At 69.2% G+C, this 42,879-nt stretch carries 50 protein-coding genes; 27 read left to right on the plus strand and 23 right to left on the minus strand.

The genetic code is table 11. From position 1 onward, the window contains the following. Window positions 1-194 precede the first annotated feature (194 nt). Window positions 195-1,541 (plus strand): DNA/RNA helicase domain-containing protein, encoded by a 1,347-nt coding sequence (locus FFS25_RS11255; protein ID WP_249933880.1) that lies wholly within the window; start codon window positions 195-197, stop codon window positions 1,539-1,541. Between the two features lie 63 nt (window positions 1,542-1,604). Here FFS25_RS11255 and FFS25_RS11260 read toward each other — a convergent pair whose 3' ends face one another. Both FFS25_RS11260 and FFS25_RS11265 read right to left on the minus strand, forming a co-directional pair. Then, window positions 1,605-2,216: a hypothetical protein gene (locus tag FFS25_RS11260; protein WP_137802982.1), complete on the minus strand. Its 612-nt coding sequence runs from the start codon at window positions 2,214-2,216 to the stop codon at window positions 1,605-1,607. A 195-nt stretch (window positions 2,217-2,411) separates the two neighbouring features. Next, the gene (locus FFS25_RS11265) at window positions 2,412-3,899 is read right to left on the minus strand and encodes a protein adenylyltransferase SelO (protein WP_137802983.1); all 1,488 of its coding nucleotides are present in this window, start codon (window positions 3,897-3,899) and stop codon (window positions 2,412-2,414) included. Window positions 3,900-3,947: 48 nt separating this feature from the next. Between FFS25_RS11265 and FFS25_RS11270 the strand changes: the two genes are divergently transcribed. From FFS25_RS11270 to FFS25_RS14050, 8 genes are all read left to right on the plus strand, one after another. After that, complete coding sequence (locus FFS25_RS11270; RefSeq protein ID WP_137802984.1) at window positions 3,948-4,622, plus strand: DUF3800 domain-containing protein; 675 nt, start codon at window positions 3,948-3,950, stop codon at window positions 4,620-4,622. A gap of 111 nt (window positions 4,623-4,733) precedes the next feature. After that, window positions 4,734-5,678, plus strand: a complete 945-nt coding sequence (locus FFS25_RS11275) for a winged helix DNA-binding domain-containing protein (protein ID WP_137802985.1) — start codon at window positions 4,734-4,736, stop codon at window positions 5,676-5,678. Between the two features lie 121 nt (window positions 5,679-5,799). Then, window positions 5,800-7,107, plus strand: coding sequence for an aromatic amino acid transport family protein (locus FFS25_RS11280; protein ID WP_137802986.1), 1,308 nt, complete (start codon window positions 5,800-5,802; stop codon window positions 7,105-7,107). A gap of 430 nt (window positions 7,108-7,537) precedes the next feature. Beyond that, window positions 7,538-8,317 carry a glycosyltransferase gene (locus tag FFS25_RS11290; protein ID WP_249933881.1) on the plus strand — a complete coding sequence of 260 codons (780 nt, stop codon included), beginning with the start codon at window positions 7,538-7,540 and terminating at the stop codon, window positions 8,315-8,317. Then, complete coding sequence (locus FFS25_RS11295; protein ID WP_249933882.1) at window positions 8,314-8,850, plus strand: hypothetical protein; 537 nt, start codon at window positions 8,314-8,316, stop codon at window positions 8,848-8,850. The genes FFS25_RS11290 and FFS25_RS11295 overlap by 4 nt, the downstream gene beginning before the upstream one ends. Continuing rightward, window positions 8,847-9,092 carry a hypothetical protein gene (locus FFS25_RS11300; RefSeq protein ID WP_137802988.1) on the plus strand — a complete coding sequence of 82 codons (246 nt, stop codon included), beginning with the start codon at window positions 8,847-8,849 and terminating at the stop codon, window positions 9,090-9,092. Before FFS25_RS11295 ends, FFS25_RS11300 begins: the two co-directional genes overlap by 4 nt. Next, on the plus strand, window positions 9,092-9,802 hold the full coding sequence (locus FFS25_RS14045; RefSeq protein ID WP_349654428.1) for a Dyp-type peroxidase domain-containing protein: 711 nt from the start codon (window positions 9,092-9,094) through the stop codon (window positions 9,800-9,802). Before FFS25_RS11300 ends, FFS25_RS14045 begins: the two co-directional genes overlap by 1 nt. Beyond that, window positions 9,799-10,254, plus strand: coding sequence for a Dyp-type peroxidase (locus FFS25_RS14050; RefSeq protein ID WP_349654429.1), 456 nt, complete (start codon window positions 9,799-9,801; stop codon window positions 10,252-10,254). The genes FFS25_RS14045 and FFS25_RS14050 overlap by 4 nt, the downstream gene beginning before the upstream one ends. A 46-nt stretch (window positions 10,255-10,300) precedes the next feature. On the opposite strand, the gene FFS25_RS11310 is transcribed toward FFS25_RS14050, so the two are convergent. The 3 genes from FFS25_RS11310 to FFS25_RS11320 form a co-directional block, all read right to left on the minus strand. Then, on the minus strand, window positions 10,301-10,909 hold the full coding sequence (locus FFS25_RS11310) for a hypothetical protein (protein WP_137802989.1): 609 nt from the start codon (window positions 10,907-10,909) through the stop codon (window positions 10,301-10,303). Between the two features lie 72 nt (window positions 10,910-10,981). Beyond that, a complete protein-coding gene (locus tag FFS25_RS11315; protein ID WP_137802990.1) occupies window positions 10,982-11,188 on the minus strand; it encodes a YrhK family protein in 207 nt (68 codons plus the stop codon). 82 nt (window positions 11,189-11,270) lie between these two features. Further along, window positions 11,271-12,257: a TIGR03571 family LLM class oxidoreductase gene (locus FFS25_RS11320; protein WP_249933883.1), complete on the minus strand. Its 987-nt coding sequence runs from the start codon at window positions 12,255-12,257 to the stop codon at window positions 11,271-11,273. Window positions 12,258-12,302: 45 nt separating this feature from the next. Between FFS25_RS11320 and FFS25_RS11325 the strand changes: the two genes are divergently transcribed. The 3 genes from FFS25_RS11325 (at window position 12,303) to FFS25_RS11335 (ending at window position 15,063) form a co-directional block, all read left to right on the plus strand. Next, entirely contained in the window at window positions 12,303-12,935 is a 633-nt protein-coding gene (locus FFS25_RS11325; protein ID WP_137802991.1) for a hypothetical protein, read from the plus strand. Window positions 12,936-13,012: 77 nt separating this feature from the next. Then, window positions 13,013-13,537 (plus strand): DUF4282 domain-containing protein, encoded by a 525-nt coding sequence (locus FFS25_RS11330; RefSeq protein WP_137802992.1) that lies wholly within the window; start codon window positions 13,013-13,015, stop codon window positions 13,535-13,537. A gap of 158 nt (window positions 13,538-13,695) precedes the next feature. Beyond that, entirely contained in the window at window positions 13,696-15,063 is a 1,368-nt protein-coding gene (locus FFS25_RS11335; protein ID WP_137802993.1) for a CHAD domain-containing protein, read from the plus strand. Between the two features lie 115 nt (window positions 15,064-15,178). Here FFS25_RS11335 and FFS25_RS11340 read toward each other — a convergent pair whose 3' ends face one another. Further along, on the minus strand, window positions 15,179-17,062 hold the full coding sequence (locus tag FFS25_RS11340) for a BCCT family transporter (protein WP_137802994.1): 1,884 nt from the start codon (window positions 17,060-17,062) through the stop codon (window positions 15,179-15,181). A 149-nt stretch (window positions 17,063-17,211) separates the two neighbouring features. Between FFS25_RS11340 and FFS25_RS11345 the strand changes: the two genes are divergently transcribed. The 5 genes from FFS25_RS11345 to FFS25_RS11365 all read left to right on the plus strand — a co-directional run bounded on the left by FFS25_RS11345 (window position 17,212) and on the right by FFS25_RS11365 (window position 20,210). Further along, window positions 17,212-17,721, plus strand: coding sequence for a VOC family protein (locus tag FFS25_RS11345; protein ID WP_137802995.1), 510 nt, complete (start codon window positions 17,212-17,214; stop codon window positions 17,719-17,721). A gap of 26 nt (window positions 17,722-17,747) precedes the next feature. Further along, a complete protein-coding gene (locus tag FFS25_RS11350; protein ID WP_171004189.1) occupies window positions 17,748-18,545 on the plus strand; it encodes a MerR family transcriptional regulator in 798 nt (265 codons plus the stop codon). 47 nt (window positions 18,546-18,592) lie between these two features. Further along, window positions 18,593-19,084 carry a GNAT family N-acetyltransferase gene (locus FFS25_RS11355; RefSeq protein WP_137802997.1) on the plus strand — a complete coding sequence of 164 codons (492 nt, stop codon included), beginning with the start codon at window positions 18,593-18,595 and terminating at the stop codon, window positions 19,082-19,084. A gap of 6 nt (window positions 19,085-19,090) precedes the next feature. After that, the gene (locus FFS25_RS11360) at window positions 19,091-19,477 is read left to right on the plus strand and encodes an MmcQ/YjbR family DNA-binding protein (protein WP_137802998.1); all 387 of its coding nucleotides are present in this window, start codon (window positions 19,091-19,093) and stop codon (window positions 19,475-19,477) included. Between the two features lie 193 nt (window positions 19,478-19,670). Further along, window positions 19,671-20,210 (plus strand): hypothetical protein, encoded by a 540-nt coding sequence (locus tag FFS25_RS11365; RefSeq protein WP_137802999.1) that lies wholly within the window; start codon window positions 19,671-19,673, stop codon window positions 20,208-20,210. 259 nt (window positions 20,211-20,469) lie between these two features. On the opposite strand, the gene FFS25_RS11375 is transcribed toward FFS25_RS11365, so the two are convergent. Genes FFS25_RS11375 through FFS25_RS11390 form a run of 4 tightly spaced genes read right to left on the minus strand, consistent with a single transcriptional unit; the run spans window position 20,470 to window position 23,673 of the window. Next, window positions 20,470-21,657 carry a thiolase family protein gene (locus FFS25_RS11375; protein ID WP_137803000.1) on the minus strand — a complete coding sequence of 396 codons (1,188 nt, stop codon included), beginning with the start codon at window positions 21,655-21,657 and terminating at the stop codon, window positions 20,470-20,472. Beyond that, window positions 21,638-23,035, minus strand: coding sequence for a class I adenylate-forming enzyme family protein (locus FFS25_RS11380; protein WP_137803001.1), 1,398 nt, complete (start codon window positions 23,033-23,035; stop codon window positions 21,638-21,640). The genes FFS25_RS11375 and FFS25_RS11380 overlap by 20 nt, the downstream gene beginning before the upstream one ends. Before the next feature lie 2 nt (window positions 23,036-23,037). Further along, window positions 23,038-23,262: a hypothetical protein gene (locus FFS25_RS11385; protein ID WP_137803002.1), complete on the minus strand. Its 225-nt coding sequence runs from the start codon at window positions 23,260-23,262 to the stop codon at window positions 23,038-23,040. A gap of 6 nt (window positions 23,263-23,268) precedes the next feature. After that, window positions 23,269-23,673, minus strand: coding sequence for a hypothetical protein (locus tag FFS25_RS11390; protein WP_137803003.1), 405 nt, complete (start codon window positions 23,671-23,673; stop codon window positions 23,269-23,271). Window positions 23,674-23,823: 150 nt separating this feature from the next. Between FFS25_RS11390 and FFS25_RS11395 the strand changes: the two genes are divergently transcribed. Continuing rightward, a complete protein-coding gene (locus FFS25_RS11395) occupies window positions 23,824-24,843 on the plus strand; it encodes a zinc-dependent alcohol dehydrogenase family protein (RefSeq protein ID WP_137803004.1) in 1,020 nt (339 codons plus the stop codon). 69 nt (window positions 24,844-24,912) lie between these two features. Here FFS25_RS11395 and FFS25_RS14055 read toward each other — a convergent pair whose 3' ends face one another. From FFS25_RS14055 to FFS25_RS11410, 4 genes are read right to left on the minus strand one after another with little or no spacing between them, the layout of a single operon-like run. Further along, window positions 24,913-25,140, minus strand: coding sequence for an LbetaH domain-containing protein (locus tag FFS25_RS14055; RefSeq protein WP_349654430.1), 228 nt, complete (start codon window positions 25,138-25,140; stop codon window positions 24,913-24,915). A 23-nt stretch (window positions 25,141-25,163) separates the two neighbouring features. Then, entirely contained in the window at window positions 25,164-25,337 is a 174-nt protein-coding gene (locus tag FFS25_RS14060) for a hypothetical protein (RefSeq protein WP_349654431.1), read from the minus strand. 40 nt (window positions 25,338-25,377) lie between these two features. Continuing rightward, window positions 25,378-26,067, minus strand: a complete 690-nt coding sequence (locus FFS25_RS11405) for an MOSC domain-containing protein (protein WP_137803005.1) — start codon at window positions 26,065-26,067, stop codon at window positions 25,378-25,380. 18 nt (window positions 26,068-26,085) lie between these two features. After that, window positions 26,086-26,991: an aldo/keto reductase gene (locus FFS25_RS11410; protein ID WP_137803006.1), complete on the minus strand. Its 906-nt coding sequence runs from the start codon at window positions 26,989-26,991 to the stop codon at window positions 26,086-26,088. 116 nt (window positions 26,992-27,107) lie between these two features. Here FFS25_RS11410 and FFS25_RS11415 point away from each other — a divergent pair, with 116 nt between their 5' ends. Continuing rightward, window positions 27,108-27,506 (plus strand): VOC family protein, encoded by a 399-nt coding sequence (locus tag FFS25_RS11415; RefSeq protein ID WP_137803007.1) that lies wholly within the window; start codon window positions 27,108-27,110, stop codon window positions 27,504-27,506. A 52-nt stretch (window positions 27,507-27,558) separates the two neighbouring features. Further along, on the plus strand, window positions 27,559-28,341 hold the full coding sequence (locus FFS25_RS11420; RefSeq protein ID WP_137803008.1) for a thioesterase family protein: 783 nt from the start codon (window positions 27,559-27,561) through the stop codon (window positions 28,339-28,341). A gap of 151 nt (window positions 28,342-28,492) precedes the next feature. On the opposite strand, the gene FFS25_RS11425 is transcribed toward FFS25_RS11420, so the two are convergent. The 6 genes from FFS25_RS11425 to FFS25_RS13845 form a co-directional block, all read right to left on the minus strand. Further along, entirely contained in the window at window positions 28,493-29,494 is a 1,002-nt protein-coding gene (locus FFS25_RS11425; protein ID WP_137803009.1) for a bile acid:sodium symporter family protein, read from the minus strand. A 64-nt stretch (window positions 29,495-29,558) separates the two neighbouring features. Beyond that, a complete protein-coding gene (locus FFS25_RS13840) occupies window positions 29,559-30,503 on the minus strand; it encodes a Rid family hydrolase (protein WP_249933884.1) in 945 nt (314 codons plus the stop codon). Beyond that, window positions 30,491-30,712 (minus strand): NAD(P)-binding protein, encoded by a 222-nt coding sequence (locus tag FFS25_RS11435; RefSeq protein WP_137803010.1) that lies wholly within the window; start codon window positions 30,710-30,712, stop codon window positions 30,491-30,493. The genes FFS25_RS13840 and FFS25_RS11435 overlap by 13 nt, the downstream gene beginning before the upstream one ends. 49 nt (window positions 30,713-30,761) lie before the next feature. Beyond that, window positions 30,762-31,184 carry a hypothetical protein gene (locus tag FFS25_RS11440; protein WP_006214311.1) on the minus strand — a complete coding sequence of 141 codons (423 nt, stop codon included), beginning with the start codon at window positions 31,182-31,184 and terminating at the stop codon, window positions 30,762-30,764. Next, a complete protein-coding gene (locus FFS25_RS11445; RefSeq protein ID WP_249933885.1) occupies window positions 31,181-31,504 on the minus strand; it encodes an Lrp/AsnC family transcriptional regulator in 324 nt (107 codons plus the stop codon). The genes FFS25_RS11440 and FFS25_RS11445 overlap by 4 nt, the downstream gene beginning before the upstream one ends. Then, entirely contained in the window at window positions 31,458-31,649 is a 192-nt protein-coding gene (locus tag FFS25_RS13845; protein ID WP_249933886.1) for an AsnC family transcriptional regulator, read from the minus strand. Before FFS25_RS13845 ends, FFS25_RS11445 begins: the two co-directional genes overlap by 47 nt. Before the next feature lie 166 nt (window positions 31,650-31,815). Here FFS25_RS13845 and FFS25_RS11450 point away from each other — a divergent pair, with 166 nt between their 5' ends. After that, window positions 31,816-33,039 (plus strand): NAD(P)/FAD-dependent oxidoreductase, encoded by a 1,224-nt coding sequence (locus tag FFS25_RS11450; RefSeq protein WP_137803011.1) that lies wholly within the window; start codon window positions 31,816-31,818, stop codon window positions 33,037-33,039. A 16-nt stretch (window positions 33,040-33,055) separates the two neighbouring features. Further along, window positions 33,056-34,006, plus strand: a complete 951-nt coding sequence (locus FFS25_RS11455; RefSeq protein WP_137803012.1) for a pyridoxal-phosphate dependent enzyme — start codon at window positions 33,056-33,058, stop codon at window positions 34,004-34,006. A 105-nt stretch (window positions 34,007-34,111) separates the two neighbouring features. Here FFS25_RS11455 and FFS25_RS11460 read toward each other — a convergent pair whose 3' ends face one another. Together FFS25_RS11460 and FFS25_RS11465 are read right to left on the minus strand one after the other, a co-directional pair. Further along, window positions 34,112-35,668 (minus strand): exonuclease domain-containing protein, encoded by a 1,557-nt coding sequence (locus tag FFS25_RS11460; protein WP_171004190.1) that lies wholly within the window; start codon window positions 35,666-35,668, stop codon window positions 34,112-34,114. Window positions 35,669-35,755: 87 nt separating this feature from the next. Then, the gene (locus FFS25_RS11465) at window positions 35,756-37,159 is read right to left on the minus strand and encodes an Abi family protein (RefSeq protein ID WP_137803014.1); all 1,404 of its coding nucleotides are present in this window, start codon (window positions 37,157-37,159) and stop codon (window positions 35,756-35,758) included. Between the two features lie 179 nt (window positions 37,160-37,338). Between FFS25_RS11465 and FFS25_RS11470 the strand changes: the two genes are divergently transcribed. From FFS25_RS11470 to FFS25_RS11485, 4 genes are all read left to right on the plus strand, one after another. Next, complete coding sequence (locus FFS25_RS11470; RefSeq protein WP_006214316.1) at window positions 37,339-37,551, plus strand: heavy-metal-associated domain-containing protein; 213 nt, start codon at window positions 37,339-37,341, stop codon at window positions 37,549-37,551. Continuing rightward, window positions 37,548-37,733, plus strand: a complete 186-nt coding sequence (locus FFS25_RS11475; protein ID WP_006214317.1) for a hypothetical protein — start codon at window positions 37,548-37,550, stop codon at window positions 37,731-37,733. The genes FFS25_RS11470 and FFS25_RS11475 overlap by 4 nt, the downstream gene beginning before the upstream one ends. Window positions 37,734-37,790: 57 nt before the next feature. Then, window positions 37,791-40,118 (plus strand): heavy metal translocating P-type ATPase, encoded by a 2,328-nt coding sequence (locus tag FFS25_RS11480; RefSeq protein WP_137803015.1) that lies wholly within the window; start codon window positions 37,791-37,793, stop codon window positions 40,116-40,118. A gap of 95 nt (window positions 40,119-40,213) precedes the next feature. Then, window positions 40,214-40,534, plus strand: coding sequence for a metal-sensitive transcriptional regulator (locus FFS25_RS11485; protein ID WP_036307642.1), 321 nt, complete (start codon window positions 40,214-40,216; stop codon window positions 40,532-40,534). Between the two features lie 238 nt (window positions 40,535-40,772). On the opposite strand, the gene FFS25_RS13460 is transcribed toward FFS25_RS11485, so the two are convergent. Beyond that, complete coding sequence (locus FFS25_RS13460; protein ID WP_171004191.1) at window positions 40,773-40,919, minus strand: hypothetical protein; 147 nt, start codon at window positions 40,917-40,919, stop codon at window positions 40,773-40,775. A gap of 190 nt (window positions 40,920-41,109) precedes the next feature. On the opposite strand from FFS25_RS13460, the gene FFS25_RS11490 reads away from it, so the two are divergent. After that, window positions 41,110-42,723 (plus strand): amidohydrolase, encoded by a 1,614-nt coding sequence (locus tag FFS25_RS11490; RefSeq protein WP_137803016.1) that lies wholly within the window; start codon window positions 41,110-41,112, stop codon window positions 42,721-42,723. The last annotated feature ends 156 nt before the right edge of the window (window positions 42,724-42,879 follow it).

Genomic DNA, 42,879 nt, shown 5'->3' on the forward strand with positions numbered 1-42,879 from the left:
ACTGCGCGATCGGCAACATCGCTCCGAACGCCTACGAAGCCGCCGCCTCCGCTACACTCCCGGAAGCGGCATAACCGAAATGACACCGTGTCCAAGATTCAGGGTCAAGGCCCATCGTCGACGCCGGCTATTACCAGCGCGAGCGCTACCGAGAGGCCTTCCGCGAGATCTTCGAGGAGCTGCGCGCCGGCGGCATGTTCCAGCGGACGATCCCGCAGATCGAGAACAGCGAGCTCTACAAGTTCTCGCCGTTCAAGACGCTCACCGCGGATCAGGCGGTCGCCGTCGGGGAGATCGTGGAATCCCTGCTGCAGGACTTCGAGTCCGACGACGGCGGCATCAGCATCATCCAGGGCGATCCCGGGACCGGGAAGACCATCGTCGCGGTTTATCTGCTCAAGCTCCTGTCGGATATCGCCGCATATCAGGACGGCGATGAGGCCGACCCTGAGGAGATGTTCTCCGAGCATTTCGACGAGAGCACCCGGGATCTCATGGCTGATCGGAGGATGGCGTTCGTCGTCCCGCAGGAATCGCTGCGTCACGCCATTCAGAGCGTGTTCTCCCGGCTTCCGTCGATGTCCGAGGTGAAGGTCCTGACCGCCTTCGAGGTCGGCGAGAGCGAGGAGGACTTCGATCTCGTGATCGTGGACGAGGCGCACCGGCTGAACCAGTACGCCATGCAGGCCCACGGCACGCAGCTGAAGCGATTCCGGGATATCACCACGAAGCTCTTCGGGCATCTCGATGAGGACAAGAACCAGCTCGACTGGATCCGCGCCAAGTCCAGGCACGTGGTGCTGATGCTGGACCTGCACCAGAGCGTCCGGCCTGCGGACATCCCCCGCGCCGAGCTGGAGGCCGTCGTCGGGCAGGCGCGCGAGCGCGGCCGGGTCCACCCCCTGCACACCCAGATGCGGGCCGCAGGCGGCAACGACTACATCGCCTACGTGCGGAATCTGATGGCCGGGCGGTCCCCTGAACGTCGGCTCAGCTTCGGCGAGTACGAGTTCACCATGTTCGACGACGCCGGGGCCCTCAAGAATCGCATCGAAGCGCTGGAGCCCGAATACGGGCTGTGCCGGATGACTGCGGGATTCGCCTGGCCGTGGCGCTCGAATCCTCGCGGCAAGATCCGGGCAGATCACGACTTCGAACTGGACGGCACAGCGTTCCGCTGGAACTCCGTGACCACGGACTGGGTCAACTCCCCCAAGGCCCCGTCGGAGGTCGGCTCGATCCACACCCTGCAGGGCTACGACCTCAACTACGCCGGGGTGATCATCGGCCCGGAGCTGCGCTTCGATCCCGACGAGCAGCGGCTGTGGGTCGATCGGGCGCACTACGCGGACCGCAACGGCAAGATCGACAACAGGCTGCGCGGCCAGACGACGACCGACGACGATCTCCTGCACTACGTGACCAACGCCTATGCCGTGCTGCTGACCCGCGGCATGCGAGGAACGTTCGTCTACGTCTGCGATCCGCAGCTGCGCCGCCACCTGGAGCGCTTCATCCCCAAGGCCGCCCCGCTTCCCTGAGACCCTCCCACCCCACCCCGCCGAGTGGATACTCAGTTGCGCTAAAGCAGCGAATAGCGCAACTCAGTGTCCACTCGGCAGGAGGAGGGGGAAGAGGGCCACCAGGGAGAAGGCCACGCCCGCGAACACCAGGGCCCACCCCATCACCGGGCGGAGGTCGCGGGAGGTCACCCAGTCATAGACCGCAGTGACCCTCCGGGCGGCCGTCGGCACTCGCGGCCAGGCCCAGGCCGCCAGCAGGTACGGGCCCACCAGAGTCAGCAGGAACGGCAGGAAGGCGACCGCCTGCCACAGGATGTCGTGGCTGAGACCGGTGAGGATGCGCCCGACGACATACATCGTCGCGAAGCCGCTGAATCCCAGGAACGTGTTCATGAACCCGACGCCGGCCATGCGCAGCCGATCCTCGTGCGCCACGTTCTCCGGCACGGTCGGGGCAGGGCGGGGTCGGCGGGCCCGCCGCAGCACCACCGCGCCGGCGATCAGGACCACGACGGCGGCCACGAGACCCACGGCGCGGCGGATGAGCACCGCCTCGACGTCGCTGCGGGCGGCGTCGATCCAGGTGGTCGGGTCGACGGTGCGGAAGACCAGCAGCATGACCGTGGATCCGACGGCCAGACCCGCGGCCAGGGCGGCGATCGGCGGTTCGGGGCGCGAGGCGCACGTCAGCACCGCAGGCTGACGCCGTAGAGCGTGGGGCTGAACCCCACGACGAGGCCCAGCCCCAGCAGCATCGGCGTCGCCGCGACGACGGCTGCGATCTCAGTCCACCCCATGCGCCCCAGTGTCCCCGCCGAGTGGATCCCCAGTTGCGCTATCGCACCGAACAGCGCAACCAGGTATCCACTCGGCGGGAGAGGGGGAGGGTCAGGTGCCGCAGTAGGTCGTGAACGGCCGCGCACCGGGGGCCGTGCCCGAGGACTCCAGGCCCGCGAAGTCCACGTGCTCCTGGAACGGCGAGCGCACCGCGGCCAGCAGCCGCTCGTACCCAGCAAGATCCCCCGCCTCCGCGCGATCCAGCGCGTGCTGCAGGTGGTGGTTGCGAGGGATGTAGACCGGGTTCACCGAGGCCATGAGGTCGCGCTGCTGCTCCGCCGACGGATCGCCGAACCGGGTCAGCAGGTCGCGGCGCTCGGAGTCCCAGGCCCGGAAGGCCGCGGCGTCGTCGAACAGCGACTCCGCGGCCCCAAAGGCGAGCGCGCGGAAGAACGCCGTGAAGTCCTGCCGGTTCTCCTGCAGCAGCCCGAAGGTCCGCTCCACGAACGCGTCCAGCGCCGAGAGCGCGGCATCTCGCTCCTCTTCCGGCAGCCCGTCGACATCGAGCCCGATCTTCCGCCCCATTCCCCGGGAGAGTGCAGCCCGGAAGGCCGGCGCGTACTCGTGGAGCACCTCGGTCACAGCCTCCACGCCGGCGTCGGGATCATCCGGCGCCACGAGGTCCACGAGCGACTCCGCGAACCGCGACAGGTTCCACAGCCCGATCTCCGCCTGGCGCCCGTAGGCGTAGCGCGCCCCGTGATCGATCGAGCTGAACACCGCCCCCAGGGAGAACTGGTCCACGAACGCGCACGGCCCATAGTCGATGGTCTCGCCGGAGATCGTCATGTTGTCCGTGTTCATGACCCCGTGCACGAACCCCACGAGCATCCACTGCGCGATCAGCCGCGCCTGCGCGTGCACCACGCTGCGCAGCAGCTCGAGCGGCGGGTTCTCCGACGACGCCGCCTCCGGCCAGTGCCGCTGGATCGCGTAGTCGGCCAGCTCCCGTCGAGTCTCGAGCGAGCGCTGCGTGGCCGCGAACTCAAAGGTCCCCACCCGCAGGTGGCTGGCGGCCACGCGGGTGAGGATCGCTCCGGGCTCCGGGTCGGGCCCGTTGCGCTGGATTCGCTCGCCGGTGCTCACGACGGCCAGCCCGCGCGTGGTGGGGATGCCGAGGGCGTGCATGGCCTCGCCCATCAGGTGCTCGCGCAGCATGGGCCCCAGCGGCGCCTTGCCGTCGCCGCCGCGGGAGAACGGGGTGCGCCCGGAGCCCTTCAGGTGCAGGTCGCGACGGCGGCCGTCGGAGTCCACGAGCTCGCCGAGCAGCAGCGCGCGGCCGTCGCCGAGCACGGGATTGAACTGCCCGAACTGATGCCCCGAGTAGGCCTGCGCGTACGTGGTCTCGGCGGTGTCGCCGCTGAGCAGCGCGAGACCCTCCGGCGAGCGCAGCCAGTCCGGGTCCAGTCCGAGCTCGCGGGCCAGCTCGTCGTTCACGACGACGGCGCGCGGCTCTCGCACCGGAGCCGCCGACCACTCCCGGGAGAGATCGGGCAGGGCTTCGGCGTAGGTGTGCTCGAAGGATGGAGAAGCGACCATGTCACCCAGGCTAACGACGGCGGCCGTCCCTTCGCCTAGAGTCCACTCATGGACGTCTACCTGTACGCCGACGAGACCGGCAACTTGGACTACGGCGGCGCGGGGAAACAAGGTGCTTCCCCCTATTTCGGCTTCGGAACCGCAACCTTCGCAGGCGACCACGGGGCAGCTCTCATGCGCGGTCTTCGACTCCGTGCGCATGTCTCATCCAAGGGCATCCGCCTGGCACGCGGATTCCATGCGGTGGACGATTCCGCAGAAACGCGGGAAGAGGTCTTCCCGCTCATCGCTGAGCTGGAACCCCGCATCGACACGACGTTCTTGGCCAAGGCACAGGCCTACCCCAAGGTCAGGGCCAAGGGACAGATATACCTCTACCTGATGGCCTGGTACCTGCACCTCAAAGAAGTCGCACTGCGGGTGGCCAAGCCAGCAGACTCCTTGTACGTCATCGCGGGGACGTTCGGCACGAAGAAGCGCAGGGCTGAAGCAGAAACAGCTTTGCACGAGGTATGCGACCAAATCGATCGCAACATCCAATTGTGCGTGTGGGAGGCATCCTCGTCGTGGGGCCTCCAGGTCGCCGACTATGCCCTCTGGGCCACGCATCGGCACCTCACGGGGCGCTCATGCCACTGGTACGACCGGGACATCAAGCCGCTCGAGAAGACGAAGTTCCTGCCTTGGGGTCAAGACCCAGGAGCCGCTTCGGGGAACGTATAATGCCGACTATCCCAGTTAAGGGAAGAGGCCCCCTGGGCCTCTTATCGTCGGCCCTCTTATTATTGCACACTCGCTCGTGTCACGCCACAGGATCCCGGTAGCTTTGGCCCCATGCACCTGCGCAGCTTCCGCGATGTCCTGGCCCACCGCCTGATCGCCCAGGCCCTCGTGACCCCGCGCGCGGATGCCGCCGCGCACATGCTCGCCACGCAGGATCAGATCTACGCCGCAGGCGTCACCGCTCTGCAGATCCGCTCCGGCTCGGACGTCCTGCGAGAGATCAGCGAGCACCGCATCGTGCGCGCCTGGACGCAGCGAGGCACAGTGCACCTGGTCGCCGCGCAGGATGTCGGCTGGCTGACGCGGCTGTGCTCACCGCGCGTGGAGGCCGCCGCCGCCAAGCGCCGCCCTGGCCTGGGCCTCACCCCGCAGGACTGCGACCGCGCCCACGCCGCCTTCCGCGAGCGCCTGGCCGACGGGCCCCTGACCCGTCCGCAGGCCTACGACCTCTTCCGCACGATCGGGATCACCCCCGAGAAGGGCCCCGGCCAGCACCTGCTGCGCAGCTTCGGCGGCCAGGGAGACATCGTCCAGGGTCCGCGGGAGGGCAGCGACGACACCTTCCTGCTCGTCGAGCACCTGCCCACGCCTCAGCGGGAGCTCGACGGCGACGACGCCCTGCGCGAGCTGGCCGTTCGCTATCTCGTCTCGCACGGGCCCGCGACGGTCCAGGACCTCTCCTGGTGGTCGGGGCTGACGGTGCGCGACGCCAAACGAGCCGTCGAGCTGGCGGGGGACCACGCCGAGAAGGTGACGATCGAGGGCCGGACCGAGACCCTGTATGCGCCCCCGGAGGCCGAGCAGATCAGCGACGAGCAGCTCGACGCCGCGCTGCAGACCCAGCTCGAGCTGCCCGCCTTCGACGAGTACCTCATCGGCTACAAGGACCGCTCCGAGTTCCTGCCCGCCGAGCTGGTCCCGATCGTCGGGCCCACCAAGAACGGCATGTGCCGGCCGTTCCGCGTGCGGCAGGGGATCATCGCCACCGCCGCGTGACCTGCCCGCACCGCATGACGCTTGGATTGTTGAACAATCACGGTCGTGCCTGGTATACCGTGAGCCGTATCACTGAAGTCGCGTGCCACAGCGCCCGCACCCCCACAGGACGGAGACCACGGTGCCCCACGGATCCACCGCGGCCGGCAGCGCGGACATCCGCCCCGCGAACCCCGAGGACCCCCAGGGCCTTCAGACGCAGGGATCGAGCCCCCGCTTCGAGCTGAGCTGGACCATATCGCTGTTCGGCACCGCCGTCGGCGCCGGCGTCCTGTTCCTGCCCATCAACGCAGGCCTCGGCGGCATCTGGCCGCTGCTGATCGTCACGATCCTGATCGGGCCGATGACCTACCTGTCGCACCGGGCGCTCTCGCGCTTCGTGTGCGCCTCCCCGGATCCGGGTGCCGACATCACGGTCGTGGCGCGCAAGGCCTTCGGCGAGGGCGTCGGGCGCGTCATCACCGTCCTGTACTTCCTGGCGATCTTCCCGATCGTGCTGATCTACGGCATCGGCATCACCAATACGGTGGACTCGCTGATGGTCAACCAGCTGGGCATGGGCTCGCTGCCGCGCTGGCTGCTCTCCGGCGTGCTGATCGCGCTGATGATGCTGGTGATGGTCTCGAGCCAGCGGATCATGCTGATCGTGACCCAGTGGCTGGTCTACCCGCTGATCGCGATCCTGCTCTTCGTCACGCTCTACCTCATCCCCAGCTGGAAGCTCGACGGCCTCACCGCCGCCCCGAGCGCCGGCGATCTGCTGATGTCGATCTGGCTCGTGATCCCCGTGCTGGTCTTCGCGTTCAACCACTCCCCGGCGATCTCGCAGTTCTCCCTGGCCATGCAGCGCCAGTACGGCCCCCGCGCCAGCGAGCGCGCCTCCGTCGTGCTGCGCCGCACCGCCGCCCTGCTGGTCATCTTCACCATGGGCTTCGTGTGGTCCTGCGTCCTGTCTCTGGGCGTCGACGGCCTCCAGGAGGCCAAGGACGCCAACCTGCCGGTCCTGTCGCATCTGGCCAACGTGCACGGCAGCCCGTTCATCGCCTACCTGGGCCCGGTCGTGGCGCTGGCGGCGATCGCCTCCTCGTTCTTCGGGCACTACCTGGGCGCGGCGGAGGGTGCTGCGGGCATCGTCCGGTCGATGGTCGACGCCGACGGCTCCAAGGTCAGCGATCGAGCCCTGCACATCGGCATCGCGGCGTTCATCTTCCTGAGCACCTGGGCCGCTGCGATCATCAACCCCTCGATCCTGTCCATGATCGAGTCGATCGCGGGCCCCGTGATCGCGATGATCCTCTACCTCATGCCCATGTACGCGATCCGGAAGATGCCCGCCCTGGCTCCGTACCGCGGGCGCCTGTCCAACGTGTTCGTCACGATCGCCGGCCTGGTGGCCGTCAGCGGCATCATCTACGGGCTGGTGTCCTGACCCTGATCGCAGCCAGCTCGGCCCGCTGAGCGTCACGACGACGCACCCCCTGCGCCTCCGCCCTCCGGTTAGTGACAGTTCGGCACCCCATCAGCGCTGATGGGGTGCCGAACTGTCACCAACCCCTGCGCGCCCCAGCGAGAATTCCACCTCTCACCTGCGAAGATATCGAGAATCAGGTCGTCTGCCGGGCGACACCTCCACGGACAATGACCAGAACGTGGACTCGCGCCAGCACACCGTCACCGACGGCGGCAGGGCCAACAAGGGCATCTTCTGAGCCGACGGCAGCGCTGAACGCCCCTCCGCAGGAGGCGGGTCTCACATCGAGACCCGCCCCCTGCCCCGCTGCGGGCACCTGCCCCGCGGATACGCTGGATGCCCGCATCGCAGCCCGTCCTTCGCGATGCCACCAGGAGGAACCCCCACCGTGACCGGCCACGCCGCTCCGAGACCCGGCATCAGCGTGGTCCTGCCTGTGCGCGACGACGCCCCCGCCCTGCGCCGCTGCCTGGCGGCCCTGGCCCGCCAGGACCGCCCCGCCGACGAGATCGTGGTCGTCGACAACGGGTCGAGCGACGACCTCCTCGCCGTCATCGCCGCCGCCGAACGGGACCAGGGCCTGCCGCTGCGCCTCCTGCAGGAGCCGCGTCCAGGGGTCTCATTCGCCGCCCACGCCGGTTACGACGCGGCCTCCCACGAGATCATCGCCCGCTGCGATGCCGACAGCATCCCGCCGTCGTCGTGGCTGGCACGCATCGAGCGGCAGCTGACGGCGGAGGACGACAAGCTGGTCGCCATCACCGGGGGCGGGCGCTTCGCCCCCGGGCCGCGCGCGCTGGGCCGCTCGCTGTGCGGCCTCTACCTGGGGCTCTACGGCCTCGCCTCCGGGCTGGCCCTGGCCCACCCGCCGCTATGGGGCTCCAACATGGCCATGCGCACCTCATGGTGGAACCGGGTCAGCCCACGACTCGCTCCGCGCCCGGGCATCCATGACGACTTCGAGCTGAGCTTCGAGCTGCAGCCCCACGAGGCCATCGCGCTGGACCGCGGGAGCATCATGCCGGTGTCGTGGCGGGCGGCCGTCTCCCCCCGTCGGCTGCTGGCCCAGCAGCGCATGGCCCGTCGGCTGCTGCTGCGGCGCTGGGAGCAGGAGCCGCCTTGGGAGCGGCATCGACGCCGATGGGCGGGACGCAGGTCGCCCCTGTGAGCGCCCTCGCCCGCCTCACGGCCTCCGCGCTGTGCTTCACGGGCATCGCCGTCGCCGCGGTCTACGCGCTCCAGGCACGCTGGGTGGACGTCGCGGTGCTGCTGCTCGTGGGGCTGGGGCAGGTCCTGTGCTTACTGGCCTTCCGCACCGCAGGAGCCAGGGCCACGGGCAGCCTGATCCTGCTCGTCGCCGGGGTGAGCGCCGCCGAGCTGCTCTACGAGCGCATCCTCCTGTGGGACCTCGTGATCCATCTGCTGGCCACGGGTGTGCTGACGGCGCTGTGGCGCAGCTTGCGCGGTCATGGCGACCCGACCGAGCGGCCGCGAGGCAGGGAGGGAGGGGCGACGGCGAGCAGGATCCGGGTCTGCGCCGCGGTGGGCCTCGTCCTGGCGGTGATCTGGGAGCTCATGGAGGCCGCGGGATCCGTGCTGGTCACCCCCGAGATCCACAACCCGCCCCTGGACACCGTGCTGGACATCGGCGCGGGGATGATCGGCGCGGCCATGGTGGGGCTGCGCCGCCGCCCGCTATGAAGAGCATCGCCCGAGTTCCCGATGACGCATCGATCCCCATCCTCATCGCCAACCTGCCGATCGCGCTGCGCGAGGGCTTCGAAACCTCGCTCATCATCGGCATCCTGGTCGCCTACGGCAACGCCCAGGACCTGGTCCGCGCTCAGGACCCGGACCTGGCCGATGAGATCGAGGGCGGCTTCGACGACGTCAACGGGCTGTCCGAGCCGCCGTCCGAGGTCGCCGGGACGGTCCTGCACTGATGAGCGACCAGCAGCCGACCGGCCCGGACCCGCAGCGAGCCGACGAGCAAGAGGCCACCGGCGGACGCACGCGGGGCTTCTCGCGGCGCCGCCTGGTGGCGGGCACCGGGCTGGCCGGGATGCTGGGCATCGCGGGCTTCGGCGGTGCGGCGATCGGCCGGGCCACGGCGGATCGCGGCAGCGGGCACTCCGAGCTGACCTATCCGTTCCGCGGCGATCGCCAGGCCGGGATCCTCACGCCGGCGCAGGACAACATGTACTTCGCCGCCTTCGACCTGGACACCGACGACGTCGAGGACGGCAGGGACCGCTTCGGGCTGCGCGAGCGCATGCCAGAGGTCCTCTCCGACGGCGTGCCAAAGTGCGCCAACGAAAAGCTGGTCCCCGGAGGCACCGGCGGGGACCTGATGATCCAGGCCTGCTCCAACGACCCGCAGGTCTGCGTCCACGCGATCCGCAATCTCACGCGCATCGGCTTCGGCACTGCCGTGCTGAAGTGGGGCCAGATCGGCTACGGGCGCACGTTGTCCACCTCGACCGAGCAGGAGACCCCGCGCAACCTGTTCGGGTTCAAGGACGGCACCGCGAACCTCAAGGCCGAGGACGGCGAGAGCACCCTGGTCGAGCACGTGTGGGTCCAGGACGGCGACGACGATGCAGCCGCGTGGTGTCCGGCGGCAGCTACCTCATGGCGCGCAAGATCCGCATGACCCTGGAGATCTGGGACCGGGTCCGGCTCTCGGAGCAGGAGCAGATCATGGGCCAGGACAAGCGCTTCGGGGCGCCGCTGTCCGTCGCGGAGCCTGAGGCCGAGGACGAGTTCGAGCCGCTGGACCTCAGCGCCCAGGGCGAGGACGGCCCGGCGTTCCCCGAGGACTCGCACGTGGCCATCGTGGCACCGGAGAGCAACGGCGGGCATCGGATGCTGCGCCGCGGCTACAACTACACCGACGGCAATGACTCCCTGGACCGCCTGGACGCGGGGCTGTTCTTCATCGCACTCACCCGCGATCCGCGCACCGGCTTCTATCCGATCCTGGAGCGGATGACCCAGAAGGATGCGCTCACGGAGTACCTGCAGCACGTGGGGTCGGCGCTGTTCGCCGTGCCGCCGGGCATGCGCGAAGGCGACACCATGGTGGGCCAGCGGCTCTTCGAGTGAGGCGCTGATCCGCAGTCGCCGACTCTGCGGTCGTCGGCCAGCGCGCTCAGGCGCGCGGCGGGGCGTCGACCGGGCGGTCATCGCGGTGCTTGCCGACGCCGCTCTGCGACGGCTGCGCGTCCCCTTCCGCCGACTGCTGATCAGCCTCTGCCTTCTCGGGCCGCTCGTCCGTCTCGGCGGCGGCGGCGGAATCAGGATCAGCGTCGTCGCTGTCGACGTCGAAGTACTCCATCGCCCAGCCGACGACCAGGCCCGTCGCGCCCATGACCAGCAGGGGCCGACGCACGCCGCGGCGCACCAGGAAGCGCTCGAACGCGCCGTCGAGGGCCAGTCCTGCCGCCGAGAGGCCGCTCATCAGCACGCCGACCGCTGCCGTCACACCGAGCAGCTGAGGCGTCCACCGCTGGTCGGCACCCTGCTCCTCCATCTGGTCCGCAGCAGCCGTTCGCGACGGCTCCAGGGCCTGCTCCCCCGCGTCGCGCCGCGTCATGATCCACACGAGGGCGCCTGCATAACCGATGCCCGGAGCGGCGATGATCGCAGCGCGCCCCGCCCCGCGCGCCCGGTGGAACGGGATCATCTCGCCCAGCCCTGAGCCGGCCGCGAAGGCCAGGGTCCGGGGTGCGTACAGCCTGCTCAGCGGAGGAAGTGCCATGCCCTCCACGGTAGGTGCGAACCGCGAGCGCGGCCAGAGGACCGGGCCCCGCCGGTCAGACACCGCCAGGGATCAGAAGTCCGTGGACGTCTCGTGCGGCTGAGCGGGGCGGAGGCGCTGCAGGTGCGTCCGGCGCACGAAGCGGATCGTGGGGCGCAGCATCATCTGGATCGAGCCGAGCACGAAGTCGTTGGCGATCGACAGCACCTCGTAGCGCTGCCGGATCACCAGCTCGTGGTGCCCCATGCGGATGTCCAGATCCCGATCCTGCTTCGTCATGCGCTGACCCTCCTGTGCTCCACGGGACCTGCGGCGGCAGGTCCACTCGTCGTCGCGGACCAGTGGACCAGACGAGAGCCGCTCACAGGTGAGGGACGACCTCCTGGCCGAGCTGCTCGATGACCTCGGCGGTGGGGCGGTCATCGCTCGCCTTGGCGAAGATGCAGTGCTCCAGGCCGATCTCCCGGTAGCGGTGCAGGGTCTCCACGAGGGCCTTCGACCCGGTGCGCAGGCCCAGGCTGATCTCCTGCGCGGGGGCGTCGGGATCCTCGAGCAGGTCCAGGCTCATGGACTGGATCAGCACCGGGTCGTTGCCCTGCCCGCGCCGCTGCACGGCCTGGCTCCACAGCCCGAAACGGCCCCTCTGCTCCTCGAACGGCCGGTAGTAGGTGGCCCAGGCATCGGCGTGGGCGGCGTTCCACTGCAGGGTCTGCTTGGCCGAGCCCACGATGACCTGCGGGATGCGGTGAGCGGGCGGGACCATGAGCTCGTACCCGTCGGTGGCCTGCAGAAGGTGCTCGCGCTCCTGCTCGTCGGGGCTCAGCGCCGAGCGCAGCAGCGCCCATCGGTCACGGAACGCGTCGCGGCGCTCGTCCAGGGAAGCGCCGAAGATCTCGAACTCCTCCAGGCGATCTCCCGTGGCCACGCCCAGCAGGAGCCTGCCGCCGCTGATCCGGTCCAGGGACAGGGCGGTCTTGGCCAGGTGCAGCGGGTGGCGCAGCGGCAGCACGGCCGCCGCCGTGCCCAGCGCGATCGTCGACGTGGCCCCTGCGAGCATCGACAGCCATTGGAACGGGTCGTCCAGCGACGACGCCAGCCGGTCCTGTCCCTGCGGGATCGCCAAGGGGACGTCGCGCGTCCACAGCGCGGCGATCCCCTGCGCCTCGGCGAGCTGCGCCAGCTCCCGAGCCTGGGCGGGATCGGCCATGGAGCCCTGGGGCTGCGGCGGCGGGGTCATCAGCCCGAGAGTGAGGCGGCCGTCGGGAGAGCGGACGGCCGCCATGGCCGGCGAGAGGTCCTGGTGCACAGGTGAGGCCTCCTGTCCCTGAGCGGCATCGCGAGACTCCACACTATCCAGACGTCCCGCTCCTGTATCGCGAGTACGGTGCCTCCCATGTCCTCCCCACAGCTGCACCGCTTCACCGGGCACATCGCAGGAGCTGGCACCGCCGAGGGGACTCGCCTGGTCCTGGGGTGCTGGACCCGCACGCCGCACGGGCCGTTCGCCGACGTCATGGCCGAGGACCGGGACGGCCATCGGATCCTGCTGGCACCCGATCGCTGGGTGGCCGATTTCGTCTCCGCGACCTACACCTTCGACGAGGTGCGCCTCGTCCCCGTCTCGGTGTCCCGCACGGGCCTGGGCCGGACGGGGCAGTGGGCGGTCCAGGCAGGACCTCTGGAGTGGCGCTTCCGGATCGGGGCGCGGGCGCCGCTGGGACATCTGCTGCGCCTGATCCCCCGACCGATCAGCCGCAGCCTCGCCTTCGCGCAGCTCAGCGATCCGATCGCCCGGGCCACGATGCCGGGGGTCCGCACTCTGGGTCAGGCCGCCCCGGGCCGCACCGAGTGGTACGCCGCCGACGATCTCCACCGGCTGAGGGGCAGCACCGCGATCTGGGAGGGGCAGAACCTGGGCGGCATGCGCGAGATGCTGCCCCCGCCGCGCTTCGGATTCAGCTCCACCCCTCGGCATCCGTCGCTCACCGCGGTGACCAGCACGGTCCGGATCGACTCCGCGGCGTGAGGCCTGCCCGCCTACGATGGCCGCAGGGTCGCACGCATGCCCCGCTGACCATCCACCACCACCCTCAGGAGACCCCCATGTCCTTCTCCTCGCAGAACCCCCACGATCCGCAGCACAACCCGCAGGGCGGCCAGCCGAACCCGCAGGGCCAGCAGCCCAGCTACGGCGGGCCGACGTACGGCGGGGCGAACCAGCCGATGCAGCAGCCGGGTCAGCACCAGCAGCCCTCGTACTCCGCACCCCAGGGCGGCTACACCCAGCCCGGCGGCCAGCCCCAGGGTCATCCCGGCCGTCAGCCGGGGCAGGAGAAGGGGTTCTTCGCCGCCCTGTTCGACTTCTCCTTCAAGAACTACATCACCATCAAGTTCGCCTCGATCCTCTACATCGCGGGCATCGTGCTGCTGACGCTGGGCTGGTTCATCATGACGGTCGCCGCTTTCGCCGCGGACAGCATGCTGACCGGCATGGCGACGCTGATCTTCGGTCTGATCATCCTGTTCATCTACATCGTGCTGTTCCGCCTGATGCTCGAGTTCTACGTGGCCATGGTCCGCACGGCCCAGAACACGTCGATCCTGGTGGATCGCGGCAACCGCCTCTGACGCGGGTCCGCCCGACGCCTCCACCGCCCGCCCGGTCGCCTCCTAAGACCGGGCGGGCGTCGTCTTCCCCAGGAATCCGGGCCTCCGCGCCGATAGGATCGGAACCACTCACCGATGAGGGAGCGATCCGTCACCGGCTCCCGACCGAGAGGACCGACATGCCCGCCGCAGAGACCTCCGAACCGCGGACGGTCCGCCTGTCGGGGCGGGCGAGCGCGCAGATCCAGCGCCTTCTGCTGCCGTCGCCGGCATCCGGAGAGGAGATGGCCGGTTCCGTCTTCCACGACACCGACGACCGCGCACTGCGCCGCCGCGGCATCACCCTGAGCCGCAGCGCGGCCCCCGAGCGCGGCTGGCTGCTGAGCGTCCCCGAGGGCGACGACCAGTGGGCCGTGGAGGTCCCGCGGCTGCGCAGCGCACCGGAGCGCCTGCCTGCCGCAGTGGCGCAGCTGCTCAGCGGGATCGTCGGGCAGGACGAGCTGATCGAGATCGACGACGACGGCCAGACCGCGGAGTCCGCGACCGGCGCCAAGGAATCGGCGAAGCCTGCCAAGAAGGCCCCGAGCAAGAAGGGCAAGGCGAAGAACCGCAAGGCCGTGGCGACGGGCGGTGAGCCCTCGGGCGTCGACGTCCTGCAGGCGGTGCTGGCTCAGCAGGCCGCGGCCCTGGAGCTGTGGGACCTGAAGGCGCGGCTGGACCTGCCGGACGCCCTGCATCAGCTGAGGGTCGCCGCGCGGTCCCTGCGCGGGCTGCTCAAGTCCGCGCGACCGTTCCTGGACCGCGGAGTCGCCGACGAGCTCGGCAATCGTCTCCAGCAGCTGGGCCGGTCCCTGTCCGCGGCCCGCGATGCCGAGGTCCTGGCCGAACAGCTTCCGGCACGTGCCGAGGCTCTCCAGGGGCGCGTGGGCGAGAAGACGGTGCAGGCGCTGGCGCAGACGGCTCTCAAGGACGCCGAGGCCTCGGCCGCCAAGGTGCGCGGCGGCGCGCAGCCGGAGCGGGCTGCCACTCTGGAGCTCGCCCGCTGCGCGGCACAGAACCCGCCCTTCACGGACAAGGGCCGGAAGAAGGCCGAGCGGCTGAGCCCGCGGCAGATGAGCGATCGGCTGGTGCGCCGCGCACTGCGCAAGGCAGCCAAGGAGACCGACCGCGCCCTGGCAGCCGACCGCGACGAGCAGCTGGATGCCGAGCAGCGCCTCGAGCACCTGCACACCGTCCGCAAGGCCACCAAGCGGGTCCGCTACGTCACCAAGGTCCTCACAGCCGCAGGCTTCCGCCCGGCCAAACCCATGCGCAAGCTCGGCAAGGCCGCCAAGAAGGCCCAGGACGCGCTCGGCGAGACCTTGGACGCCTCCGTGGCCGCCGCCTGGCTGCAGGACTCGGCCGCGGGGCTGCGTCGCGCCGGTGCCGACCCGTACGAACTCGGCCTGCTGACCGGCGCCGAGCTGCAGCGACTGGCGCACGGAGTCGACGACGGCTACGAGGTCATGGCGCGACTGGCCCGGCGGTTCGAGGACCACAGCAGCTGAGCCGACGGAGCTCCGGCGTTCGTCGTCGGTGGTGCTCTGCGAAGGGGCGCTGATGCCGTCCTTCCCAGCGGGATGAACGGCACCAGCGCCCCCTCACGGATCGCATCGAAGGACGTCAGTCCTTCTTCGGCTCGCCGTCGATGTCCGTCGCCGGCTTCTCGGCCGTCGGGGTGTACCACTTGGTGAGCTCCGGGTCGGTGCTCTCGAAGCGGGCCCCGGCGCCGTCGTCGTCCACGTGCGTGGCGCCGAAGACGAAGTCGTCGCCGTGCTCGTCGATGCCTCGGTGGACGCCCTTGTAGATCGCCTCGCGCGCGTAGCGGCGCCGGATCATGTAGGGGTCGTTCCGGAGGTCCTTGGCCCAGGACACCATGATCCCCAGGATGATCAGCCCGAACGGCAGGGCGCAGGTGACCATGACCGACTGCAGGCCCGACAGGGCGAACTGACCGCCGGCCAGCAGCAGGAACATCGAGACCAAGCCCAGGGCCAGGCCCCACATGATCGTGACCGGGGTCGACGGGTTCGACCGGCCGGACTGCGACATGGAGCCCATCACGTTGGTCGCCGAGTCGGCGGCCGTGGTGAAGAAGATCAGGATCGCGACCAGGACCAGGAACGACGTGATCCCGGTCAGCGGCAGGTTGCCCAGCATGTCGAACATGACGTTCTCGCCGCTGCCCTCCACGCCGATCGGATGGCCATTGAGCTCCATCCACATGGTCGTGCCGCCGAAGACCACGAACCACAGCACGGAGATCGCCGACGGGGCGAACATCACGACCGTGACGAATTCCCGCAGCGTGCGGCCCTTGGAGATCTTGGCGATGAACATGCCCACGAACGGCGACCACGAGGTCCACCAGGCCCAGTACATCATCGTCCAGCTCGCGGAGAACTCGGACTCGACCTCGCCCTGGCTCGGCGCCACGGACAGCATCGCGAAGGCGTTCTGGATGGTCGCGTAGAACGTCGTGGGGATCAGATCGAGCAGGAACAGCAGGGGCCCGGTCACCGCCACGAAGATCGTCAGGCCGATCACCAGGACCATGTTCGTGTTGGACAGGAGGCGGATGCCGCGCTTCACGCCGGAGACCGCGGAGATGATGAAGACGACGGTGAGCACGCTGATGATGACGACCAGGATGCCGTCGCCCTCCAGCGGCTGCCCCGTGATGATCGAGGTGCCGGTGCGGATCTGCAGCGCGCTGATGCCCAACGAGGTCGCGGTGCCGAACAGCGTGACCATGAGCGCGAAGACGTCGATGATCTTGCCCGGGATCCGGTTCGTGGCATTCGGGAAGATCGGCTCGAAGAGCGCGGAGATCAGCGGCAGCCGGCCGCGGCGGTAGGCCGCATATGCCAGGGCGCCGCCGATGAACGAGTAAACGCCCCACGGGATGATCGTGTAGTGCAGGCTCGTCTGGGCCATGGCGGCGGGGATGGCGTCCATGGAGCCGGCCTCGACGTCGAATGCCGGCGGCGGGGTCATGAAGTGGCTCAGCGGCTCGAGCGGTCCGTAGAAGACCAGGCCGATGCCCAAGCCCGCCGCGAAGAGCATGGAGATCCAGGAGCCCGTGGAGAACTCCGGCTCGCTGTCATCCGCACCGAGCTTGATCTTGCCGGTGGGGCCGAATCCGATCACCAGCATGAACAGCACGACGAGTGCGACGAGAGAGCCCAGCAGCCAGCCGAAGTGCGTGACCACCCAGGTCTGCATCTGCGGACCGATCGCGCCCAGATTCTCCGGGGCGATGATCGCCCAGCCCAGCACGCCGATGACCAGCACGGCGGCGGCGGCGAAGACGACCTTGTCGGTGGGGAAGTGGTCCCTGGCGTCCTCGACGTCCAGCCCGGGGATCAGCGCCGGGTGGATCGTGCGGTGCCCGCTGGCTGCCAGGCGCATGGTGGTCTGGACGCTCTCGGGCGCCTTCTGGTCATGGATCCTGTTCTCGATCTGGATCTCCGAATCGGACTCGCTGTCCGAGGCTCGGTGTCTCATCTGAAGCTCCCTGATCTATCGGCGGCGTCCGAGGCTAGCGGGATGCTGGGCAGAACCCCAGAAGAGCCTGTCTGCGCGAGGCGATGTTCCTCCGGCATTCGCCGTCGGCGCTTGACCCTCTCATCGCGTGAGGTCCCACGCTGATCTCCATGGATGACAACCGCACTTCCGCACCGGCGAGCCCCGTTCCCACCCCCGACAGCAGTGCCCAGCCACCGGCGCTGTGCCGCGAGATCTACGGGATGCCGATGTTCGTCTCGATCCCCTGCCGGGACCTGACCGCCTCGTCCGCGCTCTGGACCGAGGGGCTCGGGTTCTTCGAGCTGTTCGCGATCCCGGGCCAGCTGATCCACCTGCGGCGCTGGGCGTTCCAGGATGTCCTGCTGATCCCCGCCGAGGCGCAGCCGCTCGAGGCTTCCTCCCAGCCTCCGACGGTGAGCTTCGCGTGCGTCCTGGACCAGCTCGACGTGATCGCCGAGGCCTGCCGCTCAGCCGGCGGGGCGGTCGACGGCCCGCATGATCGCCCGTGGAACGCACGCGAGCTCGCCGTCATCACACCCGAGGGGACTCGCGTGGTCATGACAGCAGCGAAGCCCTTCGTGCACGATTCGCCGGAGGACCACGCGCTGCGGGCCATGGGCATCTGCGAGTCCGCATGAGCACGTCGATCTGTTCCGAGGACGGCATGAGCACCACCGAGCAGGACCTGACCATCGGCCCCGCCGCAGCGGCATTGGGCGTCTCCGTGCGCACGCTGCGCCACTGGGATGACCTCGGCATCCTGCGTCCCGCCGGGCGGGCAGCGAGCGGATACCGGCTCTACTCGGCAGATGATGTGGTTCGCGGCCGACGGATCCTGGCATATCGGGAGCTGGGCTTCTCCCTGGACGAGGTGACGGCCCTGCTCCACGAGCCCGCACAGCAGACGGTTCGACGACTGCGCGAGCGCCGCAGCGCCGCGGAGGCGGAGGCCCGACGGCTGCAGGCCGCGCAGGACGACCTCCACCGCCTGGCCGATGCCCTCGAGCAGGGCATCCTGCTCTCCGAGGCCGACCAGGCGGAGGCCTTCGGTCCCGACTGGGATCCGCAGTGGACCCGAGAGGCCCGTGACCGCTGGGGCGGCACCGACGCCTGGACGGAGCAGGCGGAGCGCGGCGCACGGCGCGGCCCTGAGCAGTGGGCTCGTCTCGCCCAGGGCCTCGCCGCTGTGGAGGAGGACCTGGCTTCGGCCTTCGCCGCAGGTCTCGCGCCGGGCTCGCCCGAAGCCGACGAGCTGGCGGATCGCCATCGGGAGGCGCTCAGCGCCTTCTACAGCGTCTCGCCGCAGCGCCATGTCCTGCTGGGCCGGATGTACCCGACGGATCCGTCGTTCCGGGCCCGCTGCGACCGCCTGGCCGAGGGTCTGGTCGACTGGCTCGCTCTGGTGATCGATGCCCGAGCCCGATCACTGGGCATCGACCCGGAGACCGCGGCCTGGGAGTGACGGTGACCGGGCCCAACGTCGTCGGGCGGCGGTGCTAGCTTCGGGCCATGACCGAGACCACCATCCGCGCCGCAGTTCCCGATGACGTCCACGAGATCGTCGAGCTCGTGCACGACCTGGCCGTGTACGAGAAGGAGCCCGACGCCGTGAAGCTGACCCCCGACGTGTTGCGGGAGCAGCTCTTCGGCGACCAGCCGGCGATCTTCGCCCACGTCGCGCCCGCTCCGGAGGGCTCCGGGCGGCGGATCGAGGGCTTCGCGCTGTGGTTCCTGAACTACTCCACCTGGGAGGGCACGCACGGGATCTACCTGGAGGATCTCTACGTGCGGCCGGAGGCACGCGGCGCGGGGCACGGCAAGGCGCTGCTGCGCACCCTGGCACGCACCGCCCGCGAGCGCGGCTATCAGCGCGTGGAGTGGTCGGTGCTGCAGTGGAATCAGCCGTCGATCGACTTCTACCGCTCCCTCCGCGCGGTCCCCATGGACGGCTGGGACGTCTACCGGCTGACCGGCGACGCCCTCGTCTCCTTCGGCAGCTGAGTCCCCGTGGACGAGCAGGAGCTGCTGTCCTGGGCGGACGAGGTTGCCATGCAGTGCCCGGGCGCCGAGCTCGAGCATCCCTTCGGCCCGGAGACGGACGTGTACAAGGTCTGCGGGCGGATGTTCCTCATGCGCCTGGAGCTGCGCGGCCAGTGGATGGTGAACCTCAAGGTCGAGCCGCAGGACGGACAGGCCCTGCGCGATGAGTACGCCGAGATCACCCCCGGCTACCACATGAACAAGAGGCACTGGGTCTCGGTGCGCGCCGGCGAGGCTCTGAGCAGGAGGTTCGTCCGCGAGCTCGTCGTGGACTCCTACCGCCTGGTGCTCGAGAAGCTGCCGCGCGGCGTTCGCCCCGTGGACCCGGAGACGTACGGGGGTCAACTCCGCTGAAATTGAAATGCTACGAACGTATCTTTTTGCAAACTTTGCACATTTTGAATCAAATATACTGACTGATCCTCAACGAAAGGGTATTGTGGCTTCAGCCCCAATCGTAATATCACTCCTCGCGCTAATTGTTTCGATTGCGAATATTGTCATATCTGGACAACGGGCACAAAAAATCTGGACCCAGACTCAAATCATGGAATACGTACTAAATTACTGGGAGGCAAAACAAAATCTCGATGTCATCGGAAGCTTGATTCTTGAGGAACATACGAGGTCTTATGACCAAAACCGCACTCCTCACTGGGCGATGCAAGTTGTTGATAAATACACGAGCATAGACGCGGGGGATGAATCCAGAAATATCCGTGTTGCTTTCGGAAAATTTGCCTCGGCCACCGTTCCCCTTATGCACATAGTTGACGATTCCAGAATCACATCCGCCCTGAAGCACCAGCGGCAGTGGGCGCAGAACATTATGCAATCCTGGGCGGATGCTCGCATGGATCTGACAGACCTCGCGAGCTCAAAATCCCCCACCACTGACTCAAAAGAATTTACGAAATCCACGTATAAACTAATCGAAAGCAGTCACTCTCCAGCCTCCATGATTCAGTTTGAAGATATTGGGGTTGTTATTTGGAAACTATACCTCCCGTCAAGGCCAGGGAAACGTCGCCACCCAAAGATTAAGATGGTAGATCAAAGTTACCTCTCCGAGTACCTCAAATCGTAGCGGCACAAGAAATCTCTCAATCTACTTCTTTCTACTGTTCTAATATAAAAAGGGTGGCACGCGGCTCCGCGCGTCGAATATAACAACGCCGCAATCAATGTTAATTGACCATGAAAAATTCGGGCGTTATTTGCCGAGGAACCCTTGCTAGCTCAAACGATAAAAGTTCGCCACGTATACAATCCGCCTGGTACGCGAGAAGCTGCCGCGCAGCGTCCGCCCCGTGGATCCGGAGACCTACGGGGGCTGAGCTCACGGCTCAGCGCGTGGGCCCGGGGACGGCGACCTTCTCGAAGAGCGCCGCCGTGCCGATGCCGCCGGCCGAGCTGATCATGGCCAGCAGCAGGCTGCCCTCCGGCAGATCGCGCGCTCGGGCCAGCAGCCGGACCACGGAGACCGCCCCGGAGGCGCCGTAGGCGTGGCCGAGGGCCAGGGCGCCGCCGTCGGCGTTGAGCCCGCGCTCGTCGATGCCCAGCAGGTCGGTGCAGGCGAGCACCTGCCCGGCGAAGGCCTCGTTGAACTCGACCGCCGCGAGCTGCCGCGCGGCCACCCCCTGCTCCGCCAGCAGCCGAGCCGCCGCGGCAGCCGCCCCCAGGCCCAGCCGCGTGGGATCCACGCCCTGGGTCGACGCGCCGCGGAAGGCCAGGGCCGTCGTCGCTCGCAGGCCGTGCGCCGCCGCCGGGGTCGCGATCAGGACTGCAGCGGCCCCATCCGCGTCGGCGCACGAATTCCCGGCGGTCACGGTCCCTCCGTCGACGAATGCCGCCGGGAAGCGGGCCAGCAGGTCGGCGTTCAAGCGCGGACGCGGGCCGTTGTCGGCCGTGACCTCGCCGCGGGCACCGGTCACCGGCACGAGCTCGTCACGGAACCGGCCGGCGGCGGCCGCTTCGAGCGCCCTGCGATGGCTGCGCAGCGCGAACGCGTCCTGGCGCTGACGGTCGATCCCGTGCTCCCGGGCCACGGTCTCGGCGGCTTCACCCATGCCCGGATCCCCCAGGTGCTCGGGGCTGAAGCGGGCGCGCCGGTAGAACTCGACCTCCCCGTCCGCGCCGCGACGGCCTCGCAGCGGAGCCGTGCTGATGCTCTCGGCGCCGCCGGCCAGGAAGGCGCTTCCCGCTCTGGCCTGCGCCAGTCGGCAGGCCAGCACGACGGCGTCGAGCCCCGAGCCGCACTGCCGATCGACCGTGACCCCCGGGACCGACAGCGGCAGGCCGGCCTCCAGGGCCGACAGCCGTGCCAGGTTGCCTCCGGCTCCCACCGCGTTGCCCATCACGACGTCCGCGACGGACTCCGGCGCCAGGCCCGTCTCCGTCACGAGCCGCTGCAGGATCGGCGCCAGCAGACGGTGCACGGGCACGTCGGCCAGCGCGGTCCCTGCTCGTGCCAGCGGGGTCCGACGCCCGAGCAGGAGCAGAGGCGCTGAGGGATCAGCCGAGCGGTCGGGCACGGGGATCTCCCTCCTCGATCCAGGACCGCAGCACGGCTCGACTGATCTTCCCTCCGCCGGTGACGGGCAGCTCACCCAGACGCCAGTACTGCTGGGGCCGCTTGGTCGAGGCCAGCATGGTCTCCAGCGCCGCCCGCAGACTCTGCCGATCCGCCCCTTCGTCTTCGAGAAGGACGCCGGCAACCAGGCGCTGTCCGCGAGAAGGATCCGGCAGGCCCACCACGACAGCCTCGGCCACCCCCGGCACAGAGCCGATCGCGGCCTCCACCTCCTGCGGGTAGATGTTCAGCCCGCCCGAGTTGATCATCTCGGAGGCCCTGCCCAGCACGTGCAGCCGCCCATCGCGCAGGAAACCCTGATCCCGCACCGTCGCCAGGTCTGCGATCCGCGCGAATGCCCGGCCGTCATCGCCCCACAGGTAGCCGTCGCACACCAGATCGGAGCGCACGGCGATGCTGCCGGTGCCGCCCTCCGGGAGGACACGGCCGTCGTGGTCCACGATGACCGCCTCCACGCCGGGGAACGGCAGCCCCACCGCCGTCGGGTCGAGCGTCCGGATCTCCCCCGGCGGATGCTCCTGAGCGGCCACGAAGCCGAGCTCCGCGGCGCCGAAGTACTCCCAGATCACGGCATTCGGCGCCCATCGGCGGGCCGCGGTCAGCGTCTGCGGATCCAGCTTCTGCCCCGCGCAGACGATTGCACGCAGTCCATGCTCAGACTCTCCGGCAGCCAGGGCGCGCTCAGCGATCAGGCGCAGCATCGTCGGCACGGCCACCACCCGGGTGACGCCCTCGGCGGTGATCGCCGCACGGGCCGCCGCGCTGTCGAAGCGCGGCAGGACGACGGCGGCGGCGCCGGCGTGCAGGCACTCGGAGAGAGCGTAGAGATTCATGCTCGACGACAGGGGGCCGGGCACCAGCACCCGGTCCTCGCTGCGCAGGTCGAAATGCCGGGTCGAGGCCTCGAAGGAGCGTCGCCAGGAGCCGCGGCTGCGCAGGAACCCCTTGGGCACCGAGGTGGTGCCGGAGGTCAGGCCCACCAGGAAGGCGGAGTCGTCGGGCCCGTCGCGCAGGTGTGCCGGTGCTGCGCTTTCCGGGAGCACGTCGCGGCAGCGCTGGCTCACCGCGCCGCCGATGCTCTCGGGCAGAGCCGGATCCAAGACCGCGCACACGCGCCGCTCGGCCACCCCCGCGGCCCATCGCACGACGAACTCCGTGCCGGTGCCCTGCTGCAGGATCCCGACAGCCTCCCCTGAAGCCGCCAGCTCGGCAGCCCGCGAGCGCAGCCCGCTCCAGCTCAGCCGGTCCTCGGCGCAGACGACGGCCGTGTCCTGCGGACGCTGCTCGGCCCAGCGGGAGAGACGGTCCAGGAAGGGCACGGCTAGGCCGTTCCCAGCATGAGCTTGAACCCCTCGTGGCTGCGCTCGAAGCCCAGCCGCTCGTAGAAGCGGTGGGCGTCCTTGCGCTGCCTGTCCTCCTCCGAGCAGATCCCCTCGCGGGAGGCGCCCAGCATGTCGTCGGACATCAGCTCGATCAGCGCCGGCAGGTCCTCGGCCGTCGCCTCCTCCAACACGACGTCAGTTCCCGGAAGCTCGATCCTGTCCATTCGTCCTCACCATCCCGGCTGGTTGCTGCTGGTCCACGGGTCGCTGCGGTCGCGCCACGGATGCGGGCTGCCGTGGTCGATCTCGCGGCGCATCTCGACCAGGCGGTGATCCGCCTCGGCCCATCCGAGAACGCTCTCACGGTGGGCCACGTGCCCGCGCTCCGTCACGACCAGCGGCACGGCGGCCATCCCTGACGCACGGGCGAGCAGGAAGAACGGCAGCGCGATCCACTGCGCCAGGGACTCGAGCAGCCACAGCACCAGCAGCGGGAGCAGCAGGATCATGGCGATCGCGCCCACGACGGCGGAGATCGGATCGTCCACGGCCGAGCCCGGCATGATCTCCAGAACGCCGGCCATCCAGCGCCGCGAGCGGCTTCGCCACGGAAGGAGGCGTCGGCGCGCCTTCATGGCTGTCTCCTCGGTCTCATGGCGGCCGACCGGCCGCGGATCGGTTCGTGAGCAGTCTGCCAGAGGTGCCCCGACAGGGCCTCTGTGTCGTCGGAGCCCCGTTCTACGCTCTCCAGCGGAAGGCACGACACGACTCATCAGGAGGCACCCATGCGCGGCGTCATCATGCACAGCCCCGGCGAGGTCCGGGTCCAGGATCGCGACGACCCCCAGATCGTCGAGCCCACGGACGCGATCATCAAGGTCACGGCCGCCTGCGTCTGCGGGTCGGACCTGTGGCCCTACCGCGGGGCCCAGCACGTGGAAGATCAGCCCATGGGCCACGAGTACGTGGGCGTCGTGGAGCAGGTCGGCGACAGCGTCACCACGGTGAAGCCCGGGGACTTCGTGGTGGGGTCGTTCATGACCTCGGACGGCACCTGTGAGATCTGCCAGGCCGGCTACCAGTCGCGCTGCGTGGACACCACGCCCATGGGCGGGATCGGCACGCAGGCGCAGCTCGCTCGCATCCCCCAGGCAGACGGCACGCTCGTGGCCACCCCGGAGCACCCGGACGAGGACCTCATCCCGTCGCTGCTCGCAGCCTCGGACGTGCTGGGCACCGGCTGGTTCGCCGCCGACGCCGCAGCCGCCGGCCCGGGCAAGACCGTGGCCGTGGTCGGCGACGGCGCCGTGGGCCTCATGGGCATCCTGGCCGCCCAGCAGATGGGCGCAGAGCGCATCATCGCCATGTCCCGCCACGAGTCCCGGCAGAAGCTTGCCCGCGAGTTCGGCGCCACGGATATCGTCACCGAGCGCGGAGACGACGGCGTGGCCAAGATCAAGGAGCTCACCGGCGGCCTCGGCGCGCACAGCGTCATCGAGGCCGTGGGCACCCAGGAGGCCATGCTCCAGGCCATCAAGTCCACCCGCCCCGGCGGTCACGTGGGCTTCGTCGGCGTCTCCCACGGCGTGGAGCTGCCCGGCGACCTCCTCTTCGGCAGCACGGTCCACCTGCACGGCGGCCCCGCCCCGGTGCGCCGCTACCTCCCGGAGCTGATCCAGCTGATACTGGATCGGAAGATCGAGCCCGGCAAGGTCTTCGACAAGCGCCTGCCGCTCGAGGAGGCCGCGGAGGCCTACCGCCTCATGGACCAGCGCGAGGCCATCAAGGTGCTGCTGGAGGTCTGAGCGGGTCCTCCAACTCCCAGTCTTCTCCAAATCTAAACTGGGACTTGGAGAAGACTGGGCGCAGTGGATTCAGCGCTCGTACCCGGGCACTGAGCTGATCTGCTTCGCGGGGGTGCCGACCACCACGGCGCCCGCGGGCACGTCCTTGGTCACGGTCGAGGAGGCGCCCACCACCGCCCCATCGCCGAGGGTGATCCCGCCCTGATCCTGGAACGCGCAGCCGGAGTTGATGAACACGTCGCGCCCGACGCGCAGGGCCTTGCCGAAGTCCGAGCGCAGCGGCGGGAAGACGGTCACGGAGGCGTCGATCTCCTGCCCGGTCAGAGCGCCCCCAGCAGCCGTCGGACCTCACCAGGGTCCTGATAGCCGGAGTTGAGCGCGGCGGTGATGCGCGGTGCCTCCTGGCTGATCTCGTGCATGGCCGCATGCAGGTCCGATCCGCCGCGGATGATCTCCCCGCGGCTCATCCGCTCCAGCAGCTCCTTGCGCTCCACGGTGTGCTCCGTCGTCGTCTTTCGCTGCGTCCTGCCCGGTTCAGGCCGCGAGCATGGCCCTGACGGGGTCCCCCACTGCCAGCTCGCCCTCCGTCACGACCATGCAGCCGTAGGCCAGCAGCGCCCCGGGACGGATGCGCCGCAGCAGGGAATGGTCCTTCTGCCCGGTGACGGGGTCATGGTCGATGATCACGCAGCGCTCCAGCTCCCCCACGACCTCCAGAGTCACCGCCCCGACCTCAAGGCGCGATCCGGCCGCGAGCGCCAGCGGGGCGTCGCGGTCGTCGATCACCAGATTGGGACGGTAGCGGTCCGTGTCCGACGGCAGCCCCGCCAGCTCGGAGCGCAACAGCACGCTCACAGGCGCACCCCAGACGATCGCGTCCGAGAAAAGGGTGCGGGCCAGCAGGACCTGCCGCCCGGCCTCGGCCGAGAGGCGCCGCGCGAGAGGTCCGTCGTGCACGCGCGCAGGGATCCGGCGGTCGTAGTAGCGGATCCGTGCCTCCTGATGGACCACGTGCTGGTCATCCCCGGGCAGATCCCCCGGCTCGACCACCAGTCGGACCATGGCCGGGAACTGCGGGGCCCGCAGGCAGGTCAGGTCATCGGCCCAGACCGGCGTCCAGCGACGGTCCCGGTCCAGCCCGCCGACCGCCACCCCGATCCGCTCATGCTGACTCCACCCCAGTCCCTTGACCAGGGTGGAGCCGATCCGCTCGAGGTGCGCCATGGTGGCCCGGCCGGCGGCTCAGGCCTCCGGGATCTCCTTGCCGAAGTCCTCGAGCGTGACCTGGTGCGGCTCCGGTCCGCCGCGCTTGCCGGTGTTCAGGGCATCGAGCTGCCCCAGCTCGTCCTCGGTCAGCTCGAAGCCGAAGACGTCCAGGTTCTCGCGGATGCGCTCGGGATTCACCGACTTGGGGATCACCTGACGGCCGCGCTGCAGCTGCCAGCGCAGCATGACCTGCGCCGGGGTGGCCTGGTGCGCCTGGGCGATCTGGGCGATCGTCGGGTCGTCGAACGTGGTGGTCTCCTGGCCCTCGGAGCCGCGGTAGCTGGTGATGCCGCCGATCGGGGACCAGGACTGGACCAGGATTCCGTGCTCGCGGCAGAACTGCTCCACCTCGGTCTGGGCGAAGTACGGGTGGTACTCGATCTGGTTCACAGCAGGCACCGCGGTGGTGCGCTGCATGAGCTCCTCCAGGTGGCGGACCTCGAAGTTGCTGACACCGATCGCACGGACCTTGCCGTCTGCGAGCAGCTGCTCGAGGGCCATGTACGCCTGGATCGTGCGCTCGAACTCGCCTTCGAGGGCCTGGTGCAGGATCAGCAGGTCGAGCTGCTCCGCACCGAGCTTGCCGGCGGCCTTGTCGAAGGCGTGCAGCGTCTCCTCATAGCCGTAGTCGTTGATCCAGACCTTGGTCTCCAGGAAGACCTCGTCACGCGGGACGCCGGAATCGCGCAGGCCCTGCCCGACCTCGCGCTCGTTGCCGTAGGCCGCGGCGGTGTCGATCAGGCGGTATCCGGCGCGCATTGCGGCCTCGACGGCCTGGGCCGTCTCCTCCGGCTCGGACTGGTAGACGCCGAGCCCGATCACGGGCATCTCGACGCCGTTGTTCAGGATGAACGTGCTGGTGGGATTCTGCAGATCGGTCATCTGTCCATCATGCTCTGCGGCAGGGCATCTGCGGGAGGCCTTCTCCTCGACGCGAACACCCGCTCGCCACACGCGTCCATGTTGTGACGTGCGCGACATCGACGCAGACTGGCCTCATGGACACCGCACCCCGCCCCGCCCTGCACACCACGGTCCTGGACACCCAGAACGTGGCCTCGCTGGCTGACTTCTACCGTTCGCTGCTGGGCTGGGACTACGCGCCCGGGACCGAGAAGGACTCCAGCGAGTGGCGCACGCTGCTCGGACCCGGCGGCGTCAGGCTCTCCTTCCAGCGGGTGGAGGCGCTCCCGCCTTCGACCTGGCCGAGTCCCGACGTGCCGCAGCAGATCCACCTCGATCTGACTCTCGAGACCGTCGACGAGTTGCGGGCCCTGAAGCCTCGCCTGCTCGAGCTCGGTGCCGTCATGCTGCAGGACTCCCTGGATGATTCGGAGGAGCGGCTGCTGATCGTGGCAGACCCGGCCGGTCACCCTCTGTGCGTCTTCGTACCCTGATCCCTCACTCCCCCTGACGACTCCCCCGCTCCCTCGCCGACCCAGGAGACCCATGACCGCCGAGCAGGCCTTCTTCCATCGCACCGGCCCCACCACGTTCGAGCCCACCGAGCACGCCTCGGGCGCCTGGTCGGAGGAGGATCACCACTTCGCCTCCATCGCCGGCCTCGTGGTGCACGAGCTCGAGCGCTTCCGCTCCGACCAGGGCGACTCGCAGCTGCAGCTCGGCCGGATCAGCTACGACATCCTGGGGCGTCTGCCCATGTCCGAGCTGACCGTCGACGTCGAAGTCCTGCGACCCGGGCGGACCATCGAGCTGCTGCAGGCCACCGTGACGATCGCCGGACGCGCCGTCGTCATCGCCCGGGCCTGGTACCTCTCGCGCGCGGACACCGCCGATGTCGTCGGCGGCCAGGCCGAGCCGATGCCCTCTCCGGAGGAGGTCGAGCCCTGGGAGATGAGCACCGGGTGGCCGGGCGGCTACATCGCCCAGATCCAGGCCAGAGTCGTGCAGCAGCGCCCGGGGCGCGCGACCGTCTGGCTCCACAGCCCGTCGGAGATCGTGGCCGGAGAGACCGCCGGCGACCTCGCCCGGTTCTTCTCCAGCATCGACGCCGCCAACGGGATCGCCGTCCGCCAGCAGACGGACCGGTGGACCTTCCCCAACCTCGATCTCACCGTCCATCTGCACCGGATCCCGGAGGGCACCTGGACCGGCCTGGACACCGAGGTCATCTGGGGTCCGGACGGCGTAGGCCTCACCAGCTCCACGCTTCACGACGCCCGCGGACCCGTTGGCACCGCCGAGCAGGTCCTGACGCTGCGTCGGATCTGAGGGTCTCCGCGACTGGCCGAAACGACACCTCAACCTCATCGAGTGGCTGATTGCTCACCGTTTCGTCGCTGAAACGGTGAGCAATCAGCCACTCGAGGGAGGGGCGGTGGCGATTTGGCCAGTCGTGACGACGACGGGTGACGCGACTGCCTCAGCGGTGCGTGGGCTCAGCGTGATCGTCCGGACGACGACGGCCCCAGATCGAGGCCAGGATCCCGCCGGAGATGTTGTGCCACACCGAGAAGATGGCCCCGGGCAGGGCCGCCTCGGGCGTGAAGTACTGCGCGGCCAGGCCTGAGGCCAGCCCCGAGTTCTGCATGCCGACCTCGACGGAGACTGCGCGTCGGGAAGCCACCGGGAAGCGCACGAGCGCTGCAACTGCATACCCCAGGCCGTAGCCCAGCAGGTTGTGGAGGATGACGCCCACGATCAGACCCAGGCCGGCAGCGACCAGCACCTCGCCGGAGCCGGAGACCACGGCGATCACCACGTAGGTGATGCCCAGCACCGAGACCCACGGCAGGATCGGCTCGATCCGCCGCACGAATCCGGGCAGCAGAGAGTGGATGATCAGCCCCAGGATGATCGGGACCAGCACGATCTGCACGAGCGACAGGGCCAGGCTCCCGGTGGGTACCTCCAGGAACTGACCGGCCAGCGCCAGGGTGATCAGCGGCGTCAGCAGCGGCGAGAGCAGCGTGGACAGCGACGTCATGGTCACCGACAGCGCCACGTCGCCCTTGGCCAGGTAGGTCACGACGTTCGACGACGTCCCGCCCGGCACCGAGCCCACCAGGATCATGCCCGCCGCCAGCTGCGGCGGCAGATCGAGGGCGGTCGCGATGCCCAGAGCAAGCAGCGGCATGAGCGTGAACTGCAGGATGACTCCGGCGATCACGGGCAGCGGCCGCTTCAGCACGAGCGCGAAGTCCGGCAGGGACAGCGTCAGCCCCATGCCGAACATGATGATCATCAGCGCCGGCGTCACCCCCGCGCCCCAGCCGGCGAAGGCCTGCGGGAACAGCAGGGCGACGGCGGCTCCGGCCAGGATCAGTAGCGGGAACACCGTCACGGCGCGTCGGCTGCTGCGCTGCTCATTGCTCGATCCGCCGGTCGATCTTCCGCCGGGTGCGGACTCCGTGTGCTGGGCCATGCTCGCCTTCCCCTTCCGTGTGCGATCCGTCGAGCCTATCGGCGGAGCACGGAGGAGCGTGGGCTCAGCCCAGGTGCGCGATCGCCGAGATCTCCACCAGGAACTGCGGGCGGGCCAGGGCGGCCACCCCGATCACGGTATGCGTGGGCAGGACGTCGCCGGTGAAATGCCGGGCGCGGGCCGCGCTGATCGACGGGGCCTGGGTGACATCGGTGAGGTAGGTGGTCGTGGAGACGATGTCGTCCATGGACCCGCCGGCCTCCTCCACCACCGCGCGCATGTTCGTGAAGACCTGCTCCACCTGGACGTCGATGTCGCCCTCGCCCACGCTCGTGCCGTCCGAGGCGAAGGACACCAGTCCGGAGATGCGCAGATCGTCGCCAGCGCGGAAGCCGTGCACCCAGGCCAGGTGACGGTCGAAGGCGCCGGGCGCGGCCAGGCGAGCATTGCGCTCGTCGGCGCGCGGGCCGTCGGGCAGGTGGAGCATCTCGCCCACCGCGACCGAGGCGTCCACGACGCGACGGGTCCGGAAGCGCCGTCGTCGTTCGTATTCGAGGCGAGCGGCATCCCAGTCGTCGGAGCCGGCCAGCAGGTCCGAGAGCACGATCGCGTCCTCGATGGACTGGTTCGCGCCCTGCCCGTGGTGCGGGACGGTCGCGTGGGCGGCGTCGCCGAGCAGCGTGATCCGGCCGTCGGACCAGTGCGTGAGCGGCGGTCGGAAGAACAGCGCCCACCGCTCGGTCACGGGCACCGCGGTGACCATCTCGACGACGGGTGCGTCCCCGTCGGCGAAGTGCAGGACGGCTGCGTCGCCCGAGTCGTCGATCTGCGTCACGTGCTTGGACAGGTGCAGGGACTCCGGGTCCAGGGCGCCGAACAGGATGGCCTGCAGGTCCGCGCGGTGGATGCCCAGGAACGAGGCGCCGAAGCGGCGCCGGTACTCGTCGTGCGACGACAGCCGTGCGATCCGCTCGCCGGTGCGGCCGTCCCGGAAGATCAGCCCGTCCACCTCCGCGGAGACGGCCCCAGGGGCTCGGCCAGGCCGAAGCGCTGGTCGTAGAAGCGGGTGGCGTTGGCCGACAGCGACACCGCCGCTCCGACCTCCCGCAGCACCGGGGTCTGCTCGTAGAGCTGGACGTCCAGCCCCCGACGCTGCAGCTCGATGCCCAGAGTCAGGCCGCCGATCCCAGCGCCGATGATGGCGATCCGCTTGCTCATGAGGTCTCCTTCGCAGGCCTGCGGCGAGCCTACGGCCTCGTGCTGCGCATCACATCCCCCGGGCCGCCAGCGCCCCGTGGCACGCCGCGAGCACTTCCGTCGCCGGCTCCCCCGCCCGGCAGGTGGACATGGGGACCTGGCCGAAGGCGCCGCGCGGCAGAGGATCCCTGCACAGCTGCGCGGTGCGCGGCCCATCCCAGTCGATGTGCACGAACCACGCACCGTCCTCCTGGACGATCTCGGCCACCGTCCCCACGGCGCACAGCTCCTGCCGCCGGGAGAGGTAGGCCCAGACCAGATCCCCGGGCCGCATGATCCGGAAGCCCGTGCGCAGGCACCAGCGGCGGATCGGCTGCGAGCGCCCGATCGCGTCCCAGACGGCCGTGGCATCTGCGCGGGTGCGCCAGTCGCCGGGCAGGTGCTCGGCGTGGGCGGCGGGGTCGATGGGCAGCAGCCAGTGCGCAGATCTCATCGCGGCGAGTGGTCGAAGATCAGGCTCGTGTTGGTGGACGCGACCTCCTCGCGCATGCTGATCCGGTCGGAGACCAGGGCGCGCAGGGCCTCGGTGTCGCGCACGGCGGCGTGGACCAGGAAGTCGCGGTCACCGGCGAGGAAGTAGACCTGCCGGGACTCGGGCAGCTCGGTCAGGTAGGCCTGGAACCTCGACAGGGATCGACGAGCATACGGGTGGACGCGGATGCTGATGATGACCTCGATCGACAGCCCCAGGGCGGCGGGGTCCACGTCAGCGCGGAAGCCGGTGATCACCCCGGACTCGATCAGGGCGCCCACCCTCTTGTGACAGGTCGACTCCGCCGCCCCCCACTCGACGGGCCAGCTCGCTGATCGCCGTTCGCCCGTTGCCGCGCAGCTCGCGCAGCAGGGCCTGATCCAGCTCATCCAGGGCACGAGGCGGGGCGGATTCTGCGGTGACCATGGGCTCTCCTGAGGGTCGGTCAGCGGATTCCGTCGATTATCGCTGAATGCGCACGGATTCCTCCATGGACCATGGAGGAATCGGCAGAGTCCTTCTAGTGTTCCGGATCACATCATCAGCAGCGCCCGCGGCCATCCGCACCGCACGGTCCCCCAGGAGGAGAGGCATGAGCCACGCCATCGTCATCGGAGCAGGAATGGTCGGTCTGGCCACCGCCTGGCACCTCCAGGAGCGCGGTCTCGAGGTCACCGTGATCGACAAGGAGGGCGTGGCCGCGGGGTCGTCGTGGGGCAATGCCGGCTGGCTCTCCCCCGGCAAGACGATCCCGCTGTCGCACCCGAGCCTGTGGGGCTACGGGCCCAAGGCGCTGTTGGACCCCGACGCCGCCCTGCACGTCCCCGCCCGCGTGGACCCCACGCTGTGGAGCTTCTTCGCCCGGTTCATGGCGCACGCGACCACCAGGTCCTGGGACCGCACCATGGCCGCGCTGACGCCGATCGACAAGCTCGCGCTGGAGGGCTTCGACGAGCTGACCGACGGCGGCATCGAGTCCTGGACGCGCAAGAGCCCGTTCGTCGTCGGGTTCGAGAACGAGAAGCAGTCCCAGGGGTTCCTGGGCGAGGTGGCCGGAGCGGTCCGCCACGGCCAGGACGTGCCGTTCGAGCCGCTCGAGAACCCCCGCGAGCTCGCGCCGATGCTCTCCGAGAACGTGAAGGTGGCCTACCGGCTGGAGGGCCAGCGCTACTTCGAGCCCGGCCCGTTCATGGAGGCGCTGGGGCAGGCCTTCATCCAGCGCGGCGGCACCCTGCGCACGGGTGTCGAAGTCACCGACGTGAACTCCACGCGGACACCGTCGGTGACGCTGTCCACGGGCGAGCACCTCACCGCCGACACCGTCGTGATCGCCACCGGCGCCTGGCTGCCCCGGCTGGCAGCGCCGCTGGGCGTGAAGGTCAAGGTCCAGGCCGGGCGCGGGTACTCGTTCTCCGTGGCCACCGACCAGCCCGCCGAGCACCCCGTGTACCTGCCGCACGCGCGCATGGCCTGCACCCCCTACCAGGGGCGGTTCCGCATCGCCGGCACCATGGAGTTCAAGCACGCCGACGAGCCCTTCGACCCGGGGCGCATCACCGCGATCGTCAACGAGGCGCGGAAGCTGATGACCGGCGTGGACCTCGACGCGCGCCAGGACGAGTGGGTCGGCTCGCGCCCCGTCACCCCGGACGGCCTCCCGCTGATCGGCGCCACGCAGGTCCCCAATGTCTACGTGGCCGGCGGGCACGGCATGTGGGGCATGGTCCTGGGACCCATCACCGGGCGTCTGCTGGCCGATCAGATCACCACCGGAGCGATCCACCCGGCGATCAAGCCCTTCGATCCGCTGCGCTGAGACGGATACTCGGGCCATGAGCCCCACCTCCGACGACGTCCTGGCCGCCGCCCGCATCCTCGAGGGCGTCGCGCACCGCACCCCGGTGCTGAGCTCGAGCACGCTCGACGAGCAGCTCGGGTGCTCCGCGCACCTCAAGGCCGAGAACCTGCAGCGGGCCGGAGCCTTCAAGTTCCGCGGGGCGTTCACTGCGCTGTCACGGCTGCCGCACGACGACGCCGTCGTCGCCTTCTCCTCGGGCAACCATGCCCAGGCGGTGGCCCTGGCCGCTGCGCTGCAGGGGCGTGCGGCCACGATCGTGATGCCGTCCGATGCCCCGGCGATGAAGGCGGCGGCCACGCGCGGCTACGGCGCCGAGTTGGTGGCCTACGACCGCCGCACCGAGGATCGCGCGGCGCTGGCGGCCCGTCTGGCCGAGGAGCGCGGGGCGCATGTCATCCCGCCGTTCGACCACCCGGACATCATCGCCGGGCAGGGCACGGCCGCCCTCGAGCTGCTCCAGGAGACCGTGCCGCTCGATCTGCTCTTCGTGCCGCTGGGCGGCGGCGGTCTGCTGTCAGGCTCGCTGCTGGCGGCCGGCCTGCTGGCACCGGAGTGCCGCGTGATCGGCGTGGAGCCTGCCGCCGGCGACGACGTCCAGCGGTCGCTGGCGCTGGGGCGCCCCGTGACGATCGATGTCCCCGAGACCCTGGCCGACGGCGCCCAGACCACTCGGGTGGGCGAGACGACCTTCGAGATCATCCGCGAGCGCGTGGACTCGATCATCACCGTGCCCGACGACGCCCTGGTGGCCGAGATGCGCTTCCTCGCGGAGCGGATGAAGACCGTGGCGGAGCCGACCGGCTGCCTGGGGTTGGCCGGGCTGCGCGCCTGGGCGCAGGAGCACGACGTCCACGGGCTGCGCGCGGGCGCGATCCTCAGCGGCGGGAACGTGGACCTGCGGAGGTTCGCAGCGCTGGTGGGGTGAGTCCGGTGGGCTCGGACTGTCACATCTGCTGCAACAGCAGCGTTGCAGCAGATGTGACAGTTGATGCCGAGTCGCCTTTCAGGAAGCCCTGGCCACTCCAGAGCTTCAGGTTCCCTGAGGGCGGCGTCGGCCCCGAAGCCAGATGAGATAGACCCCCAGGAAGGCCACACCGAGGAGCACGAGCGCCACAACCAGAAGCATGAGTATGGCTGCGATCTTGACCCCCACTGACTCGGCAGGAGTGAAGGTGCCCACGAGCGCCACAAGGAGCACGATCGGCAGCGCAAGCACACTGGGGACGAGGAGCACCCACCCGAGGGCCTTCCGCCCCAGGGCGGGGCGAGGTGTGGATCTGCCCTGCGGCGCACCCGACCCCTCGACGGGCCAACTCCTGCTCTGCGGCTGATGCAGCGACTCTCCGCGTGAGTCCTGGTAGGCAGGTGCCCACTGGGGTCCGCTGGGACCGACTTGCTCACCGAACGGTCGCGGAGACTCCTGCCGACCACGAGGCTGGGGAATCTCGGGCGCCTGTGTCGGGGTGTCACTCTCCTCATGGGCCCTGCCGAATATCGGCGATTCCGGGGGAAGGGGCGCAGGGGCTCGGTGCTCCGGTGCTTCAGGTGCTGACACCGCGGAAGCTGGTTCCGGCACAGACTGCCTCCTGATCAGTGCCGCATTGTCAGGGACGTCGACATCGGCCGGCTGCCCGGTCTCGCCGACACCGATCCTGTCGGATTTCCGCTCCAGCAGCTCAAGGAACTCGTTCCGTGCCACGAAGGTGATGGTGTTGCCTCGTGCCCGGTAGTCGGCGGCCTTCTGCTCCTTGCCGCTGCCAAGATCGGGCCGGTAGGTATCCGGAAGGTGTCCACGCGAGGCGACCACGAGCATCGTGGTCTTGAGCGTCACGTTCTTCTGCGGAGTTCCCCCCGCTGCCGCGATGCGCTCGAAGGCTGTCCATCGGTCCATGGAGTCCAGATCACCGGTGAGAACGACCGACTGTCCGAAAAGGGGGTGCCGTTCGTCCGCCTCTGGATCCGGCTTCGGGAGATCGGCGACCTTCGCCTTGGAGACACGGTCCGAGCTCCACTTCGAAGTTCCCGTCCGCTTCTGCTGCAACGGCCACAGGCCGTTGATGTCCTCAGCACCGATCTGATTGCCGATGCTGATGGCGATCTGCGCACACGCCGCCGCATCCGCGGCCGCATCGTGGTGCTTGAATCCCTTGACTCGCAGATGCTTCGCCACGGTCGGGAGCTTGTAGTCCGGAAGCCTCAGGTGCTGGCGTGCAAGCTTCAGCGTGTCCTCCCACCGCGCCGACGGCGGTGTGATCCCCACCCTTCGACAGGACTCGGCATAGACCGACTGATCGAAGCTCGAGTTGTGCGCGATCAGCGGTGAGCCGCCGCGGAAGGACTCGATCCGCGCCAGGCTCTCCTCCCAGCTGATGCCACGACGGCGAACATCCTGCGGGCGAATCCCATGGATGCGGATGTTGCCGAAGTCGAAAGCGTCAGCACCTGTCGGCGGGACGACCAGCCAAGAGTCTCTGGCGATGATCTGCCCGCCGAGAACCCTGACGACTCCAACTGCACAGACGGAGGCCCGTTCGCGATTCGCCGTCTCGAAGTCGATGGCGGTGAAGTCGAGCGCGCTGGGTGCCATCGTCGGCCTTTCCGCAGTCTGATGATTCCGGATCCACTCTAAGCGCCTGTGATGCGGACGCATGCGTTGTCTGGATCGGCTCAAGTGCTATGAGACGGGATGAGGCCCTGGAAGATGCTCGTCCCACACGGATTCGAGCAGATCACCTGCGCCGATCAGGTCCTTCGGCGCCCCACCAAGCTCCGGGATCGGCGTGACCCACCATTCCAGGACGTCCCAGCTGACCTCAGTGCGTTCCATGTCTCCGGCAAGACGGCGGAAGAGCTTCTCATTCAGGTCGGCCACCTCGGGGAGGACGTCACCGTCTCGGAATTGGAATAGCGGATAGAGCTTCGCCCCACCGTAGGCAACGGCCACTACCGCCGAGCGGCTCTCCAGGTATCTCAGCCAGCTGCGCCTCTCCTTCTCGGCCTTCGCGGTCAGGGATCTTCTGGTCTCGGCAGCAGTGCTTGCAGCGAGACCGGCGACGAGCTGAGCCTGACGGGTGCGCTCGGGGTCTCTCTGGTAGTCAGCTCTCCAGATCTCCTGGGATTCCCAGCCCTCTGGGAATCCCATCGTCTCCAGCCTCAGGCCGAGAAGATCACTCTGCCGCTGGAGCAGCTCGATCATGCGCCGACTCCAGTCGCTTCGCTGGTCGATTCGCGCCATCAGGTAAGTCAGGACAGCCACGCTTCCGTAGAGGCGATGTCGACTCCAGCGATCGAGGTGCTCCAGCTCAGACACGTTGCTGCTGCTGGCCAGCTCAGCGGTGAACGACCGATTCCATATCCTCGAGTGATGCGCACACAGGTTCCGGAGATGCCGGATGTGCTCCAGCCAGTTGCTCAGCAGCCCGAAGTCGCCAGCGCCCGTCACGGTGAAGAGGTCGAAGGCCGTTGCGATCAAACGCCGATCCTGCTCGGCAGTGCCGAGATACAGACGACGCAGGGTCCCGAAGGACATCACCTCCGTCGCAACCCATACGGGGAGATGCGGCCCGTAGGCCTGACGAAAGTGACGGACGAACTCCTCCTGAGAGCGACCCTCCTGAAGCTCGTACTCACGGAGCCATTCGTCGTGACCACAGGCTGCGCTCGAGTCGCTCTGAGGCTCGCCCGTGAAGCAGGGATCCAAGGAATCTCGGCGGCGGTGCGCGAAACGATGCCGGAAGCCGAGAGTGTGACCGACTCGAAACCGGATCGCCACCTCGATGGCCTCGACGGCCTCCAGAAGAAGGGAGCGCACCTGCGCATCGAAGTCATAGATCTGCTCGATGGCGCGCAGTGATGTTCCCGGCTCAACAGCCGAGGTCACTTCGATCTCGCCCGACTCTGCCGAATGCCGGATCCGATACGGGTACCAGTAGGCGGACAGCCGGTAGTACCCGACCCTCCGCAGCAGGGCCTCAGCTTCACCCGAAGGACCCGTCTCCATGCCGCGGTCGCGCAGGAGTTCCACCTGCTCACTGACTGGCAGGAAGGGCTTGGCGTACGAACTGTCCTCTTGGGCCATGACAGAAAGCTAGCCGCCCCTCGGTGAAGAGGAAGCGGCTAGCCGTGATGCTGTGAATCTAGCACGGCCACGACCGCCGGAGGAAGGCCCTGCACCCCTTGACCCACATACCCCAAGGGGGTAAACTTGAAGTCTGCACCTACCCCCTAGGGGTATCACCACCAGCGAAGGAGCGCACCATGGCGACCACCGAGTTCAACGTCACCGGCATGACCTGCGGGCACTGCGAGATGTCCGTGCGCGAAGAGGTCGAGGAGATCCCCGGAGCCTCCGTGAGCCAGGTCAGCCACGAGACCGGCCGCCTCGTCGTCGAGAGCGACCAGCCCGTCGACGACGCCGCCGTGAAGGCCGCCGTCGAGGAGGCCGGCTACTCGGCCGAGCGCGCAGCGTGAGCGCCGCCGCCCGCCTCGGGGCCTACCTCGCGGCGCTGGCGGCGGTCTTCGTCGCCGCCTTCTTCATCGGCGGCGCCGTCGTGCCTCAGAGCACCGTGGACTCCTGGACCCAGCAGGCCGAGGAGTCCTCGCACTCGCAGACCCCGGACGAGCCTGAGAACCCCGCCGATTCCGATCACTGACCCCCCGATCCGCCGCACCGGGCCGGGGAGAGCACCGACTTCCAGGAAGAAGCACCCATGACCACCTCCGCGCCCACGGACTCCAGCGCCCAGCCGCAGTCGTCGGGTCCCGACGTCGAGCTGCTGCTCGGCGGCATGACCTGCGCGTCGTGCGCCAACCGCATCGAGCGCAAGCTGAACAAGCTCGACGGCGTGAGCGCCTCGGTCAACTACGCGACCGAGAAGGCGCGCGTCTCCGTGCCGGAGGGCTATGACAGCCAGCAGCTGATCAGCACGGTCGAGCAGGCGGGCTACACCGCCGAGCTGCCCAGGCCCAAGGGCGCGCAGCCGCAGAAGGATGACGACGAGGGCGAGGACCCCGAGCTGACCTCCCTGCGCCATCGCCTCATCGGGGCGGGTGTGCTGGGCGTTCCGGTCATCATCCTGGCGATGATCCCCGCACTGCAGTTCACCTACTGGCAGTGGCTCTCGCTCACCCTGGCCGCCCCCGTGATCGTGTGGGCCGGCTGGCCCTTCCACAAGGCCGCCTGGACCAACCTGCGCCACGGCTCGGCCACCATGGACACGCTGATCTCCATGGGCACGATCGCCGCGTTCCTGTGGTCGCTCTACGCCCTGTTCTTCGGCACCGCCGGGATGCCGGGAATGACGCACGCCTTCGAGCTGTCGGTCGAGCCCACGGACGGCGCCAGCTCGATCTACCTGGAGGTCGCCGCAGGCGTCATCTTCTTCATCCTGGGCGGGCGCTACTTCGAGAGGCGCTCCAAGCGCCAGGCCGGCGCTGCTCTGCGCTCGCTCATGGAGCTGGGCTCCAAGGAGGTCGCCGTCCTGCGCGACGGCGCCGAGACCCTCATCTCGATCGATGATCTCGCCGAGGGCGACGAGTTCGTCGTGCGCCCCGGCGAGAAGATCGCCACCGACGGCACCGTGGTCTCCGGCTCCTCCGCCGTGGACGCCTCCATGCTGACCGGCGAGTCCGTCCCGGTCGAGGTCTCCGAGGGCGACGACGTCACCGGCGCGACCGTCAACACCGGCGGGCGCCTGGTCGTGCGCGCCACTCGCGTCGGCTCCGACACGCAGCTGGCGCAGATGGCCCAGATGGTCGAGGACGCGCAGTCCGGCAAGGCCGAGGTGCAGCGCCTGGCCGATCGGATCTCCGGCGTCTTCGTCCCGATCGTCATCGCGATCGCCGTGGCGACCCTGGGCGTGTGGCTGGGCGCGGGCTTCCCGATCACCGCCGCCTTCACCGCCTCGGTGGCCGTGCTGATCATCGCCTGCCCCTGCGCCCTGGGACTGGCGACTCCCACCGCGCTGCTGGTCGGCACCGGCCGCGGGGCGCAGCTGGGCATCCTCATCAAGGGCCCCGAGGTCCTGGAGTCCACCCGCAAGGTCGACACCGTGGTGCTGGACAAGACGGGCACCGTGACCACCGGCCGCATGACGCTGAGGAATGCATATACCGCCGATGGAATGGATGAGCAGGAGCTGCTGCGCATCGCCGGCGCCCTGGAGGACTCCTCGGAGCACCCCATCGCGCGTGCCATCACCCGCGGCGCCCGCGAGCGCGTGGGCAAGCTGCCAGCCGTCGAGAGCTTCCAGAACCTCGAGGGCCGCGGTGTCCAGGGCGTCGTCGACGGACGTCTGGCGGTCATCGGCCGCGACACCATGCTCGAGGAGTGGTCCCTGGACATGCCCGAGGCCCTCGCCCGCGCCAAGGAGCAGGCGGAGTCCGATGGTGAGACCGCCGTCGTCGTGGCCTGGGACGGTGCCGTGGGAGGCGTCCTGACGGTCGCCGATGCGGTCAAGGAGACCAGCGCCGAGGCCATCCGCCAGTTCCGCGACCTGGGTCTGACGCCCGTGCTGCTGACCGGCGACAACCAGGCCGTGGCCGAGACGGTGGCCGCGGAGGTCGGGATCGAGAAGGTCATCGCCGGCGTCCTGCCGCAGGACAAGGTCACGACCATCCAGCACCTGCAGGACGAGGGGCGTGTGGTCGCCATGGTCGGCGACGGCGTCAACGACTCCGCCGCCCTGGCCCAGGCCGATCTCGGCATGGCCATGGGCACCGGCACGGATGCCGCCATCCAGGCCGCCGACATCACACTAGTGCGCGGGGATCTGCGCGCGGCCTCGGATGCGGTGCGCCTGTCGCGCAAGACCCTGGGCGTGATCAAGTCCAACCTGTTCTGGGCCTTCGCCTACAACATGGCCGCGATCCCGCTGGCCGCCTTCGGACTGCTGAACCCCATGCTCGCCGGCGCGGCCATGGCATTCTCTTCCGTGTCCGTGGTGGCCAACAGCCTGCGGCTGCGCGGGTTCCGCAGCCGCTCCGGGGCCGCACCTGCCGCCGCGACGGCCGACGAGCGCGAGTCCGCCGCCGCATGAGCATCCCGAACGACCAGGAGATCAGCACCATGAGCACCGATCAGGACGCCGCCGACGAGGCCCTCGTGGAGCAGACGGCGGAAGCCACCGCGGACATGGCCCCGGACAGCGAGCTAGATCAGGACGGCCATGCCCACCACGGGTACATGTCGGACAAGCAGCGCTACCTGGCCCGCCTCAAGCGGATCGAGGGTCAGGCCCGCGGCATCCACCGCATGATCGACGAGGAGAAGTACTGCATCGACATCCTCACGCAGATCTCCGCGCTGAACTCGGCCCTGCGCAATGTGGGCCTGGGCCTGCTCGACGACCACATGCGCCACTGCGTGGTCGATGCCGCCCAGGCGGGCGGCGAGGAGGCCGACGCCAAGATGCAGGAGGCCTCCCAGGCCATCGCCCGGCTGATGAAGGGCTGAGACCGGGCTCAGGCACCCGCGAGAGATCACACCCTGCCCGCGAGGGGTCGCTGATGCCGTCTTTCAGCCACTGAAAGACGGCATCAGCGACCCCTCAGCGCGGCCCGTGGGACGACGCGCGCCGGTTCAGGCCTCCCGGGGCTGGTCGAGGAGGTCGTCCGCTTCTCAGTCCGCGAGCGCACGGACATCACGACGGCCCCGGCAAATGCCAGGGCCGTCGTCGTCGGTGCTCTCGCGCTCAGTAGTTGGCGGGCGGGTCGGAAGCCGGGAAGGACTCCCGCTCCTCCTCTTCCACCAGCTGCTCCTCGCGCTCGGACTCCGTCTGGGCGGGATGCTCCTGCTCGACGGGTTCCTGCGGGTTCTGCGATGCGCTGGTCTCGCTCATGACCTGCTCCTTCCGTTCGACGATCACCCCTCCATTATCAGGCCTCCGCGCAAACGCGCGATCCGTCAGTGACCCGGCAGATCGGCACCGACCTTCTCTGCCTTCTTCAAGTGCTGGCCTGGGATAGCCTCAGCGCATTCGGCCTCCTGTGTCTGCGCCGGACCAACCGCACGACGAAAGCGACCCCGCCTTGTCCCTCACCACCCTCTTCCACGGCGCCACGGTCTTCACCGGAGAGGCCGCCTCCCCCACCGCCCACTCGTTCGCGGTGCAGGACGGCCGCTTCCTGGCGGTCGGGACGCAGGAGGAGGTGCGCGCAGTCGTCGGGCCCGACGCCGTGGAGGAGGACCTGCACGGGGCCTTCGTGCTGCCGGGGTTCTGGGAGGCCCATGTCCACATGACCATGCTGGGCGAGGCCCTGGACAAGGTCTCGCTGCGCGACTGCGCGGACGTGGACGAGATCCAGCAGCGCATCGCCGAGGCGCGGACCGCCGACCCGCAGGCCACCCAGATCCTCGGCGCCAGCTGGTACCCGCATGCCTTCGCGCCGGGTCAGCAGCCCACGGCCACCATGCTGGACGCAGTCGTCGCCGACATCCCCGTGATCCTGGACGCCAACAGCCTCCACGCCGCATGGGTGAACACCGCCGGCCTGGCAGCGCTGGGCATCACCCGCGAGACCCCGGATCCGCTGGGCGGTCAGATCGTGCGCGACGCCGACGGCGAGCCCACCGGGTTGCTGCTCGAGAACGCCGCGATCGAGTACGCCTGGGGGTATCAGGCCGCGCACTCCACCGAGGCTGATCAGGACCGCTTCCTGGACAACGCCTTCCGCTCCTACCTGGCCAGCGGAACCACGGGCGCCACGGACATGGGCTTCAGCGACTCGGACCTGGCGGTCTTCCGTCGTCGGCTGGAGCGCGACGGCCGCCTGCCCTTCCCCGTCGACGCCCACTGGATGCTGCGCCCCACCGGCGACCCGGAGGCGGATCTCGCGGAGGTCGAGCGGGTGGCCGCGATCCGCGACGAGATGGCCGCCGAGTTCGGCACCCAGTGGCTGCGGATCGTGGGCGTCAAGCTGATCCTGGACGGAGTGATCGACGCCTGCACCGCCGCCATACGCGCCCCGTACGTGGGCGGCGAGCTCCCCGATCCCCTCTGGGAGCGCGAAGCGGCCCTTCGGGTGACCACCGCCGCCGACGCCCACGGCCTGCAGCTGGCGCTGCACGCGATCGGCGACCAGGCCAGCACCCTGGCGCTGGATCTGGTCGAAGAGTGCGTGCGCGTCAACGGGCCCCGGGAGGGACGACGCCCCCGCGTGGAGCACCTGGAGTCGGTGGCTCAGGACACGATCGAGCGGATGGCGCAGCTGGGCGTGACTGCCTCGATGCAGCCGGTGCACTGCGACCCCGCCGTGCTGGACAATTGGAGGGCCATGCTCGGCGACGACCGCGCCGTCCAAGGATTCCCCTGGCACCGCTTCCGCGAGGCCGGCGTGCCGATCGCCCTGGGCACCGACGCCCCCACCGCTCCGCACCAGGCCGCGCGCAATCTGTTCATCGCCCTGACAGCTCGCTCCGCGTTCGACGCCGGCCGGGATCCGTATCAGCCGGAGAGGGTCTTCGATCCGGCCGATGCCCTGGAGGCGCTGACGTCGGCCGGGGCCCGGGCCTCCGGGCGCGACGGCACCGGGCGGATCGCTGCGGGGCTGGCCGCCGACTTCTGCGTGCTGGATCTGAACCCGCTGACCGATGACCCCGACGAGCTGCTGGAGATGCAGGTGCTGCGCACGGTCACCGGCTGATCCGGTTGTCAGCCCTGCTGCTCGGGCTCGGACGGCATCCATACCTCGGACTGCGAGTCCTCGGGGTAGTGGTGGTCGCCCGGGATGGTCTGCATCCCGCAGCAGGCCGGCCGCGACTATGATCCAGATCACACAGACGCCGCCCGCCCCTGGCCC

The sequence above is a fragment of the Kocuria sp. 2SI genome (assembly GCF_005502825.1).
Taxonomy (GTDB): domain Bacteria; phylum Actinomycetota; class Actinomycetes; order Actinomycetales; family Micrococcaceae; genus Kocuria; species Kocuria palustris.

What these genes read in the sequence shown, in the direction of transcription:
- FFS25_RS11425 (WP_137803009.1), bottom strand. Translation starts at nt 29,494, where the DNA reads ATGGCCCAGCACACGGAGTCCGCACCCGGCGGAAGATCGACCGGCGGA.
- FFS25_RS11410 (WP_137803006.1), bottom strand. Translation starts at nt 26,991, where the DNA reads ATGACCGATCTGCAGAATCCCACCAGCACGTTCATCCTGAACAACGGC.
- FFS25_RS11330 (WP_137802992.1), top strand. Translation starts at nt 13,013, where the DNA reads ATGTCCTTCTCCTCGCAGAACCCCCACGATCCGCAGCACAACCCGCAG.
- FFS25_RS11255 (WP_249933880.1), top strand. Translation starts at nt 195, where the DNA reads ATGTTCCAGCGGACGATCCCGCAGATCGAGAACAGCGAGCTCTACAAG.
- FFS25_RS14045 (WP_349654428.1), top strand. Translation starts at nt 9,092, where the DNA reads ATGAGCGACCAGCAGCCGACCGGCCCGGACCCGCAGCGAGCCGACGAG.
- FFS25_RS11415 (WP_137803007.1), top strand. Translation starts at nt 27,108, where the DNA reads ATGGACACCGCACCCCGCCCCGCCCTGCACACCACGGTCCTGGACACC.
- FFS25_RS11335 (WP_137802993.1), top strand. Translation starts at nt 13,696, where the DNA reads ATGCCCGCCGCAGAGACCTCCGAACCGCGGACGGTCCGCCTGTCGGGG.
- FFS25_RS11365 (WP_137802999.1), top strand. Translation starts at nt 19,671, where the DNA reads ATGGAATACGTACTAAATTACTGGGAGGCAAAACAAAATCTCGATGTC.
- FFS25_RS11315 (WP_137802990.1), bottom strand. Translation starts at nt 11,188, where the DNA reads ATGACGAAGCAGGATCGGGATCTGGACATCCGCATGGGGCACCACGAG.
- FFS25_RS11485 (WP_036307642.1), top strand. Translation starts at nt 40,214, where the DNA reads ATGGCCCCGGACAGCGAGCTAGATCAGGACGGCCATGCCCACCACGGG.
- FFS25_RS11310 (WP_137802989.1), bottom strand. Translation starts at nt 10,909, where the DNA reads ATGGCACTTCCTCCGCTGAGCAGGCTGTACGCACCCCGGACCCTGGCC.
- FFS25_RS14050 (WP_349654429.1), top strand. Translation starts at nt 9,799, where the DNA reads ATGACCCTGGAGATCTGGGACCGGGTCCGGCTCTCGGAGCAGGAGCAG.
- FFS25_RS11405 (WP_137803005.1), bottom strand. Translation starts at nt 26,067, where the DNA reads ATGGCGCACCTCGAGCGGATCGGCTCCACCCTGGTCAAGGGACTGGGG.
- FFS25_RS11460 (WP_171004190.1), bottom strand. Translation starts at nt 35,668, where the DNA reads ATGGCACCCAGCGCGCTCGACTTCACCGCCATCGACTTCGAGACGGCG.
- FFS25_RS11480 (WP_137803015.1), top strand. Translation starts at nt 37,791, where the DNA reads ATGACCACCTCCGCGCCCACGGACTCCAGCGCCCAGCCGCAGTCGTCG.
- FFS25_RS11455 (WP_137803012.1), top strand. Translation starts at nt 33,056, where the DNA reads ATGAGCCCCACCTCCGACGACGTCCTGGCCGCCGCCCGCATCCTCGAG.
- FFS25_RS11300 (WP_137802988.1), top strand. Translation starts at nt 8,847, where the DNA reads ATGAAGAGCATCGCCCGAGTTCCCGATGACGCATCGATCCCCATCCTC.
- FFS25_RS11385 (WP_137803002.1), bottom strand. Translation starts at nt 23,262, where the DNA reads ATGGACAGGATCGAGCTTCCGGGAACTGACGTCGTGTTGGAGGAGGCG.
- FFS25_RS11340 (WP_137802994.1), bottom strand. Translation starts at nt 17,062, where the DNA reads ATGAGACACCGAGCCTCGGACAGCGAGTCCGATTCGGAGATCCAGATC.
- FFS25_RS11450 (WP_137803011.1), top strand. Translation starts at nt 31,816, where the DNA reads ATGAGCCACGCCATCGTCATCGGAGCAGGAATGGTCGGTCTGGCCACC.
- FFS25_RS13845 (WP_249933886.1), bottom strand. Translation starts at nt 31,649, where the DNA reads ATGGTCACCGCAGAATCCGCCCCGCCTCGTGCCCTGGATGAGCTGGAT.
- FFS25_RS11395 (WP_137803004.1), top strand. Translation starts at nt 23,824, where the DNA reads ATGCGCGGCGTCATCATGCACAGCCCCGGCGAGGTCCGGGTCCAGGAT.
- FFS25_RS11325 (WP_137802991.1), top strand. Translation starts at nt 12,303, where the DNA reads ATGTCCTCCCCACAGCTGCACCGCTTCACCGGGCACATCGCAGGAGCT.
- FFS25_RS11345 (WP_137802995.1), top strand. Translation starts at nt 17,212, where the DNA reads ATGGATGACAACCGCACTTCCGCACCGGCGAGCCCCGTTCCCACCCCC.
- FFS25_RS11435 (WP_137803010.1), bottom strand. Translation starts at nt 30,712, where the DNA reads ATGAGCAAGCGGATCGCCATCATCGGCGCTGGGATCGGCGGCCTGACT.
- FFS25_RS11470 (WP_006214316.1), top strand. Translation starts at nt 37,339, where the DNA reads ATGGCGACCACCGAGTTCAACGTCACCGGCATGACCTGCGGGCACTGC.
- FFS25_RS11465 (WP_137803014.1), bottom strand. Translation starts at nt 37,159, where the DNA reads ATGGCCCAAGAGGACAGTTCGTACGCCAAGCCCTTCCTGCCAGTCAGT.
- FFS25_RS11350 (WP_171004189.1), top strand. Translation starts at nt 17,748, where the DNA reads ATGAGCACCACCGAGCAGGACCTGACCATCGGCCCCGCCGCAGCGGCA.
- FFS25_RS11270 (WP_137802984.1), top strand. Translation starts at nt 3,948, where the DNA reads ATGGACGTCTACCTGTACGCCGACGAGACCGGCAACTTGGACTACGGC.
- FFS25_RS13460 (WP_171004191.1), bottom strand. Translation starts at nt 40,919, where the DNA reads ATGAGCGAGACCAGCGCATCGCAGAACCCGCAGGAACCCGTCGAGCAG.
- FFS25_RS11355 (WP_137802997.1), top strand. Translation starts at nt 18,593, where the DNA reads ATGACCGAGACCACCATCCGCGCCGCAGTTCCCGATGACGTCCACGAG.
- FFS25_RS11420 (WP_137803008.1), top strand. Translation starts at nt 27,559, where the DNA reads ATGACCGCCGAGCAGGCCTTCTTCCATCGCACCGGCCCCACCACGTTC.
- FFS25_RS11390 (WP_137803003.1), bottom strand. Translation starts at nt 23,673, where the DNA reads ATGAAGGCGCGCCGACGCCTCCTTCCGTGGCGAAGCCGCTCGCGGCGC.
- FFS25_RS11265 (WP_137802983.1), bottom strand. Translation starts at nt 3,899, where the DNA reads ATGGTCGCTTCTCCATCCTTCGAGCACACCTACGCCGAAGCCCTGCCC.
- FFS25_RS11275 (WP_137802985.1), top strand. Translation starts at nt 4,734, where the DNA reads ATGCACCTGCGCAGCTTCCGCGATGTCCTGGCCCACCGCCTGATCGCC.
- FFS25_RS11440 (WP_006214311.1), bottom strand. Translation starts at nt 31,184, where the DNA reads ATGAGATCTGCGCACTGGCTGCTGCCCATCGACCCCGCCGCCCACGCC.